The following is a 57084-nucleotide window of genomic DNA, read 5'->3' on the forward strand; positions in this document are numbered from 1 at the left end:
GAAATCTGTCATTCCAAGGCGCCGCTATAAGAATACACCTCAAGAAAGAGTCGATTGGTGCTTATATCGGTATCGACATTTAGTGGAGAATGCTTTTGGAAGAATTAAGCACTATCGAGCAATATCAACAAGATATGACAAGCTAGCAAGAAATTACGCCAGTATGGTGTCACTGGCGTTTATGTTAATGTGGCTGCCGATGTATTGCTGAACAACATTTGTACAGCAAAGATCAACAGACCCTAGTAATATATTTGTTTTATGCTAAAGGTGGGTGTTAGCTGCCTTAGTGGTGTTAATTCTGTTTATCCATCAATCATTGGCTTAAAAAAGTCGAGTGTTGTTAATCCCGTTGTTCAGATCCTGTCGCGTTTAGCCATAGCGAGTCGTTGCCATGATCTTTGGGATTTCCCCCATACTGGTCATAGATGAGCCACGCAGTATTTACCAAATTTTAAGTATAAGTTTTGTCCTATCTCGCCGTTGGTATGTTGAGATATTTGGAGTGTGAACCCGCTAGAAATAGGGAGAGTCAATGTCAATCAAGTCGAGTATTAATCCGCCGGTATTTTATTCGTCGGTCTTTTTCATCATCTTGATGGTGATGATTTGCGCAGTATGGCCCACAGAGGCAAACACCTTTTTTAGATCAATGCAGTCATGGATAGAAATGAAAGCCGGTTGGCTTTACATTCTAAGTGTGGCGTTTTTCCTGATTTTTATCATATTTGTCATGGTCAGTCGCTTCGGCGATATCAAACTAGGACCAGATCATTCAGTGCCTGACTATAGCTATAAAAGCTGGATCGCCATGTTGTTTTCGGCGGGTATGGGCATAGGTTTGATGTTTTTTGGGGTCGCTGAACCTGTTATGCACTATCTGGCTCCGCCGGATGCAACCCCTGAGAGTCTTATTGCCGCAAAAGAGGCAATGAAGATCACTTTCTTCCATTGGGGACTGCATGCTTGGGCGATTTACGCTGTGGTGGCATTGAGTCTGGCCTATTTCTCTTATCGACATAAGTTACCGTTATTGCCGCGAAGTGCGCTTTATCCCTTAATTGGTGAACGCATCTATGGTCCTATTGGCCATACAGTGGATACCTTTGCTGTGCTTGGCACTATGTTTGGGGTGGCGACCTCACTGGGCTTTGGGGTGTTGCAGGTTAACTCGGGTCTGAGTTATCTATTTGAAGGTTTACCTAATAATGCTGTGGTGCAGGTGTGTTTGATTATCGGCATTACTTTATTGGCGACATTATCGGTATTTTCTGGCCTCGATAAAGGTGTGAAACGCTTAAGCGAACTCAATCTGGGTCTCGCGATTATTTTATTGCTTATCGTCTTGATCCTTGGCCCTACGGTTATGCTGTTGCAGGCTTTTGTGCAGAATACCGGTAGTTACTTAAGTGATTTAGTGGGCAAAACCTTTAACTTGTACGCTTATGAACATAAGGAAGATTGGCTCGGAGGCTGGACCTTGCTCTATTGGGGCTGGTGGATTTCGTGGTCTCCTTTTGTCGGTACCTTTATTGCGCGTGTGAGTCGCGGCCGTACCATCCGTGAGTTTTTGATAGGTGTGTTATTTGTGCCATCGGCGCTGACCTTTCTGTGGATGACGGTATTTGGTAATACGGCGATTGATTCGATTATGAATCACGGCGCGACCTATCTTGCCGAGGCGGTGAATACCGATGTGTCAGTGGCCTTGTTTGTGTTTTTCGAGCACATGCCGTTTCCTACGTTACTTTCTGGGATTGCGATTTGTTTAGTCGTCACTTTCTTTGTGACCTCGTCGGATTCGGGATCCTTAGTGATTGATAATCTAACCTCGGGTGGTGATAACAATGCCCCCGTATGGCAGAGGATCTTTTGGGCACTGTTGCAAGGGGTCGTTGCTTCGGTATTGTTGTTAGCGGGTGGGTTACAGGCGCTGCAAACGGCGGCTATTGCCAGTGCTATGCCGTTCTTAGTGGTGATGCTATTCATGTGTCTGGGCTTATTTAAAGCCCTGAAAAATGATTGGCTTAAGATTAATAGCGTGCAGTTACACAATACCAGTGTGCAATACGCCAAAACTAATATGAGCTGGGAAGAGCGTATTGGGGTTTTAGTCTCGCATCCTACCCATGAAGAAGCGCAAGTGTTCTTGAATAATGTGGCTACGCCCGCTTTATCTAAGGTGTGTCAACACTTTATGGCTAAAGGCATAGTGGCCGATCTTGAATACTTAGATGGCCGCGTGCGATTAGTGATCAGCAATGAGGTGAATTTACCCTTTGTTTACGGTGTACGAACGCGTTGTTTTGACATCACTAACCCAATAGGGACTGAAATCGAGCAGGGAAATACCTTGTATTACCGCGCCGAAGTGTACCTTGAACAAGGTGGTCAGCATTACGATGTGATGGGTTATACCGAAGAGCAAATCCTCGCGGATGTGGTGACTCAGTATGAAAAATACTTACACTATTTGCATCTGTCGAATGCCGATCATGCCCACGTAAGTTAAGTAACGTAAGCCTGTAACGTAAGTCGGCTTAGCCATTTACGTCTACAAATCGTGCACCATTAACCCGCAAAGTGCGGGATATATTGCCCCAAGTGATAACTCGGATTATCCTTGGGGCAATTTTTTTAGGGTTTGTTTTAGGGATTACACTATGTCATCAGTGCCAGGCCAGAGTAAGTTAGATAAAGTATTAGCCGATGCGCGGGAGTACAAAGCTAAGCGTGAGAGCGGTTACCGTGAACAAGCGTTAAAACTCTATCCTTGGGTGTGTGGCCGCTGTACCCGCGAATTTACCCCAAAAAACCTAAGTGAACTGACTGTGCATCATAGGGATCATAACCACGATAACAACCCGTCAGACGGTTCAAACTGGGAATTATTATGTCTTTATTGCCATGACAACGAACATTCTCGCTTTGAAGAATTGATCCGTTACGGTAGCACCACAGAAACCAAGCAAGCGGCGGCGACCTACAATCCCTTTGCTGACTTGAAATCAATGCTGAAAAAATAGTCTTGTAGGCTGTTAGCAGGATGAGCTTGCGCAGAGGGTGGCGTTAGCAGGCGGCGGTTAGTCTTTGTCGGTTAAACGCGCTTCGGCAGCTAACCATTTATCACGACTTAAAATATGCTGGTTTTCACTGCCTTCAAACAAAGCTTTACGGGCGGGAAGTTGCTGACAAATGGCTGCTTGTTGTGCTTCGCTGCTCGTACGCCAACTGACGATTTCATCGATATGTCGAAAGCAGCCCATGCAGTAGTCTTCGTCATTTAAACCGCAGCGTGCGACGCAAGGTGAAAGCATGTGTGTCCTCTTTAGGTATTGCTGACCGCGGTTTGCAGTTAACAGTCAGGTTGAGTGCTTTTAATGGACGCGATACTAACATTTTTTCGCATAAAGTCATCCGTAGGGCAGATTTGCTCAGCCTAATACGAGACAAGTATTTTTTACACTGGGCATGACGTGAACCAAGATAATCTGCAGCAACAATTCACTTACTCACAGCAATTTAGCAAGCTTAATCAGTTGCTTGAAAAGAGTGCTGCCCTGTGGCAAGTGCGTGCATTTGAAGTGAACGCTTTACCTTGGGCACAGGATTTTCCGCAGTTGGCCGAAGCTGTGTGGGCGCTGGCTGATGATGAGCTTGATGGACTCGATGCCGAGCAATCTTTACTGGCTAAGACGCTGTCACCGGCATTAAACCGCGATCTTAGGGCATTAGGTCAAGATTGGGACTTGTCATTGCTTACCACTGCCATTGCTGATATTGCAATTACCGATACCACAAAGGTAGATAAAGCGCAGGACCGCGGTTTGTCCTTTGATGATGAGGCGCACTTTAGTGCTCACATTAAAGGCCGAAAATGGCAGCAAATTACCGCCTTTGTGCAGCATTTACCCCAGCTTAATTTACCCGTATTGGAATGGTGTGCAGGAAAAGGGCATTTGGGCCGCTTGATTGCTAAAGCCCGCGGCGCCGATGTGCTGAGTTTAGAGTGGCAAGCGCAACTATGTGAAGCAGGGCAGGCCTTTGCTGATAAGTGGCAGTTATCGCAGACCTTTATTTGCGCCGATGCCTTTGCTATTGGTGCAGAACATACTGTGACAAACACATCTACAACTACAGTTGAAGCACAAGCTGAACATGCCTCAAATGCCAATCCCTTAACTGCTCAGCAGCAAGCGGTTGCTTTGCATGCCTGCGGAGATTTGCATGTTCGGCTGTTAACGCTGGCGGCCGAGGCGGGCACGCAGGCATTGGCGATTTCTCCCTGTTGCTATCATTTAATTCAAGCGAGCCATTATCAGCCGTTATCGACTCTTGCTCAGCAGGGCAGCCTAAAGCTCAGTCGCCATGATTTACAGTTACCGCTACAGCAGAGTGTGATCGCTAATCCCAAACAACAGGCGCTGCGCCATCAAGAAATTGCGTGGCGCTTAGGCTTTGATGCACTGCAACGTGAATGTCGACAAATAGACGAGTATTTGCCTTTACCCTCGTTAAAACAGAGCCAGTTGAGCGGCAGTTTTACGGATTTTTGCCAGTGGGCGGCCGAGACTAAGGCAGTTAATTTAGCGAAAAACAGGGATTTTGAAACTTGGCTTGACGTTGGGCGACAAAGACAACAATTAACTCGCCGTATTGATTTAGTCGCGCATTTATTCCGCTGCGCACTGGAGCAGTGGTTAATCTTAGATCGCGCTTGTTTTTTGCAAGAACAAGGATATGGTGTTTGCGTGGGTGAATTTTGTGCAAACAGCGTCACACCAAGAAATACGCTGATTTTAGCGCAAAAAATGGCGGTATAATTTTGCGCGTCTAAAAATATGCTGTACTGTGATGTTTTTTATGAATTATTTCTATATTAGCGCATTTAAGTTTAGTGATAGTGAATTCAGGGCCGTCGTGTTTGGAACCTGCGCTGTGAGACAAGTCTTACACTCAAGATGGTTTTTTATTGAATCATCGGGCTTTTCTTGTTCAAATGTCGCATTAATGACGAATAACAACTGAAAGCTGACCTGCTGGTCAGTCATTCTAGTGAGCGAATAAAACAGTTTCATGAAATATTCCCGCGTATTTATTAATAGCCTGGCCTATGAACTGGCGCCTGTTGTGGTTTCCAGTAGTGAGCTAGAGTCTCGTCTTGCTCCTTTGTATCAAAAGTTCCGTATTCCTATGGGACAGCTTGCCGCATTGACTGGGATTACCGAACGCCGCTGGTGGCCCAAAGGACATCAATTGTCCGACGGTGCGATTAAAGCTGCCCGTAAAGCCATGGTTGAAACTGGGATTGATGTCGCCGATTTAGGTGCTGTTGTCTATACCGGCGTGTGCCGCGATCAACATGAGCCCGCGACCGCGTGTCGTATTGCTGCCGAATTGGGGGTGTCAAAAGACACTGCGATTTACGATATCAGCAACGCTTGCCTTGGGGTGTTATCGGGTATTTTAGATATCGCGAACCGTATTGAGTTGGGTCAAATCAAGGCGGGTATGGTGGTGTCCTGTGAGTCGGCGCGGGATATTGTCGATGTCACTATCGATAACATGTTGGCCGATCCGACCATGCAGAATTTTGCCCAGTCACTGGCGACCTTAACCGGTGGTTCTGGTGCCGTGGCGGTGATCCTTACCGACGGCAGCTTGCCGCTGACAAATGTGCGTCAGCATCAATTGCTGGGTGCATCGCACTTATCGGCGCCTGAGCATCATCAGTTGTGTCAATGGGGTCTGCAGGAAGTGGGGCATAACCTGTATCGCGAGTTTATGCGTACCGATGCCGTTACCTTGCTTAAAGAAGGCGTTGAATTGGCGAAGCACACTTGGGAGCATTTCCTTGAGCAGCGTAATTGGCTGGTTGAGCAAGTGGACAAAGTGATTTGCCATCAAGTAGGCGCTTCAAATCGTAAGCAAGTACTGAGTGCGCTCAATATCCCCCCCGAAAAAGAATTTCCAACGTATCAGCTACTGGGCAATATGGGCACAGTGTCGTTACCTGTGACCGCTGCGATGGCGCACGATCAAGGCTTTTTACAAGCGGGCGATCAAGTGAGCTTTTTAGGCATAGGCAGTGGATTGAATTGCATGATGTTAGGTATTAAGTGGTAGGGTGCATTGCACCTTTTCACGCCTTTGCTTGATGGCTAGAATACATTCGAGTCAACCCAGTAAGTCCATGATTCAGTTGATAGTTTAGTCTTTAGTTCAGTCGATAAGCTAAGCCAGCTGTACATAACCCGTTATTCGCTCTCATAAAGAATCAAGATAGGAAGCGTCATGTTAGACACTCTGTTGCCTTTTAAACGTCATTTTCTTAGCCGTAATGGCAACAAGCTACATTATATCAACGAGGGCCAAGGCGAGCCTGTGGTGATGGTTCACGGTAATCCTAGCTGGTCGTTTTACTACCGTAATCTTGTTAGCGCCTTAAAAGACACTCACCAATGCATAGTGCCGGATCATATCGGCTGTGGCCTGTCGGATAAGCCAGACGACAGTGGTTATGACTATACCCTTAAGAACCGTATCGATGATCTCGAAGCCCTGCTCGATAGCCTGAATGTGAAAGAAAACATTACCTTAGTCGTACACGACTGGGGCGGCATGATAGGTATGGGTTATGCGGCGCGTTATCCTGAGCGCATTAAACGCTTAGTGATATTGAACACGGGCGCTTTCCATTTGCCCGAGACTAAACCGTTTCCTTGGCCGCTGTGGATCTGTCGTAATACCCTGTTAGGCACTGTGTTGGTACGCGGTTTCAATGCCTTTTCGTCTATTGCTTCCTATGTGGGTGTTAAGCGCCAGCCGATGTCGAAATACATTCGCGAGGCGTATGTCGCGCCGTTTAACTCTTGGGCCAATCGCATTTCGACGCTGCGTTTTGTGCAGGATATTCCACTGCGTGAAGGCGATAGAAATTATCAATTAGTCTCTGATATTGCTGCTAGTTTACCTAAATTTGCTAAAGTGCCGACCCTGATTTGCTGGGGTCTCAAGGACTTTGTATTCGATAAGCACTTTTTAGCGAAATGGCGCCAACACATGCCCCATGCGACCGTGCATGAATTTGCCGATTGTGGTCACTACATTTTGGAAGATGCCAGCGATGAAGTGATTGCCCATATCAAAGAATTTATGGCTGACGACCACGAAGAAGCGGCGCCGTCCGAACAGGCCGCAGGTTAATGTCGACCTTGCTTGAGACTGAAGTGGCTCCTTTGGTTGCTCCTTTAGTGACGCCGTTGGAAAAGCCGCTTTTAACGGGTTCTTCTACGTCAGCAACGGTCAGTGATGCCAATATTTGTCGTCATCTCAAGCAAGCAGCCCATGCCATTCCCCATCATCTTGCGGTAGCAGTACAAAGCGCTCAGGGCGCTTCTGTGGCGAATTTGCGTTACAGCGAGTTGGACTTTCTTAATCTAGATAGACAAAGCGATGCGATAGCCTTTGCGCTTAATGCCCATGGCATTGAGCGCGGCATGAAGGCTGTGCTTATGGTCACGCCGAGTTTGGATTTTTTTGCACTTACTTTTGCGCTGTTTAAAGCGGGGGTTATTCCTATCCTAGTTGATCCCGGCATGGGGATCCGCAATCTTAAACAGTGTTTTGCTGAAGCCGCGCCCGATGCCTTTATCGGTATTCCCAAGGCTCATATTGCTAGACGTCTATTTGGTTGGGGTAAGGGCAGTATTAAGTCATTACTCAATGTTGATGACGGCAAAACAGGCTTAGCGGCAAAGTTAATCCGTATCGGTACTGGTGCGATAAGTTTATCGACTCTGCTGCAAAGCACCTCAGTGCAATCTTCTGCTCCAAAGTCTGAATATCCCATGGTGATGCTTAAATCTGATGAGATAGCGGCGATTTTATTTACCAGTGGCAGCACTGGCACGCCTAAGGGGGTGGTGTATAGCCATGGTATGTTTGAGGCACAAATTCAAGCGCTAAAAAACGATTATGGCATTTGCCATGGCGAGCGCGATTTAGCCACTTTTCCGCTGTTTTCACTCTTTGGCCCCGCACTTGGCATGGCGTCTATCGTTCCAGAAATGGATGCCAGCAAACCGATTACTGCTAATCCTGAATTTCTATTTGCCGCGATTGAGAAATATCAATGCAGTAATATTTTTGTTAACCCCGCTTTGCTCGAACGTTTAGGCCGCGCGGGGGAACAAAAACAGCATAAATTGCCTAGCGTACAGCGGGTGATTTCCGCGGGTGCGCCAGCCACCATTGCTTCCATTGCCCGTTTTAGTAAGATGCTGAGCCAAGGTGTGCCGATTTTAAATTCCTACGGCGCAACCGAATCTTTGCCTATTAGTATGATTGCCAGCGATGCGTTATTTGCCACTACTGACATCACAGATAACGGCGGTGGTATCTGTGTCGGTCGCGCTATCGATGGCGTGACGATTCGCATTATTGCTATCAGCGAAGAGGTTATTCCCGAGTGGGATGATGCCTTACAGCTGAATAACGGTGAAATCGGCGAGATAGTCGTGCAGGGGCCTATGGTGAGTCAGTCCTATTATCTAAACAATAGTCAGCACGCTAGCCAAAACGAAAGCCAAGGCAAACGCGCGACTGCGGCGGCCAAGATTTGGGATTCGGCAACCAATACCGTTAGACACCGCATGGGCGATTTGGGGTATCTTGATGATCAAGGTCTACTGTGGATGTGTGGTCGTAAGGCCCACAGAGTCGACGCCACTCTTAACGGATTGTTTGTTAAACGTTATTATTCCATTCCCTGCGAGCGCATTTTTAATACGCATCCCAATGTGAAGCGCTCCGCTTTAGTGGGAGTGAAAGTGGCGAACGAGATAGAGCCGTTAATTTGTATCGAACTCGACCAGTCATTGGTGTGCAATAAGAGTCAGCAGTTGTACCAAGATTTGATCGCCATCGCCGAGCAATTTACGCAGACTCAGGGCATAAGGCGGTTTCTTATCCATCCTGATTTCCCTGTGGATGTGCGGCATAATGCCAAGATTTTTAGAGAAAAATTAGCCGTTTGGGCACAATCACAAACGAAAGGTTGATTTAAAACTCCACGGCTTTTTCCTGCATTTTTTACGTTATATTCTGTGTTCATTTGAACAAACTCGCTTATTTTTAAGCCCTTGTGCTTATTTTAAACTTATTACACCGACTTTAAGTTCATGTAAATGTGCTGAAATGGATACCCTTAATGACGAAAGACCCAATCAAGAGCACGACGCTTGCCCAATTTGATACGGCTGAACAAACGGCACTTGCGCAGCTCGCGCTTAGGGTGCAACACGCCTTTGTCACGGGGGCGGGGGGATTTTTAGGTAAAGCGATTTGCCTGAGATTGTTAACCGCGGGCATTAAAGTCACAGGTTTTGCCCGTGGGCATTATCCCGAACTTGAAGCACTGGGCGTAGTCATGCTGCAAGGTGATTTAGTCAATAAAGATCTGCTGCAACAGGCGATGCAAGGCTGCGATATCGTATTCCATGTGGCGTCTAAAGCGGGTGTTTGGGGTGACAGAGACAGCTATTTTTGCCCGAATGTAAAGGGCGCAGCCAATGTGATTGCCGCTTGTAAGGCATTAAAAATAGATAAGTTAGTCTACACCAGTACCCCGAGTGTGACCTTTTCAGGGCAGGATGAATCGGGTATTGATGAGTCTACTCCCTATGCTACAAGATTCTTGAATCATTATGCCCACTCTAAAGCCATCGCTGAAAAGATGATGCTCGACGCCAATCAAGTGGGTGACATGCCACTTGAAAATCCTGATGTGACTCAAGTATCTAGCCAAGTGACGACTCAAGCCACTGCACCCTATGCGTTAAAAACCGTCGCACTCAGGCCGCATCTGATATGGGGGCCTGGCGATCCCCATCTAGTACCTCGGGTCTTGTCGCGCGGGCGTTTAGGTAAGCTTAAACTGGTTGGCCGCGAAGATAAGCTAGTCGATACCATCTACATAGATAACGCTGCCTATGCCCATGTGCTGGCGGCACTGGAACTTTGCCAAGCAAAGCCTAAGTGTCAAGGGAAAGCTTATTTTCTGAGTAATGATGAACCCATCACTATGGCCGAGATGATCAATCTGATTTTGGCCTGCGATGCTTTACCGCCAGTGACTAAGCGTGTGCCTCAATCTGTAGCATATGTAGCTGGCGCCGTGTTGGAAACTGTGTATTTTCTACTAAAGAAGCAAGAAGAGCCCATGATGACGCGCTTCGTGGCACGGCAGTTATCCTGCAGCCATTATTTTGATATCAGCGCAGCTAAACGAGATTTAGGTTATCGTGCGCTCGTCTCTATTAATCAAGGGATGGCAAGGCTTAAAGTGTCGCTTTAGTTTTAGATATACTGCCATCATGTTATTGGGGATTTATGAGTTGCGGTGATTGTAAAACGTCAATTTTCAGACAAAAGATTGGTCGCTGCAAACGCTGTATGTGGCAGCTTACGGCTTTATCGGCCATTGGCTGGCCGCTGTGGTGGTGGCTTTATCGTGATGCGCCTAGGGATGTAAACTCGATTGCATTACTGTTTTTCTGCGCGGCTTTTACGGGGTTACTTACTTTGCACCTTATCGTCTTGGCTTACCGTCGCCTCAGAGGGCGAAAGTAAGCCAACTGACTTTTTGTTTGTATGCTTAAACTGAGTGAGTTGCCATTTTCTCGTGCATCATTTTTTTCATTAATGGCGCAAGGGCAAAGAAGACTAATGCCATCACCACGCCAATTTGCGCCGAGAAGATAAACAGTTGCTCGTATAGCGCCATCGCACTCGGTACGTCACTTATCACGCCGCCTTGGGTATCAATCGCGGCGAGCTTGTTTAATTCGGCGGCTAAGATTTCAGAGTATGAAGTGCCGAGGAACCAAGCACCCATCATCAGGCTGACTACGCGTTTTACCGAAAGCTGAGTCACGGCTGATAAGCCTATGGGCGACAGCAATAACTCCCCGATTTCTAATACAAAATAAGCCGCGACTAAGAACCAAATACTCACTAAGCCACTGCTTAGCGGCATCTGGATCCCGAGCACAAGCACCATAAAGGATAAACCCGCGAACAAAATACCGAGTGCGGTTTTAACTGGTTTGCTTAGGTCGCAATTTTTACGGGCGAGAGCAGGCCACAGCCAAGCGAAGATAGGCGACAAACTGATCACAAAGAAGGCACCGAGGAAGGTTAGCTGTCCCGCACTCCATTCGAGGCCGAGCATGTTACGGTCCATCACACGGTCCGAAAATGCTACCCAAGAGCCATAGGTCTGCTCATATAAGCCAAAGAAGACCAAACCCGCAACGATGAAAAGCAGCAAAGCCGACATCTGTTGACGTTCAATCGGATTACAATATTTCACCATGAACCAGCCAATACCAAAGGCGAGCACTAGTGATACTGAGTGCAAGAACCAAATCACTGGGCTCACTGCGGGTAATAAACTGCTAATCGAAAGTACGAGGGAGTGGGTTTGAATCAACCCCCAGACTATGATTACGCTGCCAATTGCGCTTAAGTAAATCCATTGTTCTGTCGTTATGCCGGCGGTTTTCTTTAAAATCCGCGCAGGATCTCTGGGTTCAGCGAAGCCTTGCAGATGTTTCTTGCCACGAATAAACACCAACAAACCTGCTAACATCCCTAAACCTGCCAAACCAAAACCGTACTTCCAGCCATAGGTTTCACCTAAATAAGCGCAAATTAGCGGGGCTAAGGTGGCGCCTAAGTTGATGCCCGCGTAGAAAATGGTAAAACCAGAATCTCGCTTAGCGGATGATTTAGGATAAAGCTGACCGACTATGGTGGAAATATTGGGTTTTAAAAAGCCCACACCGACAATGATTAAGGCGAGGGATAAATAGAATACTTGCAGCGCTTGTTCATCCCGTTGAATTTCACCCGCAACGATAACCGCTTGATGGCCTTCAAAGGCCATACCTAAGTGGCCGAGCACCAATAAAACACCACCAAAGATCACCGCTTTACGCATGCCGATATAGCGGTCGGCCAATAAGCCACCCACTACGGGCATGGCATACACTAAGGCACCGTAAGCACCAATCACGTTGTAACCAAATTCATCGGTAAATAGATGATATTTAATCAGGTAAAGAAACAGTAATGCTTTCATACCGTAGAAAGAGAAGCGTTCCCACATTTCGGTAAAAAAGCAGACAAATAAGCCCTTAGGATGCCCAAATAGCATTTCAGTTGGGGGCGAGCCTTGTGGGCCCTGCATTGCGTGCGGCGGGTTTTGTTCTATTGACACTTAAGACTCCCATTGCTGGCACTTTATGCGCCGAGCAGCTAATGATTCATTTTATCGTAATGAATTTTATTAATTATTTTTCATTATTTGTGATTATCGCGGCGCTTTTGATCGCTAAAAGACGGCGCTGTTGCAGCAGTTAATCACACTCAGATGATATGGAATAGCCAAGGGTCTTGAAAGTGATGAATATTTTGTATAACTAACATTTTTAGCCGTTCTTTAAGGCTCGCTATAGCAATACTAAGCGGTTAAATTAATTCATTTTCAGTTAAGAAATGAGTGCTAAATAGTGGCCATAATTCAACTGTGGCAGTTTTATCTTAGCGGCTTTAGCCTTGAATTAGCTGTAGTTCGTCGTTTAATGGATAGTGTAAGTTTTATGATTGATAGCAATTTTGCATTATTGGAGAGCATCTACGCGCTTGTTCGAGGCTGCTATCTAAATGAATGTCACGAATGGGTGGGTTAGATGATTTTCTCAGGGAAGCGCTGTGATTGAGAAGTGAACTTATTCGAAGTATAAGTATAAATAAGCACCATAATCATATTGATTGTAAAAGAATTTTAATCTTGATAGTTGCATTTTTCATATAAGATTTCACAGTTTATATTTCTATAATGAGTTAATGTTTATCTGCTCAACTTTACTGATTGAGATCAGTCGTTATGTGTTACTAAGGAGACTTATGGAGTTTTTTACCACCCTATTTGTGGGTTACCCGCTTTGGGTTTGGTTAATGTTTTTCGGTTTTGTGCTGGCGTTATTAGCCTTTGACCTTGGCGTATTGCACAAGGAGCAGCATGAAATTACCGTGGCTGAAAGTTTAAAACTTTCAGCCTTTTATATCTGTATGGGCTTATTGTTTGGGGCCTGGCTCTGGTGGTACAAGGGTTCAACTGCCGGTATGGAATACCTAACGGGCTATCTGATTGAAAAATCACTGTCTATGGATAACGTATTTGTTATCGCGTTAATCTTCAGTAGCTTAGGTATCCCACGTTTATACCAACATAGAGTGCTCTTCTGGGGCATTATGGGCGTAATAGTGTTGCGCGCCATTATGATCGGTCTTGGTGCCGTGCTTGTTGCCCAGTATCAAGGTGTACTTGTGTTATTTGGACTCTTCTTGATTTTCACTGGCGTGAAAATGCTCTTCTCAAACGATGAGCACGGTGATATCCAAGATAATAAGTTTTATAAATGGTTACGCACTAAGATGCGTTTTACGCCAACGCTGCATAAAGAAAAATTCTGGGTTCGTGGCGAAGATCATCAGTTAACAAAAGGATGGTGGGCGACGCCGTTATTTTTAGCGTTGATCTTAGTGGAAACCGCGGATTTAGTGTTTGCAGTCGACAGTATTCCAGCTATTTTTGCGATTACCCAAGATCCTTTCATCGTCTATACCTCAAATATCTTCGCGATTCTGGGGCTACGTGCTTTGTATTTTGCCTTGGCGGCTATGGTGCACCGTTTCGAGTACCTTAAATATGCACTTTCAGTGGTATTAGTGTTTATCGGGGTGAAAGTGGGTTTAGTGTATTTCAATCACGAGGGAATAGTGGACTTTACTATCCCTACTGCCGTGTCCCTTGGTGTGACTTTTGGTCTGTTGGTCTTAGGTGTCTTGTATTCGCTGTGGAAGACGCGCGGGCAAGAAGTTGAGAAATAGCTTGGACGGCTAGTCCAATAAGTAATATGTTTCGGCCGTTTAGTCATGCTAAACGGCCTTTTTTATATCCTTAATATGTGAATCGTTAAGCTTTACAGAAGATGTTAAAAATTAGTCTATGCTTAATTTGAGCCGTTGTTAGTTTTAGGCTCACAAAGGGAGTTTTTAGGACTAATACTCTTCAAGGACGATATTATGAAACTCAACATTACCGCCATACTTCTGCTCACCGTTTGTTCATTGACCACAGTCAACGCAAAAGCTGCAGATAAGCAATCGCCTAACACTAGATCTAACGCAAATTCAACCTGTACTGGAGCCTATCCAAGTTACTTCCAAGATCCTGCTTTTGCAAAAACAGGCATGTGGGACAATCAAGTCATTATCAACCAAGCTTATTCTGGCTGGAAGGGGCCTATTTTTAGCCTCAGTGATGCTTATTCGAGTGCTAAACCAGATAGCGCTGCACCTTGGCTTAAATTCAATCCCTTCGATAAAAATCTGAGTGAAAGTGATAAAAATACCCAAGCTGAGCAATACCTCTGGGCTGTGATGAAGTACATCCAAGAGGGAAACATCGACAAAGGCGATGTCAGTAAAGACTGGGATCTGTGTAATAACAAGGTGCGCTCTTGGTACCATATTCCCTATCAGACCTATGATCCCATGAGTGGGCGGGAATTTATCCATGGCTTGACCCGAGAAGCCCCCGTCACTATGGAGATAAAAGGCCAAGGCTCCCTTAAAACCACTATGTGGGCGGTGGGTTTTTATAATCCTCAGGCGGCAAACAGCATTGGCAAGGTATGGACGGGGGCACCATCACCTGTGATGCCCCAGCAAAATTTTGCATTTAATGAAGGCAGTGTGATTGGCAAGTTATTGTTTACTACTGCAACGCCTAATAACTATCCTTTCCTTGAAAATGTACCTGTTTGGCAAGCCAATATCAGTGCCAGTGATTTCTGTGTATGTAAAAACGCCGATGGCAGTGCCTGTAGTTTCCAACAGGAAACAGAGCAATGCCCGCGCTCTGTCGCCGATGTGTACTTGTTGCAGTTTGATATTGCAGTGCGCGACAGCCGTTCACCCGTGGGCTGGGCCTATGGCACTTTTGTCGCCGATGGTCAGTTTAAAGCGAAAGAGCAAAATCCTTGGGATCGTATCTCACCTCTGGGATTAATGTGGGGGAATGACACGCCGCCAGCAACTGTGGGAGCGGCAGCATTCCCGCAAAACCCAATCACAGGGCTTAAGGATAGCGCCGTATTTCAAGAGGTTGTTGGCCGTTTGAATGAGCACACCAATGCGGGACACTTAGGGTGTAATGGGCGCCTAAATGGCCCTGCGGATAATGCATTAAGTAGCTGTTTATCTTGTCATCAAACTGCTTCAGTTCCCGATAGTACCAATAATACACCGGCAATCCTGTACCAATTTGCCTCGTATCAAGAGCCGGGCAGTGGTCAATGTTTAACATCACCCAGCGCCCTCGATTTATCGATTGACCAAGTGTATTTCAAAACCTTTATGTGTTCTGCGTCCTTCGTTGGACCCAGTAATATAGTCCCTGCACCTAAATATACTCAAGGGCAAAAACAGTGGATTTCTACTGATTTTTCATTGCAGCTCAGTATCAGTCTCACCCAGTGGCAAGAATGGCAACAAGACCAAGATAACCTGAAAAAGAATATCAAAGTACGTGTATTTGATGGCACTTTACCCTCGCGCTAATGTTGGTGTTTAAGTTTAAAACCAACGCACTATCTGGCATGACCTGTTAGATAGTGCGTTTTTTATGGCAATACCCTTGGCTCATTTTGAAATTAATGCAAATTAGCTTGTTCTTCTACGTGCTTTTTCCTAAGGTGATTGCAAATGATTTTCAATGAGGCGTGATATGAATACCCATCTACAGTTACAGGTAAACCATTGGCTTGAAAATGATCCAGACCCTCGCACTCAAGCCCAGTTACAAACCCTAATTGATAGCGGCAATGATGCCGAACTCGCAGCGCGATTTGCGGGGCGCTTGGAGTTTGGCACCGCAGGATTACGCGGTGTCGTCGGTGCTGGGCCTATGGGGATGAACCGTTTGGTGATCCGCCAAACCTCTGCTGGCCTTGGTGCTTATCTACTTGATCAGATTAAAGATGCCGCCGAGCGTGGTGTGGTGATTGGTTATGATGGTCGCCACGACTCATTCAATTTTGCCCATGATGCGGCGAGCGTACTGACCGCTATGGGGATTAAGGTACGCTTAACGTCCAAAGTAGCGCCAACGCCGTTGGTGGCTTTTGGGGTAAAACATTTTAATGCGGCAGCGGGCATTGTGGTGACCGCGAGTCATAACCCGCCGCAATACAATGGCTATAAAGTCTATTGGGAGAATGGTGCGCAGATTATTCCGCCCCACGACTCTGGCATTGCCGCGCAAATTGAACGCGCAGCAAATCAAGCGATTCCGTTTTTAGAGCATGATGACGCGGTAAAACAAGGTAAGTTAATTATCCTGCAGGACGATTTTTACCAAAGCTATCGCCATGGCGTGCAGCAAGCTGAGGTGCTGCAAAACCATACCGCCCCTGAAAAGGTCAGTTTAGCCTATACCGCCATGCACGGTGTGGGTGCTGAAATGGCTGAAACGGTATTGAAAGATGCTGGTTTCACCCAAGTGTATTCGGTTGCCTCCCAGCGTGAACCCGATGGGGATTTCCCGACGGTTAACTTCCCAAACCCTGAAGAAAAAGGGGCGATGGATTTAGTGATTGCCGAGGCGAAAAAACACGGCGCTATGCTCGCCTGTGCTAACGATCCCGATGCCGACCGTTTTGCGGTCGCAGTGCGTAAAGAGGATGGTGAGTATCAGATGCTGACGGGCGATCAAGTTGGTGTGCTCTTTGGGCATTACTTGTTATCTCACGCCAAAGATAATCAGCGTCTTACGGGCACAACGATAGTGTCATCGAGTCTGTTATCTAAGATTGCTCAGGGTTTTGGCACGCAAAGCTTTACCACGCTCACTGGCTTTAAGTGGCTGATGAATGTGGGGATTGCGAAAACGTCCCCTGAGGATCAGTTCCTGTTTGCCTATGAAGAAGCCCTTGGCTATACGGTGGGCAGCATGGTGTGGGACAAAGACGGCCTGTCGGCGCTGGTGGCATTTGCACAATTGACTGCCGAGCTGGTGGCGAAGGGGCAAACGATTTGGGACAGACTCGAGCAAATTTACCGTGAGCATGGCTTCCATCTCAATGCGCAGGTGAGCATTGCGCTAAAACCTGACACGCCCAATATTGGCGCCTATTTGCGCGAGCATCCACCGGTGAAGATTGGTGAGTTAGATGTGCTCTCAACCGATGATTTAAAGGCGCTTGAGCGTCGTTTTGCCGATGGAAATATTGAGAAAATCGACTTACCACCGAGCGATGTATTGACTTACTGCTTAGCGGGTGGGGCTCGGGTGATTGTCAGACCATCTGGCACTGAACCTAAAATTAAGTGCTACTACGAAGTGGTAGAAACTATGGTTGATACAGATACCTTAGCCAGCGCCCAAGCGAGGGCGAGCAAAGCCATGGATGATTTTATTCAGGCACATCAAGCCAGTTTGCCAAAGTAATCTTGGTTGCTGGTTAAGTTAAAACGCCAAAATTCACTTTTATTAAAAGGCTACTGACATCATGCTGTCAGTAGCCTTGTTTTATTCTTGTTGTCGCCCGTTAATGATTCAGTCCTGAATTGTACTAATAAGGTTTTGAATCATTGATATTTTTCAACAAGGAGAAAGTGAAAATGTTATCTATTGCACCGTTAGTTTGGGGTGAAATTCCTGTCAGTGACATGAACCGTGCCGTTGCTTTTTATCAGCAGCATTTTGGGGTCGAGTTTAAACGTGACGATATGGAAGACATGGAATATGCGAGCATAGTCACAGAGGATGCGAGTGCGGCGAGCATAGGGCTAGTCAAGTGCAGTATGAGCCAGCCGTCAATGCAGGGCAGCACAGTGTATTTGCATTTCAGCACCCACTTACAACCGCTAGTGGATAAACTCGCTGCCGCCAATGTGAATATTTTGCTGCCAGTGACGCCGATTAATGGTGGAGAGTGTGGTTACATCGCGTTATTTGCCGATAGTGAAGGCAATAAAGTCGGTCTGTGGTCTAAGGATAAGTAGTCTCGAGTGTTAAATTTTTAGCGTCGTGCCCTTAAGGCACGACGCTAACATTAACCTATTGGTTTAGATATCTATGGAAGAAACAAAGATGGATGTGGTTTATATTGATGCTCGACCCTTACTTGGACTAAGCACCCGCACGAATAATCGAGCAGAAATGTCTGTCGATAGCGCTAAAATTGGCAGTTTATGGCAAGCCTTTTTTGAATCATCCCAGCTGACCGCTATGCTCAATTCGCCCATGTATGGCGTGTATTATGATTATGAGTCAGACATGAATGGCGAGTTTTCTGTACTGGTGGGTAAGGCAATTGATGCCCCTGTGGATGCAAGTCATTTTACGCCATTGGAGCTTAACGCGGGCAAGTACCTTAAATTCACCGCTCAGGGTGATATGCCCCAGTGTGTTATCGATCTTTGGGGGCAAGTGTGGGGTTATTTTAGCGCGGCTGATTGCTCTCATCAGCGACGCTACCAAACGGATTTTGAAGTCTATCTTAGTGCTACTGAGGTTGAGATTTATATCGGGATTTTATGATTCAAATCGTAAAAGCACTCAAGTGTGTATTCAAGGACATACCAGCGATTGACCTAGGGTAATAATACTTAATCAACTGATTGATAGATAAAGGGTTAAACCAGAGCTAATGCGCCGCGCTGATCGCCTATTTCAAATAGTGCAAATTCTTAAACATAAACGCCTGACCACAGCCCAAGAGTTGGCTGAACGGTTAGAGGTTTCTACACGCACGATTTACCGTGATGTGCAGGACCTGTGTTTAAGTGGCATTCCTATTGAAGGGGAAGCGGGTGTCGGCTATTTATTGCGCCACGAGGTTAATGTTCCGCCCTTGATGTTTAACGAAGCCGAACTCGAAGCGATTCAAGTTGGCATGCGTATGGTGCAAACTTGGGGTGGTAAGGAGCTTGGTAGCGCTGCGAGGCAGGCGATGATTAAAGTCGAAGCTGTGTTGCCTAAACGATTACAAGCCTATCAATCCTTAATGTTTTCACCGGATTTTTATTTAGATTCCAATGAGTTTCAATTCCTTGATCCCTTGCGTAATGCGGCTCAGCGCCGCGAATACGTCAAACTCTTCTACCAAGATGTCAAACTGGATGTTACCGAGCGGGAAGTTAGGCCGCTCGCCATCTATTTTTGGCGTGGTACTTGGACCTTACTGACATGGTGTGATCTACGTGCTGATTTTCGTAATTTCAGGGTCGATCGCATCACAGGTCTTGTGCGGTTAAACCGTCATTTTGATCTCACTCTCGGGCAAGAGCTTGAAGATTATATTTGCCTGATGGATGAGCAATCGAAGGCGCGAGCAGAAGCGAAAGAAAAGCCACTCGAATGAGTGGCTTTGTATTACATTTTTAATTTGCTAGTAACTTTCTAGTAATTCGCTAGTTGTATCGAGCTCTCTCTGATACTGGTGTCATAGTAGTTATTGAGAGCCTAAGCTCATCGTTTTTAATTGTTTAACATGACTTCGCTTGATTGCGAAATATTCAGTTTTTTGATTAAACCATCTTCATCATTGTTTTGGAGCTCGCCGACGGCAACCTGAATATTGCGACTCAGTCCTAACTTTTGAGCGCTTTTAGGGCGATTAGCAATGTCTTCATCCGTTAGTGGATAGGATTCACTGGCATCGATATTAAATTGACTCGAATCTATTGCAGTAAATTTACCGCTGATAGGTGCGCCATGTTGTCTAACAATATTCGCCAATTGCCACTCAAACCCACTTTTTGACTGTGCCGAATTAATCGCTGCAGGCCAATCCCATACACCATAACCGTTTATATCTTGATGAAGATATTGGTCGACTAAGGCTTCTGGTCCATTAAGATTATTCGCATTCGCTCCGCCAAAGGTGTAAGGAAAGTTAGGTCTATTTATCGGATGATTAATATGCGCATTACCACCCCATTTTAAGAAGTTCTCATATTTTATATCGTACATCATATATAAATTTGAGGTGTATGGGACATCTGCCTTTTGTTTAAATAGGGTGATTGAAATATAACGTTTGCTGCGAGGCGGCATAATTGCGCGGTACTGCGCCTGACTCGAAATCGTTGTACTTTTGCCGTCGGTTTCACTCCAACCTTGGCTGGCAGAAAATTCGGCGCTGATTTCAGAACTTGCTCCACCTATTCCTGGAATACCCACTTCATATTTATTGGTTACGCCAATTTTCTCGGAGAAGGAGAAATTATCGGTTTTGGCCCAGCTAGTGGTGTAATCATAGTTTAGGGTGGCCACACCGGTATCTTCGGTATCGCCCCAGTTATAGATAACCACAGGAGCAGTATAAATAGCTTCACGATCATAAACTTGAGGTGAACCTAACTTTAGACTTTGAGGATTAGTGACGAAATGAATATTTTGTAAATTTACCTTCAAACGTTCATTCGCTCTGTAGCCGCTTGCATAAGGATCATTGCCGTTATAGCGGGCTCTAAGACTGTATTCGTTGCTCGATTCTCTTCTGACTTCGATGTCTTCACCAACATACTGGGATGCTGTACCGCCAGCCCATGCATATCCAAGATGGTGTCCTAAGGAGAATAACGAGCTGATAAACGAGGGGTCGTTAATGGCATCATTTTTAAGCGAATCAAGATCAGGGGCTGCGTGTTCTACCATTGACAGTTTTGGAATAGTATTCGGAATAGCAGCTTCGGCCAACAAAGAAACAGTTCCAAGTGCGGTTAAACAGGATAACGTTAATATACCCAGGCTAGATTTTGTTCTCATGATTGTTCCTTTATTTTAATAAAATACGTCCTTTCATTGAGAGCGCCGATGGCAATTATATGTAGTCCTAAATCATATAAATAATCATTACTGCTAGGCACATCTAAAAAGCTAACACTTTTATTTTTATTAAACAAAATAAAAATAAATTAATTTAGATTATATTTAATTTAGGTTAAAAATGTTAATTAATTAATTTATTTTTAAACGGTATTTAGAACTTTATAAAATAGTGTATTTGCTTTAATTTTTAGTGGGTTGGTTTTTGGGTGTGGATTAATAATTATGCTGCATTTTATTATGTAAAACTTTTTAAATGGACTCTTTATACCGAGAGCTATACCGAGAACTATACTGAGATGAGTGCTGTAATAGATGCAGTAAATAACATTTCTGAATGGACGTTTTTAGAGACTAAATAGTTTGAATATGGTTAGGTTAAGTATTTTGTTTTTATTGTTTGAGTCTTTGTTATTGCTGATGAATATCATCACTCTTCCATTATCGTCAATGTATGAAATGCCGTTAAAGCCGATACTGTTAGTTGTACAGACATAAGAGTCTAAATAGATGAAGAATGTGGAAAATCAAGATAACGTGTCAGTAATTTTCTAGGGGGCGATGTCTCAGAGGGGGTTAGGCTGTGTAAAAGAGTGGTAGGGACAGTGTAAGTGATTGATGCAAGAGTCAGTGCCGTTGCTGAACACTGACTCTTTGTTGACTTAGTGGATAAAGAAAAACAGTCCCATACTCAGCACTGTGGTCAGTAAGGTATTACGGGTGACGAGCGCCAACACAGTAGCGACTACGGCGCAGATGAGATAGCTGTTGTCTAGGCTCAGATCGAGCAGACCTTCTTGCACAAACACTATGGGCGCAAAGATCGCAGTGAGTACCGCAGGGGCCGAGTAACTTAAAAAGGTTTGGGTGCCCTTACTTAATCGCAGCGGTAGTTTAGGCTCAAGTAGTAAATGACGACTGATAAACACAACCGCCGCCATTGAAAAGATCATTAACCAAATCATGCTTTTTCTCCTGACAATGTTTTTGTCTTAATGTCAGTCCCAACTCCAGTATCCACTTCTGTTTTGGTCTGTGCGCTTGCTAACTGACTGGCGGATTGTTCCGCGCGTTCCGCTTCCTTGGCCACTTTGGCGTAAAGTACACCTGCCGTCATTCCCGCAATGGCGGCAATGAGCAGTCCCGCTTGAATTTTAAAAACGGCGCATACCACTGCTAGGGTGAGCGAGACTAATACACAGACGAGAATCGATGGCTTTTTTATGGTAGGAACGACCAGAGCGATAAAGGTGGCTGCGATGGCAAAATCTAATCCCATCTCATCTAAATTCTCGATCGCATTGCCCGCCACTATGCCAAGTAAGGTCGCCATGTTCCAACCGATATAGAAACTCAAACCGCCGCCAAGGGCGTACCAAGGGTCGAACTTATGTAACTTGCCTTGATTAGCTATGGCAAACAGTTCATCTGTGAGTAAAAAGCCCAATGTCAGGCGCCACTTTAACGGCAATGGACTGATTTGACTGCGCATCGCCATTGCATATAACAGATGGCGCGAGGTGATGAGTAACGTTGTAATTAAGATACTCCACAGACCAATACCGGCTTTGACCATGCCGAGCGCCACTAATTGAGCTGCGCCCGCGAAGATAATCGCCGACATGGCTTGGCTCTCAATGGGCGTTAGCCCAACCTCAATGGCGAAGGAGCCCGCTAAAATTCCCCAAGGTACAACCGCTATCGTCAACGGCATCATGGCCAAGGTGCCTTTTAAAAATGCCTTGGATTTTGTGGGATGCACAGGATAAACATCAGGTTCTATAAGCTTGTCGGTGGTCACTTTGGCTCCTAAAAATAGCGGCGACGGGGTTGCTGTTAAACAATAAATGCTTGGATAAGCTTGCTTGCTTAGTCAATCGAGGAGAAAGCAAGAATGAGCATGGCAGATTAACTTAAAGTGGTTGTTTAGGCTTGGATAATATTGCGGCCTATTTCTTTGGCAAATTGCCCCGGTGTAACACCGACTGTCTTCTTAAAATGTCGATTCAAGTGACTTTGATCGTGAAACCCACAATCGAGGGCGACATCGAGCAGCCGTGTGCCTTGTTTGATTTTTCCTTTGGCGAGTCTCACTCTTGCCTGAATTTGGTAAGCGTGGGGCGGTAAGCCGTAATAACGCTGAAATTGCTTCAGCAAATAATAGGGGCTTAATCCCGCGAGTGTTGCCAGCTCTTCAAGGGAGATGTCGGCAGCAGGATGATCGTCGATAAAGGATTTCACCAGTGCTAACGCAGGCTTAGCGATTACAGCTAGGTCATCGCTCGGGCGATTCTTGCCATGGCGTGTCATTAACTGTGTCAAGCTTGAATAGACCAAGCTTTCGCGCAGTAAGCGATTGTCCGATGTATCTAAAGTAGTAAAGGTGAAGCGCAGTAATTCGGCTAATTCAGGATCGTACACTACGGGCTCAGGGAAATAGGGCGCACCGCGGTTTGATGCTAGCTCACTGTTAATATTGGCAAACTGCGCGGGTACTGGATACATTGCACGATAGGACCAACCGCCCTCTGTGGCGCTACAGCCATTATGGACTTCGTCGGCGTTGACGAGAATGATGCTGTGCTTTGGCGCCACATGGTTGCCACCCGTGCGATAAAAACGCTGCGCCCCCATTTCAATCACGCCGACTGTGTAACCTTCGTGGGTGTGCCGACTAAAGTTTTGTTTATGGTAGTGGGCATTGAGTAACTCGAGGCCACCTAATTCATCGGCAATCTGGTAGGCCGCATGTTCTGTGTTCACACTGGGCCTCCGTGTTTAGTGTATTAATGGGCGGGTTGTGCCTGATAGTAACCCAGAAACCCTCAGTGCTTTTGTACAAAATTGCGCATATTGGATTTTGTTTGCGTTTAATGGCGGTTTTTTAATAATCGTTACTTAATTTTTGTTGCTTGAGGTTTTTCGTTCAGTCTTGCTCGCGACAGGCGTTATTTAGGTTGCCTGCTGTAATGTTGTGAGTTCTGCACCCGCGATAGCCTCTAGGTGTTGAGTGATTTTCTCTATCGGCCAATCCCACCAAGCGATGGCAACAAGCTCATCTATCACAGTTTGCTCGAATCTCAGCTTGATCACTGTGGCAGGATTACCGCCAACTACAGCGTAGGGTGGCACATCTTTTGTCACTACGGATTGACTGGCAACAATGGCGCCGTGGCCAATTTTCACCCCTGGCATGATAGTGGCGTTATAACCAATCCATACGTCGTTACCGATACAGGTGTCGCCCTTAAAAGGTAAATCTTCGGGCTTGGGCGCCGCTTTCGCCCAGCCATTGCCGAAGATATAAAAGGGATAAGTTGAAAAGCCAGATACTTGATGATTGGCGCCATTCATAATGAATTTCACGTCTTTCGCAATGGCGCAGAATTTACCGATATTCAGTTTATCGCCAATAAAGTCAAAGTGATAAAGTACATTCGACTCGAATCTTTCAGGACCAGCTGGATCGTCATAATAAGTGTAATCACCGACAATAATGTTCTCGCGGGTGATAAAATTTTTAAGAAAACCAACCTGAGGAAAGCCTTTCATCGGCGCTTTATCGTTGGGGTTAGGACCTAACTGCGGGTGAGTGTGGGTACTTGGCATGAATACCTCCGTGCTTAAAAGAGTTGTTTACTAGGGTAATGCATTGTCTTTTTTGAATCGTCGTACTTTGGTACGCATATTCTTCATCGGGGAATAAGTATTGAATTGGATCATACGGCCCAACGTCCATTTATCGTACCAAGTTATGCCGTACAGTTGCTGATCACTGAGACTCGCAATCAGCGCTGACAATTTTTCCATTGTCATTTCATATTCATCAAGTAAATCAGTATATTGCCATTGGCTATATTCATGATGAAATCGCTCTGCTAATAATCCCAGTTGATTCCATTTATAACCCGTATCGGGAAAATCAACGGGGAGTGCTTGCGATGTTAACTCGTACCATTTGAGCACTAATTTACCCCAGCCAATAAGGTAAGCGACGGTATCACTTACACTAATTTGTGTACCTTTGATGTTTCCTTCTATGCTGCACACACGGGACATTTGGGTTGGGATTGAACGATAGTCAGCCATCAGTTTGGGGAAAACTGAGTAAATAGCCAATTCAAGTTCTTGTTTTGATTGGGGGATAGATGTCATCACTACCTCGTTTATGTCAGGCGCTTAGGCTGAATTTCACATCGTCCATTGGGCAGTTTAGTATTCACCTGCCACAATAAGCACTTGTTCAATAGATTCAACAACTAAGGTAAGTGTACTATTGTCTCGCTTAACGCCGACAGAGCAAATGGCCATCGCGCCGTTACCACAGGTTATTTCAGGGTAATCTTCTGTCATTGGCGTTTCATCTTCTGCTACGGGCGCTAATACCCAGCCAGCAGCTAATAAACTCGATTTCACCTCAGCGTATTCTTTGCCCCATAACGCGCTGGTGTCCTGTGCTGGAGCATATAGAGGCAATGCGCCAAGATTTAGCATGATCAGTGGGAGAATTATCTTTCGCATGGAAAACATCTTAGTTCCTATGTGATTTCGGGGATGATTGATGGTTAATTTTTTAAAGGCTAAATCAACGTCGTGGGGCTTCACCCCACACCCGACCAAGGAGGACTGCTCGTCCTATCCTCCTTGGATGCTCCAAGACGCCCCAACGGAGTTGAAAGCCCCTTGTGCTCATTGCCAAATTTGCTATCGCTTCCGAAGGATGCGTCCCTGCACCTGCGAAAGCTAGCTCGCCATCCATGGCGAGACTCACGCAATTTGCCTATTCGCCCTGCGGCAACTCCGAGGGGAGGTGTATTCTGTTACTTCGGAGTTAACTGTGAATTCTAAAAGATTCAAGCCTGTCCTGTCTTTCTTATTTACCAGTGCTAGCCCGAATAGGCCAAGGATAGGGTAAACCTAATCCGCATGGGTGTTTCACATTTTTAGACGCAGTGGTACGGATTTCATTAGGGGCGCAGCTTGACTGTTAAGCCCGTATATATGGCAGTATAACCGCTTTAAGCGGTAAATGAGTCGCATCAAAGCAAGGATAAGAGTGAGATTGTTGAACAGAAAACTAAGGCAAAAAAGCCTTCGGTGAGCAGAGTATTATCTTGACTCACCGGGAGCGTCCATATATGGCCATGTTTTTTTCATGGGGGTCTCGTTAAATATTCCTATTGCAGACAATCCATTTCTAAGTATGCCATTATGCTTTCTCTTAGTTTAGGGTATTTATTTAATGTTGTTTTATTATTTTTTAGCTCCGACAGCATTGCTTTTATATCTTCTTGTGTAATTTTTTCAATTTCTAAAGAATCACTAATGAAATGTTTAACTTCAGGGTTGTTCGCATAATCTGATTTGCTGAATGCGTACTTAAATAGTAAATGCTCCATCTGCTTTGGCGATCTTAGTTTTATTAAGTATTCACTGATTTTTGTTGTATTTTCCAAATAATTAATTTCATCAGTCTCATATGTTTTACCTAGTCTATTCTCGTAAACTTGTATGGCGTTTGCTATTTTTGCAATATTGTCAATGGTAAGTGATGCTTTGATTAGTGCGTTGATATATGACTTAACATTAAAGGTATTAAGCTTATTTTCTTTATGTAGTTGCGCAAATATTCTTCGAGTAGAAGGTTCATTTAAATTTTCAGATAATGGGAAACGATAGAATAGTGGTAAAAACCTAGTGTATTTTTTGTGCTGTTTATTAGTTGGCTGGAACCAAGCTTCGATAAAATCTTCAGCATTCAACGCTAAATTAGTTCTCAAAAACTGAAAGGCTTCATGTGTGATAGTTTGATCTATGTAACCTTCGTCTTTTTCAGCTTTAGGTATCTCCTCAAGATTAAATCTTTTCAAATAGTCTACATTAGTATCTGTACTACCAAATGTTTGGCACGCACTGATTCTGGGATCTAGCATTAAAAATTTTTCAGTTTTATTATCTATGCTTTTTGATATAGCAGATGCATTCTCATTAAAAATATCAATGTTGACTAAACCTAGCATGATAATAATGAAATCAGCATAGGTTTTATCTACATTACCATTTATACCAGTCACTATCTCTTGTATGTTTTCAATGGAAATCTTAGTGTGGCCGGTTTTGTACAAATAGTCATATTCTTGCTGGAATTTGCTAAAATACTTGGGCCGAACCTCTCTTAATGTTGATAACATTATTAGTGAAATAATGTTAATTTCACCCATGAGTTTATCCGACGTCCAGGCTTCGTCGACTCTGCGTAAAATTTTCTTCAGTAATCGAGGTGAATCAACTATGTTGGATAATGCATTAATTTCCTGATGAAATACGTTATTTTTGTGACGTGTTATTTTCTCATGTGGAGAGTATGAACTTATCGCATCATCATCTAAAGTCTTTACGAAAATACGGTCTACATCATTTTGCGTTTCAATTGTAAGAGTATGAAGCTCATTTTTATTGGTTCCAGAAGTATGGTCGGAGAGTATGATTATATTGTTATGTTTAATTGCGTATTCTAAAGTCCTTCTAATATAATTTAAAATACCGAGTCTTGTGTCTTTCTTTAATATGTGCTCTGTTCTATTTGTTATTTTCGAAACTATTTCTGCTTGCTCGTGGTTCTCATTTCCTAATGCAATAATAAAGTTTATTTTATTCAGGCTTTTGCTTTTTAATCGGTCAAGCAATGCTGCTAATTCATTCAGGCGTCTTGCTATGTCATCTGATGTACCGCGATCAATATCTTGTATTGTGATAAGCAGATTAATTTTTTTGGTCGCAAGTACACTGTTCAATTCGGCTAAGCATGTTTCAACGTCAGTAGTTTTATTAAGCAGTGCTGCCATTATTTGCCAATGGCTACCACCACCTTTCATCGCTTCAACATAATGCTTTGGTAAGCTTCGAAATGCACACATATCAAGTTTTTCAGCAATGGTATCGATAACATGTATCAGTACTACCTGAGCAACATGATCGGCTTGTATTCCCCAAGTAGAGATATCACAGTGTAACCAATTTATTTTATTTGTTTTTTCATATGTATTCTGTTTTAGTTTTTTGACAATTGAGGCAATAATGCTGCTTTTACCACAACCAAATGGACCGCAGAGTGCAATTTGTTGAGCTAAATCTTCAGTTTCTTTTTCTTTGTTGATTAAACGATCATAGATACGATTAGCATAAACCTGATAGTCTGGTTCTAACTGTTCGATTGTATTTATTGGTGTATCGTCTTTAAACCAACTCTGGAACTCTTCTTTACTTCTAAAGTTTTCAACTTCTTTTTTACTTGTCTCATTGGTGCTGCTGACAAAATTGCTATCAGCTTTAATTAATCTTTTTTCTAAAAAAATAAATAAAATTAACATTGCAGAGTAGCAATATACGACTAAATCAGATGCTAAGTAATTATTTGGCTTTAAGGCTATAAATAATATTGAGATAAACATCAATGTTATTAATGAATACCTAAGTTTATTGCTTGTTGTTAGGTGGGAGATGCAAATTCCAGATATTATTAGGCAGATTTGTGATAATGCCTTGCTTTCAAACATCAAAAATATTAGTTCTTTAGAGTCGTCTTTACTGAAGATTGTAAAGCAGCTAATAATTAGAATGGTTAACCAAATACTGATAGTGATTGGCGGATAGCTAAAGTTAGGCCTAAAGATGCGTTTCGGGTGAGTTACACGAAAGCGATCTAGTAAGACTTTAATGGCTATGCCCGCAATAAATGCACTTGCATGATAAACCCATATGTTTGCAGTGATTATCTTACTGTATACCGTGAATGCTGCTTGAAGCCATGCCCATTCACTTAAGAAGAACAGTAAAAGGCTTGCCGTTACCGAACACAAGATGAGTGATATCCAGCGTTTTATCCTAACGGTGGGTAAATTTGATAAGGTTGAGGCAGATTGAGTCACTTTATATCCTTATAATTTAACGCCGTTAGTGTACCGACCTGATTTATATAAAGAAAGTTATTTTTCGGTTAAGAGCTAGATTCCTTGCACTTGGTTTTATTAAGCTTCAAATGTGTGCAACCTCTCTGCTTTGTTCACACGCTATTTGTCTTCTAAATGCCGCATATTACACCGAGATTTGCTAAGCCGAATTCCATTGCGGACGTGACCTTCGATGATATGGATATCATCGCAGAGCCGCCATGGATGGCTTCACGGCGTGTCACGGAAGCAATGGAATTCGGCGTATCCGCAACGAGATCAGAAGTGCTTGGTTTTAACCTAACCTTCTTTCATCCCAGCTCTACAAACAAAAACAGCCGCATAAATTTGCGGCTGTTTGTGATTAACACTCTGTATTTGAATGAGATTTAAAGCTTGCGGTAAATCACTCGCTATTCATTGACCATAACTAATAGCGCAGGTAAAAACTCTTTATCCAATGCGGCGATTTCACTTTGCTCGACCAGCACTTGATTGAGAATGTCATGGCTGGTGAGGGGGTTGGCGAGTACTACGCGAAACACTACGGTTGCTTGTCTAAAATAGCGGGCGGGCTGAATGCGGGTACGGGAGACGAAGGATTTACCCTGTTCGCGTTGGTGCTTTTGAATAAACTGGGTGAGGCCATCGAGCAGCTCGTTAAAGCGGGCGAGTTTTACTGTGTCTGCTTGCTCACAGGCAAGTTGCATGGCGGCTTGGATGCTGGCGGGCACATAACGGTAAGTCAGCAGACAAAGTTCTGGCTCAGTGATTAGCTCAAAATCCTCATGGGTTTTGATTTGTTCGGCAAAATAGCGGGCTTTTTCAAGGCTGTTATTGATTAAGATTTCATAACCATCGCGGCCGATGATCTGTAAGCAAGCGTGCACTAACATCGCCATGCCGGGGCGTGAACCTTCTAGCGTTTGGCTGCCTAAGTCCTTTGAACCACGGCGCAGAATATATTCGGCGTGGTGGGCAATGGCGTGGGCAAACTCTGGGTCTTTAAATAACACCATGCCTGCGCCCATAGGCACGTACATTTGTTTGTGGGCATCGATAGTGACTGAGTCCGCAAGTTCGATACCTGCGAGTAAGTGGCGGTATTTATTGGATAATAAACTTGCGCCGCCCCACGCTGCATCCACATGGAAATGGCAGTTTAACTCTTTTGCCAGCGCAGCTAATTCTGTCAATGGGTCAACATTACCGGTTTCTGTGGTGCCAGCCACGCCAACAATCGCTAATACTTTGATGTTCTTGCTAGCAAGTTCAAGGGCGGCTTGACGCATTTTCGCAACATCGACCTTGTTATTGCTGCCAGTGGGAATGCTGATGATATTGTCGCGGCCGATACCAAGCAGATCGACGGCTTTGCCTAGCGAATAGTGACCGCGCTCCGAGACCAAAATCGCTAAATCGTCATAGCCATAGTGGCGCAGCGCCTTGAGTAAGCCTTCGCGGCTGACGCCTTTAAACTCGCCATCGGCTTTTAATAATTGGTTACGGGCAATCCACAGCGCCGTGATGTTGGCAACCGTGCCGCCGGAGCAAAATGCCCCGAGGGAATGATTGGCGCTGTGCATCCAGCTTTGATAAAAATCTGTATCTTGGGCATAAATCAAATGGTGCATCATGCCGAGCACTTGGCGTTCAAGCGGCGTAAATGCCTTAGAGGTTTCTATTTTGACCAGATTTTGATTGAGTCCCACCATCATTTTTGACAGCGGCAACACAAAGTAGGGCAGTGCCGAAGTCATGTGGCCGATAAAACTTGGCGCCGCTGTGTGTACCGAATGCGCCACCAAATTTTGCATAATTTCGTCGGTGTAATCGGAGACAAAACGCGGCTGAGTTGGGATCTCAAAAGCTTGAAAATCGGTTTCGATTTCAGACAAGGGTTTTTCGAGCGCGGCGATACTGTCACCCAAAAAGCCTGCTAAGTCCTCGGAGAGCTTTTGCTCAATAATACTCAGCGTTGAGCTTGCATCTTCCGGTGCAGTAAAAATGCGGAGCAAACTTGCTTCGGATGCGGTGGCTTGGCGAGGGAGTTTCTGGGTCATGGGGCTTGCCGTCTATTAATTTTTATAGTGAAACCGCAAATTGGCTCGAAGAGTATAACGGACCAGTGATTCTCGACCAGTGATGCGCGATCAGTGACTCTCAAATGTTCAATCAGCGGAATACCAAAAAGGGAGCTCACTTTACTGCAAGGCCTTTTAGGCATCAAGCACTAAAATTTTGTGTTACCAAAGCGTTGCGGCCTAAATAAGCAAAGGCGCCGTTATGGCGCCTTTATGTTTAACTCGACGAGCCACTCATCAAGCCTGAGCATTAGCCCTAAAATTCATGTTAGCCCTAAAATTAGCGCTGGCCTAACATGAGTACCGCGCCGATATTTCGGGCGGTATTGCAAAGGTTTAGCTTGGCATTGGCCAGCACATCATCGAGCGGACTTAAGTGCGGGATGATAGGGAAGATAGCCGTCATACCGTGATCCAATATGGCATTGGCGTTTTCACCGAGGCAGCCCGCGATACCGATAGTCGGAATGCCCTGCAGTCTGGCTTGCTTTAACACGCCCATTGGGGTTTTACCAAATACGGTTTGACCATCGATGCGGCCTTCACCAGTGATCACTAAATCGGCGCCACGGATTTTGTCCGCAAGGCCAACGGTTTGCATCACAATCTCAACCCCAGGTTTAAGCTCGGCATTTAAAAAAGCCATCACGCCAAGACCCATACCGCCAGCAGCGCCAGCCCCTGCATGATCGCGGTGATCGCTAATGCCATTGCGGGCAATCACATCGGCATAATGGGCAAGAGCTGTATCTAGCTGCTTAACCATCTCGGGCGTCGCACCTTTTTGTGGACCAAAAATCGCCGAGGCACCGCGTTCACCGCACAGTGGGTTATCAACATCGCAGGCAACTTCGAAGCTGCACTCACGTAAAAGTGGATGAGCGTTTGATACATCGATTTGAGCAAGGTTCGCCAGCGCTGCGCCGCCAGAAGGCAAGGTTTTACCTTGGCCATCGAGCAATAAAATATCCAGCGCTTGGGCCATACCCGCGCCGCCATCGTTGGTGGCACTGCCGCCTAGCCCCAAAATGATGTGCTTTATCCCCCGATTAAGCGCATCACAAATCAGCTCGCCGGTGCCATAACTTGTGGTAAGCAGCGGATTACGTTGCTCCCTCGGCACATGGTGCAAACCTGAGGCTGAGGCCATTTCAATCACGGCAATCGCGCCTTGATGTGGCGATTTGTTCGTTGGATCTGCACGTGAAACTGACGCAGAACTTGTATTCATCGCAGCGCCGAGAATGCCTTCACCAAGAATGCCATAGTGTGCTTGCACTCTATGTCCAAGTGGCCCCATGACCTCTAAGCTGACAATACTGCCGCCCGTGGCGTCCACCATAGATTGCACTGTGCCTTCGCCACCATCGGCAACGGGTATTTTGATTATGTCGCAGTCAGGTATCACTTGTTTTAAGCCTTGCTCGATGGCGTTGGCCACTTCGAGCGCGCTTAAGCTTTCTTTAAATGAGTCGGGGGCGATAACTATTTTCATTAAAAATCCTACAGCTAAATGGGATAAAACAGGGCTCAATGTTGAACACTAAACCCAAGGCCACTTACGTTGGGCGCAACAACATCCCTGTGCTAAAACTGAGGTGATATAAAGGCATTTATATCCATCACTGGCACATTAATCTGTTGCAATTATTAGGGCGTATAACAGAGATATATCTTGGGCACGGTATGTGCCCAAGGGACAATATTGAATCAAGAACTCATTAATATTAGAGCAACACTAGGCTTAGCACATACACAGTTACCATGGACGTCACACCTTGGATTAGGGTAGCCATAGTTTGGGCTTTATAGGCTTGTTTGACGCTCATGCGGCTAAATTGGGTGACGACCCAAAAGAAGCTGTCATTGGCGTGGGAAACTGTCATCGCACCTGCGCCAATCGCCATTACTGTTAATACTCGGCCCATATCGCTACCAAGACCAATATCGCCAAGCATAGGCGCAACCAGTGCCGAGGTTGCGACTAACGCTACCGTCGATGAACCCTGCGCTGACTTAAGCGCGGCAGCGACGATAAATGGCATGAAGATACCGATACCCAGTGCCGACAGTGATGTGCCCAAAAAGTCACCGATAGGCGTGGCTTTTAATACCGCACCAAAGGCACCACCTGCACCTGTGATTAAAATAATCGGCGCGGCAGTGACGAGCCCTTGGCTGATGCGTTCGCTAAATTCGCTGATCTTATTCTCACCCTTTAACAGCAGCAGGGATAAAAACAGGCCAATCATCAGGGCATTAACGGGCTGACCGAGGAACACGAGCGCATCAAACACACCTTCTTTACCCAAAGGCGCTGAAGGGAAGTTAGCGATAGAACCTAAACAAATTAATACGATAGGCACAAAAATCGGTGCGAAAGCTTTTAATGGGCTTGGTAACGTGCCATAGCTTTTTTTCAGCGTTTCATAGTCACTGGCCTGCGCTTTAAGTTCTTCTGCGCCTTCCCCATCGGGTTCAACATCGGCAAAGCGGTTTGCCCATAACATACCCGCGAGTGCCGCAACGGCGGCCACAAAGAGACCCACACCGATCACTAAGCCTAAGTTGGACTCTAAGCCTAAGTTGCCTGCGGCGGCGATAGGGCCTGGCGTTGGCGGTACAAAGGTGTGAGTGGCGTACAGACCTGTGGCTAAGGCAACGCTCATGGAGACACTAGAGACCTTCATGCGGTTCGCCATCGATTGTTTCAGTGAGTTTAAGATCACAAAACCCGAGTCACAAAAGACCGGAATAGACACGAGATAACCGATAATTGACATAGTGAGTGTCGGGAAGCGTTTACCTAATATCTTGATCACCACATCGGCCATGGTGATGGCGGCGCCGCTTTTTTCCAGAATAATCCCTATGATAGTGCCTAAGACGATCACTAAGCCGATATAGCCTAAAATATTGCCAAACCCTGTGGTAATGGTTTTAGCGATTTCTCCGCTTGGCAGGCCATAGGCGAAGGCCGCGATAAAGGCGGCCAGAATTAAGGTTAAAAAGGGGTGGAGTTTAAATTTTGAGGTCGCGATAACAATAAATGCAATCACGCCGATGAGAATAAGCACTAAGTTCATAGTTTGTCCCGTTCAGTTCTTGGCTGAAGTTTTTGAGTAAGTTTTTTGACTTATAGTGTAGGGCGCAGTGCTTATTTGGGCCTGAGTCCAAATGAGGGCTGCTTTAAGGTCATCCTATTATTGTGCAGGTATGTTTGAATAGCTTTGGCTAAATCCACGGAATTACCGCGTTATGTTTCGCCATTTTTGTGCTCATGCACAAAAATGCTTAGGTGAATTCGAATGCAGGAGGAGGCGTTTTGTCGGTAAGGGAGGCGCTTGTCGATTAGGATTGGCAAATAGGGCTATTTGCCAATCCTAAACAGGAGGGACTTAACTCGACTCTTTATTGACGACGAATAAAGGATTCTACATAGGCTGCGGTGCGGGCATTGAGTATGGGATCGGCAGATGCAGTAATGCCCTTAGGCAATAACAGTGGGTTAAATATGCCTTTATCACACTGTTGCACTTGGGGATCGCTGTCTCGTTCACCGTTAATCATCACTTGGCCTACCAGTAAACGCTGGCGAGTTTCAGGCCAGATCACGGTTGGGTCATTAATCTCATCACCCATTTCGGCGAGTTGAATATAAAGGTTCCATTGTGCTGGCTGGGTTTTAATGCGCTCGAGTAATTCCGCCTTTAAAAAATCATCACTGAGATTGGCAAGTTCACTGGCTGACAGCGCGGCAGTACCTGCGACAGGTTCAAAAATCCATTTACCCGCGACCGTTCCACCTTGTTGAACACTGTTTTTTGGCGTGCTGAACAGGAAACTATTTACACCGAAGTAGCGGCTGTTGGCAAAACTTGGGCTGGGAGGCAGCTGTTTAACATATTCGAAAAAAGCTTTGGCGCTGGGTTGATTATCAATAAGCCACTGTTTACCTTCAGGGCCTTGTTTCACTTTGGTCTGAAAGTTAAAAAATTCTTCGAGATTTTTGGCAAAGAAAACGGGAACGTTAGTGGTGACAAAGTTAAGGTTTTCTTTATCGCCGTCAATTTTGAGTGACATAAAGCGCCCAGCAGTTTTATCTGAGATCTGCGGATTTGTACCGCCGAGGGAAAAGCGGGCTGTGACCTTGATACTATCTTGATTAAAAAATGGAATTGCCAACGTTTGTTGTAATTGTGGATTCGGTTTAAAACTGCCCGAGGTACAAAATCCCTTAGTGTGATTACGCAGTTTGACATTTTTACCCGCCTCGCGACTTGCCGCATCGGGTGTGCCGTTGACGGCATCGACCAGTTCGGGAATGGTTTTCTCGGCCGCGATTAACGAAGGTGAAGTCAGCGCAATGCCGCTAATGAGACAAGCTTTGGCGAGTAAAGTCAGTTTGATTGAGGTCATTATCATTCCTTTCAATGGACTAAGTCGAGAGCGCTAGCATATCGACGCGATACTATATGAAAGGATAGGAAAGGGGATACGGTATAAATCTTTCAATTAATTTTTTAGTACAGGCCAAGTTTTACTCAATTGATCTGGTTATAAGGTTTGCGCCGTCATCTGCGGGCTTTTTCTGGCGAATCTGTTGAGTTGCTAAGTTATTTGAGTATTAAGTTAAGCGAGTCGAAGTATCAATTAATTGCCCAAGATACAGGCTCAATAATCCATGCAGGGATTGAATGTCGGCTTGGGTGATTTGCTGAATTTTATCAAGGCGATATCTCAGTGTATTGCGATGAATAAACAGGGCATTCGCGCATTGCTGTGCATCGCCAAAGTGGGTGATGTAAGCCGCTAAGGTTTTGCGTAATTGGCCGTTTTTATCCGCCTTGGCGAGTTGCTGGTAGGGCGTTGCCAGCGCCTGACCGCGCCAGTCATGTTTTAGCCCTGCAAGTAACACTTGTAGGGAATAATCTTCAAACAGGTATTTATTCCCTTCTGCATTGAGCTGCTTACCGAGTGCCAAAGTTTCTTGAGCCGTGTGATAGGAGCGCGCTATCCCGCCTTTTTCGGGGAAGAAATGGCCTAGGGCAATCTTAAAGTTTAAATCCATTTGGGCGGGTAAGCGCTGCAACAGCTTATCGATACGCTGATTTTCAAGCTCAGGATCCCATTGTTTTCCATCTAAAAAAGCAGGCTTTAGGATCACCAACTGCGACATTGAGGTCATGGCAATCAAGTTACCACGGTCAGGATATTGCAATAGATGCAGCACTTGCTTGAGGGTTTCACTGACTCTGGGGCTACGTTCATCGGCGGGCTGAGTGGATGCCTCAGCTAAGTACAAGGCCGATGGGGGGGGGTCGGTCTTTAAGTGGTGTTTCTGGATGTTTTTCTCGCTGATCTCAATAATGGCCGCGACTCTTGGCAGGCTGATATCAATGTCGAGTTGTTTTGCCCAGCGGTGCAACTGTGCATCATCGGTTTCAGCTTTGATCAGTTGCAGAATAAATTCTTCACGCTGGCGATTCTCCCATTGCAATTTATCCTGCAGGTTGGCTTGTTCAACAATCATTTCGGCGGTCATTTTAAGTAACTCACCATAATGGGTGAGCTCACGTGGATCACCGGTAATGCCGACGACGCCGATAATTTGTCCTTGATAATGTAAGGGTAAATTGATGCCTGGCTTAACGCCATGCAGCCCTGAGGCGACTTCTTGACTGATCTCCACATTGCGATTTTGGGCAATCGCCAGCAGCGCGCCTTCGTGGGTTGACCCTATACGCTTAGGGTCGCCTGAGCCTAAAATCACCCCTTGGCCGTTCATCACATTGATATTGTGGCCAATGATTTTCATTGTGCGGCTCACAATTTGCTTCGCGATGGCAGAATCAAGTAGATACATACAGGCGCCTAGTGGGGTTGAAGGTTTAATAGGGATGCAATACGCATTCTTAATCTGGGTAGCATATCGCGTTCAAACTCAGGATGCTGCTTAAGCCAAAGATTATTACGCGGGCTTGGGTGCGGTAAGACAAGATACTTAGGCCAATATTGCTGCCATTGCGCGCATGCTTGGGTCACAGTTATTGGTTTCAGTTTGGGGATGGCTTTTACTTTAGCGCTGGTCGAAATTTTACTGCTGGTTGTTTGAGGCTTAGTGATCGGCGAAGTGGGGTTTACGGCCTCGGACGATTCGCGCGGTAGATGATAGTCGATGGCATATTGGCCGAGGATCACAATTAGCTCTATTTGCGGCATTAGGGCGAGCAAGGCCTGATGCCAAGTGGCTGCACATTCGGAGCGCGGTGGTTTATCACCCTGCTTTTTACCGTTTTTTTCGATACTGCCCGGAAAACAAAATCCCATAGGGATAATGGCAAAAAGATTGGGGTCGTAGAATTGCTCCCGCGTGACATTCAACCAAGTGCGCAGCCGTTCACCGCTGGCATCGTCAAAAGGTATGCCTTTATGGTGGGTTTTCACGCCTGGAGCTTGGCCTGCAATCAAAATCCGCGCTTGGGTACTGGCCTGCAATATCGGTTTGGGCGCTAAGGGTAAATGGGCTTGACATAAAGTACAGGCGCTGATTTTTGTCAGCAGTTTGGCCATTGATACCGAGCATGATGGCGATACTGTTACGCAAAGTGGCGATGGCGCTTTAGTGAGATTCGTCTTAGTCAATTTAATCGCTAATTTTATCGTTGCTCATTCATTTTCAATCAGGATTGGAGCATCATCACTGTTTGATATACCCAGTAGCCAAAAAGAGAATAGCCAAGGATTAAACTGATATAACTTAATATCTTAGGAATTTGATTTGTGCTTGAAGCCAAACAAATGTGGGCCAGCACAATCGTAAAGAGGGCTAATGGCGCAATCACATAGCTCAAAGCTAAGATGAATAATGCCCCTAGGCTGATGATCCAATCGGCATTGCGATTGGTGGGTTTATCGATTTGGCAAAGCTGTAGTGGCAATAAAATCAGTCCAATACCGACACAGATAATACCTAAGTTAAGGGCGAAATCACTCCAACCTCTATGATCATAAATGGCTAACGCAATGGCAATTAATGGCACTATTAGTGCGCTTAATACATGGCGTTTGGCAAAAGTGGCGCTACGATACTGACCCGCAAAAAAGAATAAGCCCTGTAGAAACAGATTGATTAAGGTAAAACCACCGAGGCCTAAAATGATAAATAGGCTCGCTGCGCCACCCGATGGGTCGAACGCCATGGCGGGTAAGGGTAATAAGCTTAGCCCCACTAGTGCAGAAAGTGATAACAGCCACTGAGATTGGGAGAGTGAAGAATAAATACGCATGGGCTCAGAGGATTAACTAAAAGATTGAATTAAGATCCGCTAAAGTGAGCCAAAACTCAAGGATTAAGGTTTTTATGGGCGGACTTTCGCGCCAGAGTCTGATCTTATTCAAGATTTTTACTGTTATCTGCCATGATGTTATCGCTTTAAAAGATAATGCTGCGCTTAAACAAAAGCCCGCAACATGCGGGCTTTCGTGTTATGAACAGTATCGATTAGAGTTTGTAACTCATGCTCAGCATGATCATTTGCGCTGTGTAGTCATGGCTATTGCTGCCAAAGCCTACGACGTTCCAGATCCCATCGACGGCGATATCATTGGCGGCATCATTGTCTTTATAATTCTCAATTTTATAATCCAAGCGCAGCGCCATTTTCTCGGTGGCTTGATATTGAGCATATAAGTTAATGTTGTGCAATTTGGCAAAATAATCGCCATAGTCGCCTGTGATACCTTGTCTGACTTGAGTGTTACTGTCGGAGTTTGAATAAGTATAATCCAATCCCATGCGTAACTTGTTCTCAAGCAAGTTGTTGTAGCTCAGGCCTGCTCCGACCACATCTACATTATCTTCAATGAATCCGGTCCACGTTGGGGTGCTGTAATTACTGCTTCCCGCTTGTTCAGACTCAATGATTTGGTAGTTGTAGAAGGCTGTCGCCAGTAAATCATCGGTGATCATGTAGCTGATGTTGGCATCATAACTGGTGTCTTTTGACTCAGTTAAGCCAATAACTGTGTCAGAGTAGTCATCTAATGCGTAACGGGCACCGAAATCTATGGTCAAGCTGTCGATTGGCGAGTGGGTGACTCGAGCTTCAATCTGGGTTCTGTCACGGTTAGCCAGATTGTACTTACGTAACAGGCTGTTGGTTTCAGAAGATGTCCATTCAGAAGCTTGATATTGCGAGCCATCACGCTGACCGTAACTGCCCTTAACCCACATATCCCAAGTTTCAAAGCTGTTAACGCGCAAACGTGCCCAAACGGTATTTTCATCCGTGGTTTCACGGTCTTGATAATTACGGTCATCACGTTTGAAGTCATAGCCGCCATCAAGCTTCAGTCCATGGGTAATACGATAATCCGCCGCCACTTTGAAGCGTTGGCTAGTGTTATCGTAAGGGGTGTTATAGGCCACCTTACCATTAACATTGTTGATGCTGACTTGGGTCCACTCTTCAATTTGAGTATTGTTATCACGGTCGCTATAGTCGTAGCTACCACTTAAGCGCAGTGAGTTAGTCACTTTACTGACGACTTTTAAGTTCAACCCTGTGAGGTCAACTTTGGCATCAACGGCCTCTGTTGGCACTTGATAGCCATAGCCTGAAGTGACTAATGCTTGGTCTTGACTCATTTGTCCCGCAAGCACACGACCTGTTAACACATTGGTATTGTCGTTGTATTGGCCCATGAGCGAGACTGTGTGTGACTGGTTGTCAGGGTCAAGGGCGAGAGTGCCAGAGGTTTGAGCACCAAAGGTCGGATTGAAGGCACTGTCGAAGTTTAACTGGTTGTACTCGTTCTTAAAAATTGAGCCATTGTAGTTAAATGCAGTGAACCAACGATCGCCTTTGAGTTTAATGCCAGCTTCAATGGAGTCAGTGGTGTAATCAACTGGCTCAGCTAACATCATGGATTGGTTAAAGAATCCACCTGATGTTTTTTTCAAGCCGGTTTTTTCTTCACGCATGTAGCTCACATGCGTACTCCACAGCGATTCACCTTGATAGTCAAAACCTAACCCTGTGCGCTCACGTTTGAGCGACAGTTCTAAGGCATTTAGGTTGTCCATCAGTAACGGCATCTGGCTGCTTGAACCCGCAGTTACCCAGTTGTCTGGCAAGGTTAAATTATCGCTGCCGACACCAGAGTAGGGCGTTAAGGCGCTATTACTGTTGTAAGTGGCGATTTGGCGATAGTTTACATTGACATTATACTGGCCTTGTTTGCCCGCATTGACATCTAAACGGCCACCATCCATGCCCAGTTGATAAGCTTCAACGCTGGCTTGATAGCCTTTCTCACCACGAAAGGTGACATCGGCATCAAATTTACCCGCAACTTCGTTTGAAGTCCCAAAGGCATTCGCCGAGCGAATATCCTCTTCGCTGTTGTAACCCACGCCCACACCCACAGTGCCAGACGTACCCGTTTCAACAACGCAGCCTTTACAGCTCCAAGCGGACATTTTGACTTTTTCTGTATTGGCATTGGCTAAGCCATACCCGTCGGCCGCTATTGCAAAACCTGTGTTTGCTAGTAACGCCAGAGTGATCAAATTGAGTTTAAATTTCATTTTCTCGTCTCCTTAGCGCTGTAATAGCTTGCCAGATGGATGGTTTGAACCATGGACCTGACTGTGGCAATTTAAACAGCTTCTTCCACCCGTAAAGGCATTGTCGCCGACGTTTGAACCTAAACCAGTGTTACCTAAGTAAGCATTGCTGGCGTGGCCATCGCTGGCGTGACATTGCTGACACAGCTGCGGTGCGCGGGTTTTCAACATGGCATCATTCACACTGCCGTGAGGATTGTGGCAAGTCACACAGTTCTCAGTGACGGGTGCATGTTCCCACAGTTTTGGGCCGCGTTTCTCGGCGTGGCAGGAGTAACAGGTTTCGTTAATGCTAGGCTTGTTTAGATCGGAATCTGTCATGCTCCCATGGGGATTATGACAATCGCTACAGGTCATTTGAGCCCATTTTAGTGGGTGACTCGAGCGTTTATTCATGTCTGCTTTTTGCTTAGTGTGACAGCTAGTACAGACTTCCATTTCGGTGTTTTTTGATAACACAGGATCTTTTGCGACATGCACTTGGTGGCATGAGGCACAAGCGACATCGGCATTGTCATGGTGACTACCGTTCCAAGATACGCGTTTATCATCTTGGTGACAGCTCATACAGACACTGTTTTGTTTTTCTGCACTTAAGGTCGATTGCTTACCAAAAGTGATCATCGGCTCGTTGCCGCCTTTATTGTGTTGACCCATAGGACCATGACAGGCTTCACATTGCAGGCCAGCCATTGGGCTCTTTGATGAATCAATGGCGCCATGAACACCTTTGAAGAGGTCCATCACTTTTTCAGATTTTTTGTGGCACATCAAACAAGAATCAGCACCTTTAGGGGAGTAGCTGCCTTCGGCAAACTTCTTATCTAAGGTGGCTTCGACTTGTTCTGGTGTCATTTTGTCATCCCACTTTGAGGCGTGTGCACTCGGTGTGATGCATAAAGACATCACTGCAGACATTGCCATGGAGATGACAAGTGCCGGCAGTAGGTTTTTCATTTTTAGGCTGTTCTTCATAATAGGCTTCCCAATTTGTCCCAACAAAATTCAAGAAAGGGGGAGCGAACTCCCCCTGCTTGGGCAAATTACATCTTCACCTGAGTGTGATCTGTTGGTGTGGGTTTGTGACAGTAGAAACAGGTTTCTGACTGCGCCGCTTGATTGGCTTGAACATAATCACCGTTCACAATCGCGCCCATATTTTCTAAGCCGTGGCCAATAGATTCTGGCGCGTGGCATGAAGTACAAGTGGCAGTGATTGGTGTGGTGTATTTACCCGCAGTTGTTGCCAGAGCGCCTTTGACCTTGAATGCATCTAGGTTGAAGTCGTTATGACATTGGGTACATTCTTTGATGACACCTTGTTTACCATGAACAACGTGTAACTTCATCTCCAACGCACCTTTGTTAGCACCATTTGCATAGGTACCATCTGGGGTATGACAAGCGACACACGCATCCACACCGACGATTGGCTTACCGCTGGCATCTTTTGCATGTGATAGCTGTTCTGTCATCACAAAACCCGCATGGTGGCCTTTGTGAATTTCGAAGCTATCACCGTGACAACCTTGACAGGTACCAAACTCAACTGAGTTAACATGACGCATGCTCGGTGCTTTACCAGACTTAGTGCCAAAAGCTAGTTCGGCTTTCATGCTCGTTGTTGCGCTGTCTGCGGTACATGCGGTTAAGCTTGTACCAGTGCTACACACTTCTAAACCGATAATGGTAAAGGCGGTATCAGTATCGCCTGCACCGAAAGGTAGAACGGGTGTTGTAAAGACCAATTTACCGTCAACTAAGGTTACACCTTCTTGCAGTGCACCATCTTTGACTAAGTCTTTCGCTATTTTCGCTTTACCGCTACCTGGACTTGGGTTGTAGCCCATGATCGGGAAGTTAGGGCCAACGTTGGTAACGGACTCTAAACGTTTAATCTTATCTTGAACGGTTGCCGCATCAATTGCGTTACCATCTTTGTCTAAGATAGACACGGTTAATACTGCAGTATCATCAGTTTGACCAGCAAGTGCTGCTGACATACCTAACTGAGCGATAACGGCTTTTTTGTCTGCAGTCTTACCTGTGTGCAGTTCTGCAGTCCAATCGCTGTTATGACAGGCGATACAGTTAGAGTTATCTAGCTGTTGTGAGTGACCTTTACCGGCAGCAAAGTCCACTGTGCTATGGCAGCTTCCACATGAGGCAGCAGTTGGGATACGTGACCAATTACTCCAATCAGGCGTAGCCTCATTTGCAGCGTGACAGCTTTGACAGCTTTCTAATGAGCCTAAGGTGAGGTCTTTGTGTTTAGCGTGAACGAGAACATTGAACTCTTTACCTACACCGACTTTTCCGGCTGTGTGGCAAGTTGCACAGTAATTAACGTCAGAATACGCGCCGCCATGTTTAACATTGGCTAAATCTTGGTGACAAGTATTACAGCTTTCTGTGGCGACAATTTTGCGACTGTATGTTGGCAGTGCGCCAGTATCGGCAGTGAAGTCGACAAAGGCGTTACTGTTTGGTACTTGAGTACCATCGGGAAGCGGAGTGTTATAAGCGCGGATTAATACTCGTTGAGCTAACTGTTCGTTATAGGTGACTTTAGTGTTAGCGGTCAGGTTCATACTAAAAGTATAACTGTAGTGACCGTTTTTCTTGTCAACGAAAGTCCCTGGGCATGTTGCAGCGACATCACAGGTTTCATCACCAAAGTATTGCCATTGTGACGCATTACCTGCACCCGTTGCGCCTTGTGGGATTAATTGTGCTGCGGCAAAACGCATTTTTTGTAGGCCAACAACGGGTAAATCATTTTCGTTAGTGACGGTAAACTCAACACTCGGAATACCGTTAGTGACGACAGATTTGTCAAAGGCGAAATTAAGGGTTTGAATCGCTGGAGCAGGTTCGCCACCAGGTTCACCGGGATTACCATCATTACCATCGCTGCCACCACAGCCCGCTAAGGCCATAGTGACTGCACTTGCTGCTAACAGCAGTGCGATTTTAGTTGTTTGTGCGTTCATCATTTTTTTCCCTGCATAGGTTTGGCATTGCTTAAACGCTATGTTCTAGAGCCAACAGATTCTATGTCTGTGTTTTTGGTCACTAGAAGCGACTTAAGTGGATGCTGGAAATAGAATTCCCCAAGGAAAGGCTAACCTAACATGACCTTAAAATCTCCAAGGCCTTTGCTAATGTGTGACTTGGATCTTTCTATTTCTAAAGAGGTATTTAAAGCGAGAGGTAAAAATGATTCTAGAACAAAAAAACAGCGGATTTTATCTGGGTAATGTGCGTTGACTTTATACTATAAAAGCAAGGTTTGAATGGGATTGCTGTTATGTAAATAAAATCCCCCGCAGTGCGAGGGATTTTGCTGAATTTAATGTGAGTAACGACTGATTTGCGATTCGTTACTCGGTTCCATATTAGTATTTCACTGGGTGAACTTTATCCACACCAAATGATTTACCTTCACCATGGCAGGTCGCACAGGTTTCGCTACCAGGAGTATAAGTGCCAGCAGCAGCGTTATATACACCACCATTGGTTTCGAAGTGACCTATCACTGCGCTGTCAGTTGCGGTCGTTGCATGGCAAGATGCACAAGCTGCAACGGTTGGTGAGTATTCACCAGTACTTGCTAAGAACGCAGGTTTATCGCCTAGTGTAGCTAAGCTAAGTTGACCTTTATCATGACAAGCCGCGCAGTTCGCTGGGTTTTCAGGGAAGGTTGCTGCATCTGTTGTTAAACGGCGAACACTGCGAGTATCAGCGTGAATTTGGTGGATCATGACTTTAAAGTCAAAACCACGTTCAAATGGCTTTTTACTGTGAGCAGGAGCGCCATTGTGACAAGCCACACAACTACCATCGGCTAAAGCTACCGCGGTATTAGGTACAGCAGAGTGACAAGTACCACAGCTGTTATCAGGCTTGTCTGCCGCATGGGTCAGCGCATGAGAGGCTGAAAAGTCAGCTTTCTCACCATGACAGTTAGCACATTTTGCTTCAGAGATGACTATGCTACGTGCGGTAACATTACTTGCATCGGCAGAGAATGAAGCTTTATTACTGCCAACAATCACTTCGTAGATTGGTGCTTCAGTGTTACTACAATCAATCGCAGCATCCATCGTTGGATCGAGTTCTGCAGAGTTTGCACAGATCAGCAATTTGCCGTCCATGAAGCCTTTACCAATACTAACAATTTGTTTGTATGGAACAGAACTTGTGCCAATAACAGCTTTAATGCCTGTTAATGTGTATGTTACTTTTGAGCCATTTGGTACCGCTGTTAAGTTAGCGTTAGTCTCAACTTTGGCCAAATTTACAGAAATACGGTTTTCGCTACGACCTAAAGTACCATTAGATGGACGTGGGCCCATGGTGTATTCAGTGCCATTGAATGCCGTTAAGCTGACCCAAAACTCTTTCACTTTAGGATCTTGATGTGGAGCAACATCACTGTGCCAATCGACTGTGAATGTTAACTCTCCTTTAGCCACATCAAATGTGCCATTTTCTAACTTATAGGCATATTCAGTTCGCAGTAACTTAGTGGCATTAGCTTTTGCTAAGTGATATTTAGCGCTGCCTTCTTCACCTTGTTCGGCGTGACAAGAAGCGCAACCTCCATTTTGGAATACATTGACTAGGTTTGCACCTGGAATACCGTCAATTTCAGGTGTTGCATAGTAATGGAAATAGTTACCAACGAAACCACGGTCTTTTTGACCTTCAGGTGGTGTTAACCATTCACTGTTATCTACTGGATTAAAACCTGACATGTGACAAGATGCGCAGGCTAAACCTTTGTGATGTTTAAAGCTTGCTGCATCAACGGGTCCTTTGTCATCTGTGCTATGGCAAGACTGGCAGTTCCCGATAGAGACAGGCAGAGTGACTCGTTCAGAAACGTCTTTACCTTCACGGTATTGTGGGTAGCCACTTTCAGCCGCAGCTTTAGCCATAGTACCGCTAAAGTCATAAGCCGTTCCGCTGTAACCCACCATAGCGTAAGTACCTTTGTGAATGGCATGAACCATGGCGCCCATATCCAAAGGTGATCCTGTTTCTGGATCTTTACTGTAGCTGGTATGACAAACTTGACAGTTTGCTATTCCGATCCGTCTTCCGCCATGTAGTGCTAATGGCTTAGCAGTAGAAGATGTATCGCTATAATTTGTGCTGTGACACTTGATACAGTTCGCTTCTAAATCGACAACCGTACGCGTTTCCGTCTCTTTAGCTACTCTAAAGTTATCGCTTGGTAAGAAGTCGATATGGCTGTTGACTAACTTGGCATCTTTACTGCCATCGGTTTGAAGTTCTAAAGTAATGCGATGTATTAATGTTGGGTCGTAGGTTAAATCGAGACCTTCAATAGCGGGCAAAGTACTTAAATTGGTTTGGAAGGTATAGCGGTAAACGCCACTATCAACCACTGTTAAACAAGTGGTTTTACAACTAGATTCGATGTTCGCTTGAATAGCATCACCAGGTGTAAATTTCACTTCTTTAGTAATAGGATTGCCAGCGCTATCTTTACCATCGGTATAGCTATAATTTGCAAGACTGCGTGCAGGATCAGCTGCTTTCACTGAGTTGATATAGCTGACCCATTGAGGTGTTTTGTAACCTTTGCCACTTTCAGGGGTAAGTTTTGCAATACCCAATCCGATAGCATTGATTTGAGCGTATTGCTCTAGGCCCGTCACAGGAACGCCATTCGCATTCGTTAGTACTATGTCTACGCTGACAGTGCCGTTGTCAATTTTTACATCTTCAAGTGTGGCTTTGAGTGTGGTGGCTTGACTTATGTCTAAGCCTACCGGACCCGGTTTTCCGTCTTCACCATCTTTACCGTCACTACCACCGCAACCGGCGAGTAGTAGAGAGAGTAAACCGGCACCCAACATCGCTTTTGTTGCGGTATTGAAATTGAACCGTTTCATCATGATATTTCCCTGCAATAGTTGTAATCATCATCAAACGCTTGGCAAATAAGAATAAATCTCATTACCCGCATAAGATGTGTGGAATTAGTTTTCCATCTGTAAGGCTAACTAAGTCACTGGTATTTATCAGTCACTTTAGGCGGGTAATGTGACTGAGATCTGACTATTTCTTTAGGAGTAGATGACTGCATCGTATGAGTTCCTTTTATATCTGCAGTTGCTGGTCTTTTTAGGCCAGCATCATAGGGTTAGTTTATTGGATGCACTTTCAACACGTCCGCGACTCTGCCCTGTCCATGACAGAAAGTACAGGTTTCAGTTCCTGCGGTTGCATCGGATTTTGTACCTGCAAAAACAGCACCTTGCTGAGCCATGTGGTTATGAGTGCTGGTATCTGAATGGCAGTTGCTACACACAGCGGCAATTGGACTGGTAAAAGTACCGTTATCGAGGGCAAGGGGTTGTACCGCTGAATTTAAGGGGAGGGCGACGGTAGAAATCCCCGCAGTATCGTTAACGTGACATTGGGCACAGTTACCGATTTTTCCTGGGTAGTTTAGGCTTTCAAACCCCGTGAATTGACTGGTGTGAATACCGTGGATCAGCTGCTTAAAGTCAAATGACGTGATTGAAGGATTGGCTGCCGTCGCATCGGCCAGCATATTGGCGTTATGGCATAGCTGGCATTGACTATCGAGATCGTTACGTGAGCCGTGAATATTCAGTTTTTGATCACCATGGCAATTACCGCAGCTTGCATTACTCACAACGCTACGGCGACCTTCATTGCTCAATGCTGCCATATCAAAATAACAGTGGCTGGATTTAATCACTAACACTTCCGCCAGTTCAGTCGTGCAATCAACCAGTACTTTATCTTTGGCACAGATTCTGCCTTGAATCGCAAGTCCACCATGATCCGTTTCAGTGCCTGCTGGCACGGTAAGGCCCGCTATCGTATAGGTATAAATGCCATTAGAGCCTGATATGGGTGTGGATTCCGGCAGTTTAATCGAGCGAGCTGAACGGGTCGCATAATCAAAACTGGTTCCCCAGTTGACATATACCCTTAAATCATTGATAAATTTTAGCTTATCGGCACTTTCGCTATACACAGTTCCTGTGGCTGGATTCATCAGCTTAACCGCAACAGTGACCGTACCATTGGCATCCATACTGGCGCTGGTGATACTTGGGCTAAATTGCATCAATGCCGCAGTTTTAGCTTCATCACTGTGTACGCTTGCGGTCCAGTCGGCATTATGACACGCCACGCAGTTACTGTTATCTGTTTGCACTGGGTGTCCTTCGCCTGCGGGGAAATTGATCTGTGTATGACAGGCACCACAGGCTTGCATGGTCGGGACTCTGCGCCAGTTTTGCTGTTCGGTTAACTCAGCCTTATCGACGTGACAGGTTTGGCAGTCACTAATGGGTTGCGGGAAGCCGGTTAAATGTTTGCTGTGGATCATTTGTGGGAAAATATCCGCAGGGTTACTGACTTTTTTGCTGTTATGGCAGGTGACGCAGGTTTCGATTTGATTATATCTACTGCCATGGAAAGCTAGATTACTGTGGCAACTATTACAGGTCTCTATTGTGACTAAGTTGCGGGTGTAAGCGACATTACTACCTGAAGATTGCCAGTCATAATGCTGATTGGTTATAGGTAAGGGCGTGTTATCGGCAAGTTTATCGCCGCCAATTTTGACCACCATTCTTTGGGTCGCTTCGGGCATAAACGTCACGCCATTCATGCCATTAAATGCGGCGCTGAAGGTATAACTGTAGTGACCGTTTTTATGATCTGTGAGACTGCCTGGGCAAGTTGCCGCGCAGGTTTCAGCGGTAAAGTGCTGCCATTCACTGCTATTCCCCGCGCCTGTATAACCTTGGGGGAGAAGCTGCGCTGCAATAAATGTCGCCGATGGGATACTAATCACGGCTTCATCATCTTGATTGCTTACTTGAAAATCCATTTGAGCAATGCCATCTGTCATCGCGACTTTATCGACCATGATGTTAAGGCTAGTTATCGTTAATGCAGGCGGTTTCGCAGGCTCACCGGGATTACCATCTTGGCCGTTATCACCTCCACAGGCGCTTAATAGCGAGACTAAGGCCAGTATAAGACTGAATTGAGTGCGAATTTTTGCAAACTTGTTCATATTTCTATCCTTGGAATACGCTGTCAGTGCCTAAGTTACATTTGGTAGCTTAAGGTCAAGCCTAAATAGTGAGCGTTGTAGTCGTGGCCCATATCACCAAAACTGAGTACGTTGGGAATCGTGTCCCAGCTTGTGCCTTGGTTTTGCCAGTTAGCATCTTGATATTTTTCGAATAACCAATCGACGCGCAGCGACATACTGTCGGCAAACTTATATTTGGCGTAGGCATTAATATTGTGTTTGCGGGCGTAAAAATCGCCATAGGGACTGGTGATGCCGTAGGTCACTTCTGTATCACTCTGTCCGTCGGAATAGCTGTAATCCAAACCAATATCGAGGTGATGATCGAACAGGTTTTGATAACTAAGCCCTGCACCAATCAAGGTCGATTTTTCCTCGGCAGTGCTGTACCAATCGGGTGTCGAGAAGGAATTACTGCCCGCTTGGTCTGAATCGCGCCAATCTTGGTTAACAAAGGCGGTTAAATTGAGGTCACTGTTCAGCACATATTGGGCTGACAAGTCGTAACCGAGATAGGACACCTTTGTTAGACCTACTAGGGTATGATGATAGTCGTCATTAATGCTGTGTAAGCTGGCACCAAGAGATAGACCAATGTCGCTCTGATAATCCGTGTGTAAGGTGACTTTCTGTCTTTTTCTATCGGCAAGGTAGGATTTACGTAGCCAAGGATTACTTGAACTTTGAGTGGTTGCGACGGGATGATATTCACTGCCATCTCGCTCTAGTGCTTCTCCTTTCAACCAAGCTGACCATGCGGGCGAATAGCGATAACTTAGTTTAGCAAACACGCCAGATTCATCGATGGATTGGCGGTCGAGTTCGGCATAATCGTTTTCATTATGGCTGTAACCCGCTTCGGCATAAACCGCTGAGGTAAAACGGTATTTGCTTTTGAGTTCGAGTTTTTTGGTGCGCTTATCATAAAGGCTATTTTGGGCTGTGCCTTGATTAATACTGTCGGTGACGATTTGCGGAAAGTCTAATTGAGCCGTTTTATTATCTCTGTCTTGATAGTTGTAGCTTGCCTGCATGCTTAAATCTTGGCTTATCCGTCCTGAATATTTAAGGTCCATCTCTACAATATCAACTTGGCCATTTAAGGTATCCGCAGGCAGGACGGGCGATGGGCCATTGATGGTGGCAGGAATAAAAGTGTCATCTTGGGTCATACGGCTAAAGCCTGCGTGCATCAATACATTTTGACCATTTGCCCCCCCTGAGGCTTCTACGGCAACTCGGTAGGCTTTATTGTCGGGGTCGACCGCATTCTGGCCTAAGTATGCTGCGCCAAAGGTGGGGGTGTAGGCTGATTGCCACAGCATGGCTTGGTGATCATTTTTATATTGGCTGATTTGGCTATTGATGCCTGCTTGCCAGCCTGAACCGTTAAAATAAACTCTCGCATCGACTTCATCAGTACTGTCATCAATTGGTTGGGCTAGCATAACGCTATTGGTGAGTATATTGGCACTGGTCTTTTTTGCGCCACTGCGGTCTTCATGCTGATAGTTTAGCGAGGCTTTGTAGTGACTGTTATTGTCACCTTCAGGTGATATTTTACCAGCGTAGTAACCACCGATACTAAAGCGATCACGTTGAATACTTAACTCTTGACTAACAAGGCTGCTCTGTAACATAGGCATAGATTGCGTTGTGCCGCCTGTTATCCAGTTATCGGGCAATAACATTTTATCTTGCACTGAGGTATAGGGGCTTTTGAGTTGATTATGGTTATAGTTTGCTAAGCCTCTATAACCCAAGTTGATTTGATAGTTTCCCAGCCTTCCCGTTGTGAGCATGGCTGAGCCCGCATCAAAACCTAACTTATCCGCGACCAGCTCGGTTTGATAACCCGACGGTGTTTTGTACACCATATCCGCACCGACGGCACCAACGAGACCATCATTATCTGTTCCAGTACTGTTACCGAAACGGCTGTCCTCACTATCGTTGTAAGCGAGGCTGGCACTGACATTGCCAATATGCCCTGTCTTAGGTTGGCATTGCTTACAGCTCCATGCCTCTGTCTTTATGCTACTTCGATTCGCTTCTTGCAGCTCATAACCTTCGGCGTGTGCTTGAGTCAAAACACCGTTTATCGCCCAAGTCAGCAAAGTGAGGGAGAAATAAGCGCTAGGGTGAGACATTTTAGCTGTTCGCATGATCATTCCCTTGTTATCTCTGTAGTAATTTGCCAGAAGGATGGTTAGAGCCATGCACTTGTCCGTGACAATTCATACAGGAATTACCAGAAGTGAAGGCATTGGTTTGATTGCCAAAATAGGCATTACTGCTATGGCCATCCGAAGCGTGGCACTGCTGACACAGTTGTGGCGGTTTGCTGATCAGCATGGCTTCGTTCACGCTGCCGTGGGGATTATGGCAATTAGCGCAGTTGTCGGTGACGGGGGCATGTTCCCACAGTTTAGGGCCGCGTTTTTCGGCATGACAGCTATAGCAATTTTCATTAACACTCATTTGCTTCAAGCTTGAATCGTTTAAACTGCCGTGGGGATTATGGCAGTCACTGCACACCATTTGTTGCCACTGTAATGGATGCGCCGAGCGCTTGTGCATATCGGCTTTTTGTTGGGTATGGCACTGGGTACAAATGGTGACTTCATTGGCTTTATCGCTGATAGGATCTTTTGCGGTATGCACTTGATGGCAGCTGCTACAGGCGACATCGGCGTTATCGTGGTGATTGCCTTTCCATGCGGTACGTTGACTGTCATTGTGGCAACTCATACAGACACTGTTTTGCTTTTGCGCGGGAACAGGGGAGTTTGCGCCAAAGGTGATCATCGGCTCTTTGCCACCTTTATTATGATTCCCTAACGGGCCGTGGCAGGCTTCGCACTGCAAATCGGCCATAGGCGAATCTTTCACATTGGGGTTGCCATGAACCCCCTCAAATATTGCCATCACCATGGCACTTTTTTTGTGGCACATCAGGCAAGTATCAGCGCCTTTAGCGGAATACTTACCTTCGGCGAATTTTTTGTCTAATGTCGCAACAACTTCTTCTGGTTTTTTGTTATCCCAAGGGGTCGCTGAGGCCGAAACGCTCGCGATTGATAACAAAATACATAGCATAGCCTTAGCTATGCTTCTGAACTTTAGCCCTATTTCCATGGTTATGTTTTCCCGAGTGCATTTATATTTGTTATTTTTACGCTTTCGACATTGCTAATTTAGCTTATTGAGCTTGGTTAATATTAGAACAAGTGTGTGACACGTGCTTAACATTGCGTGGTCTTTTCACTGTAAAGAAGGATGATTTTACAGGCGATATAGATTAAGTGTGATTTTGATCACACTTGCTTCGGGTGGGATTTGTTTACAGCGTTTTGACTTCTGTGCATCGCTTGATAGTCACTAATGCTAAGGTGCGGATTTTTATTTTCGGTTGGTCGTTTATTCATTGGAATTTTTATCACATAATACCCAACACAATTGAAAACTATTATCGTTACCAATCAAAAATCTTGATCTAGGTAAAGTTATTAGTGTCATCGCTCGGTTACAATGGGCGCAGTTTTTCGAGCTGAACCTGTTGCAAGGTGGAATACGTAATGAAGTTAAGCGAACTCAGTCCCGGCGATCGCGGTCTTATTTCTGAAGTGGGGCGTTTGGCGCTGCCACAAACCGTGAAGCGCAAGTTGTTGTCCATGGGGATCACGCCAAATACGCGTTTTTTATTGATCCGATACGCACCTATGGGCTCTGGTCTCGAACTGGATATTCGTGGTAGTAAACTTTGTATGCGCAGAGATTTGGCAGACATCATTGAGGTGGAAAAGACGAATGGCTAAGCAGTTTCATTGCGTCACAGTAGGAAACCCTAACGCGGGTAAATCTACACTCTTTAACGCGCTAACAGGCGCAAATCAACAAGTGGGTAACTGGTCTGGTGTTACGGTCGAAAAAAAGACTGGTCATTTCACCTTAAACGGTGCTGACGTCTATCTGACAGACTTACCGGGTATTTACGACCTTCTTCCTGCGGGTAATAGTTGCGATTGTTCACTTGATGAGCAAATTGCGCAGCAATACCTTGCCGAGCAACGTGTCGATGGCATTATCAATTTAGTCGATGCCACTAATATCGAACGTCACTTATATCTCACAGCCCAATTACGTGAACTCGCTATCCCTATGGTAGTGGTGCTGAATAAAATTGATTCGGCTGTCAAACGTGGGATTAAAGTCGATTTAAAGAAAATGAGCCAAGAGCTGGGTTGCCCTGTGATTGGCGTGTGTTCGCGAGATCCTGCCGATGTCGCTAAAGTGCAGGCACAGGTACTCGATTTACTTCAAGGCCGAGTCTCAGAAGCCCCATTAGTGCTTCACTATGATGAACAAATTGAAGCGGGCGTGCAGTTACTCTGCAGTAAAGATGCCCAATTAAGTCGCGGCCGCGCTTTGGCTATGCTAGGTAATGGTTCAGGTTGTGGTAGCTGTAAAAATGCTGAACTGCAGGATGAAGTGAATTCCTGTACTCAGATTATCGCTCAGCAAGGCCATGATATTGAAGTGATGGTGGCGACCACGCGCTTTAATTTCGTTGAACAAGTTTTTCAAGGTTCAGTGAAAGAGTCAGGGTTCCTCACCCTCAGTGACAAATTAGATAAACTCGTTTTACATCCTGTGCTTGGCATTCCTGTGTTCTTGTTTGTGATGTATTTGATGTTTATGTTCAGCATTAATATTGGCAGTGCTTTTATTGATTTCTTTGATGTTTTTGCTGGCGCATTGTTTGTCGATCACTTCGGTTCATTCTTGACGAGCATGGGCTCTCCGGCTTGGTTGGTCACTATCTTAGCGGGCGGTGTCGGCCAAGGCATTCAAACCGTATCAACCTTTATTCCTGTTATTGCGGCGCTTTTTCTCGGTTTGTCGATCCTCGAAAGTTCTGGCTACATGGCGCGCGCTGCATTTGTGGTTGACGGTTTAATGCGTCGTATTGGCCTGCCTGGTAAAGCATTCGTTCCTATGATTGTCGGTTTTGGTTGTTCAGTGCCTGCAATTATGGCGACGCGAACCTTAGGCAGTGAGCGTGAGCGTATTGTGACAGGGATGATGGCACCATTTATGTCCTGTGGTGCACGTCTTCCTGTTTATGCACTATTTGCGGCTGCTTTCTTCCCTGATTCAGGTCAGAATTTAGTCTTCTTGCTGTATATTATTGGTATCTTTGCCGCTATCGGTACGGGTTTATTACTCAGAAGCACTTTATTACCCGGCAGCAGTAGCGCTGTGGTGATGGAGCTGCCAAGTTATGAACTACCTAAGCTGAAAGCTGTTATGGTTCGTACAGGTAAACGCACTAAGAGTTTTATTTTAGGCGCAGGTAAAACGATTGTTCTGGTCGTGACCTTATTGAACTTTATCAATGCTATTGGTGTTGATGGCACATTTGGCCATGAAGATAGCCAAGCATCTTTGCTGAGTGTCGCGAGTCAAAAAATCACGCCTATCTTCTCGCCTATGGGCATAGAGCAGGATAACTGGCCTGCAACCGTCGGTATTATCACGGGTATTTTCGCCAAAGAAGCGGTTGTTGGTACCTTAAACAGTCTATACAGCAGCGCGGCGCCGACAGATGAAGAACTTGCACCATTGAGTGAAAGCTTTAATGCGGCTCTGGCAACGATTCCAACTAACTTGTTTGGTTTAGATCTTGAAGATCCGCTTAAACTGTCGGTCGGTGATTTAACCAATAAAGAAACCGTTGCTGAAGAACAAGGTGTTGCGACATCGACTTTCGGTGCTTTACAAGCAGGTTTTAGTGGTAAAGTTGCGGCTTTCTCCTACTTGCTGTTTATCTTACTTTATACTCCTTGTGTTGCGGCAATGGGCGCCTTAGTGCATGAGTTTGGTTCTCGGTGGGCGACGTTCGCGGCAACGTGGACTTTCTCACTGGCTTATGGTTCTGCAACGGTAGTTTATCAAGCCGCTACCTTTACGCAGCACCCAGTTCAATCAAGTCTGTGGATTGGTTTCTTCTTGTTTGCATTAGCCGCTTTTTATCTGTGGTTGAAACGTAAGGGTAAAAGAAGCCAGCAGATTATTCCTGGGATCCGCATTATCACCGAGTAAGATTTACTGAGTCAGCATGACTGAATAATAAATGTCAGCTTAGTTAGGTCAAAGATAAAAGCAGCTTTCATGGCTGCTTTTATTGTTTTACTATCGCGGTTATAACCCTAAACAGTCAAAAACCAGAGTTTTTAACCCTAGGCATTGTAACTAGTAGTGATCTGTAGGATCATGCTGGTTTTCTTAAAATTGCCATTGTTCGCAAAGAGGAATTCCATGAGTCATGTGGACACTGAAGTACGTCCGAGTAACTTTATTCGTAATATCATAGATGAAGATTTACAAAGCGGTAAGCACACGAGTGTACAGACTCGTTTCCCGCCGGAACCGAATGGCTATCTTCATATTGGTCATGCTAAATCTATCTGCTTAAATTTTGGGATAGCGCGAGACTATAACGGTCTGTGTAATTTACGTTTTGACGATACTAATCCTGAAAAAGAAGACATTGATTATGTGAATTCTATTCAGGCGGATGTGCGTTGGCTTGGATTCCAGTGGGATGGTGACGTTCGCTATTCATCAAACTATTTTGATCAGTTACATCAATATGCGGTTGAACTGATTAATAAAGGTTTGGCTTATGTGTGTTTTTTGAATGCAGATGAAACCCGTGAATACCGTGGTACGTTAAAAGAGCCAGGTAAAAACAGTCCTTTCCGCGACACATCAGTCGAAGAAAACCTCGCCTTATTCGCTAAGATGCGCGACGGTGGTTTTAAAGAAGGTGAGTGCGCATTGCGTGCCAAAATTGATATGGCATCGCCATTCATGTGCATGCGCGATCCTATCATCTACCGTATTCGTTTTGCCCATCATCATCAAACAGGTGATAAGTGGTGCATTTACCCAATGTACGACTTCACGCACTGTATTTCTGATGCGTTAGAACATATTACCCACTCTTTATGTACATTAGAGTTCCAAGACAACCGTCGTTTATACGATTGGGTGTTGGATAATTTGAACGACTTTCAAGCGCCGAATCGTACTCGTCAATACGAGTTTTCCCGCTTAAATCTCGAATATACCTTGATGTCTAAGCGTAAGCTAAACGACCTTGTGACCCGTAAACTCGTGTTAGGTTGGGATGACCCACGTATGCCAACGATTGCAGGCTTACGTCGCCGTGGTTATACACCGGCGTCAATTCGCGAGTTCTGTCAACGTATCGGCGTGACTAAGCAAGAGAATATGATTGAAGTCGGCATGTTAGATGCGTGTATTCGTGAAGAATTGAACGAACATGCTCCACGTGCGATGGCCGTATTGCGTCCATTGAAAGTCATCATTGAAAACTATGCTGAAGGTGAACTTGAGTACATTCAAGCGGCCGCTCATCCAAATGATGAGAGCATGGGGACGCGTGAATTAGCCTTTGGCCGAGAAATATTGATCGATGTGGCTGACTTTAAAGAAGAAGCCAACAAACAATACAAACGCTTAGTTACAGGCAAAGAAGTGCGTTTACGTAATGCCTATGTGATTAAAGCTGAACGTTGTGACAAAGACAGCGAAGGTAATATCACGACGGTTTACTGTACTTATGATCCTGAAACTTTAGGTAAAAACCCTGCAGATGGCCGTAAAGTCAAAGGCGTGATCCATTGGGTTGAGGCATCTACAGCCAAGCCTGCTGAATTCCGTCTCTATCAGCGTTTATTTACCGATCCTAATCCTGCTGCGGCAGAGACTGTGGATGAAGTGTTAAACCCTGAATCATTGATCGTTGTACAAGGTTTTGCAGAAGCAAGCTTAGTGAATGCACCTGCGGAACAAGCCTATCAGTTTGAGCGTGAAGGCTATTTCTGCGCTGACAGCAAAGATTCATCGTCGGATAATTTAGTGTTTAACTTAACCGTAGCGCTGCGTGATTCTTTCGAGTGATTTTGCTTAAGTGGATCTGTTTGACTGAATGAGTCAAACAGATCTGCTAAATCGCTCAGAGCGTTAATTCAACTCAAAAAAGAAGGCCTTGACGTAATGCCGATCAGTTAAGACAGATCGCTTGACGATCTCGCTGAAAAGATCAAAATCCGATGACCTCATGTCATCGGATTTTTTTATGCAACTCTCAGAAGCACTCGCCCGTACTCATATTACCCGCCTAACCGAATTCACCTGCTTAGCAGATGTGTTAGAACCTGAGTTAATTCAATCTTGCCTAGACTCTCAGGGCGTTGCGACGTTAAGACGGCGTAAATTGCCGATGGACGCGATGATTTGGG

At 45.3% G+C, this 57084-nt stretch carries 43 protein-coding genes; 19 read left to right on the forward strand and 24 right to left on the reverse strand.

Features of this window, described 5'->3' with window-relative positions; translation table 11 throughout:
• The 3 genes from L5L77_RS18800 to L5L77_RS18810 form a co-directional block, all read left to right on the forward strand.
• Positions 1–211, forward strand: a 211-nt coding sequence (locus tag L5L77_RS18800) for a transposase (RefSeq protein ID WP_263163063.1), incomplete at its 5' end; no start/stop codon positions are given.
• 324 nt (positions 212–535) lie between these two features.
• Positions 536–2512 carry a BCCT family transporter gene (locus L5L77_RS18805; protein ID WP_105249669.1) on the forward strand — a complete coding sequence of 659 codons (1977 nt, stop codon included), beginning with the start codon at positions 536–538 and terminating at the stop codon, positions 2510–2512.
• A 151-nt stretch (positions 2513–2663) separates the two neighbouring features.
• Positions 2664–3026 carry a YajD family HNH nuclease gene (locus L5L77_RS18810; RefSeq protein ID WP_028760525.1) on the forward strand — a complete coding sequence of 121 codons (363 nt, stop codon included), beginning with the start codon at positions 2664–2666 and terminating at the stop codon, positions 3024–3026.
• A gap of 57 nt (positions 3027–3083) precedes the next feature.
• Here the strand turns inward: L5L77_RS18810 and L5L77_RS18815 are convergent, their stop codons facing one another.
• Positions 3084–3317 (reverse strand): DUF1289 domain-containing protein, encoded by a 234-nt coding sequence (locus L5L77_RS18815; RefSeq protein ID WP_006085323.1) that lies wholly within the window; start codon positions 3315–3317, stop codon positions 3084–3086.
• Positions 3318–3476: 159 nt separating this feature from the next.
• On the opposite strand from L5L77_RS18815, the gene L5L77_RS18820 reads away from it, so the two are divergent.
• The 6 genes from L5L77_RS18820 to L5L77_RS18845 all read left to right on the forward strand — a co-directional run bounded on the left by L5L77_RS18820 (position 3477) and on the right by L5L77_RS18845 (position 10632).
• Positions 3477–4823, forward strand: coding sequence for an SAM-dependent methyltransferase (locus tag L5L77_RS18820; protein ID WP_263223322.1), 1347 nt, complete (start codon positions 3477–3479; stop codon positions 4821–4823).
• 253 nt (positions 4824–5076) lie between these two features.
• Positions 5077–6126, forward strand: a complete 1050-nt coding sequence (locus L5L77_RS18825; RefSeq protein ID WP_028760522.1) for a 3-oxoacyl-ACP synthase III — start codon at positions 5077–5079, stop codon at positions 6124–6126.
• Between the two features lie 168 nt (positions 6127–6294).
• Positions 6295–7206 carry an alpha/beta fold hydrolase gene (locus tag L5L77_RS18830; protein WP_263223323.1) on the forward strand — a complete coding sequence of 304 codons (912 nt, stop codon included), beginning with the start codon at positions 6295–6297 and terminating at the stop codon, positions 7204–7206.
• Positions 7206–9062 (forward strand): olefin beta-lactone synthetase, encoded by a 1857-nt coding sequence (oleC, locus tag L5L77_RS18835; protein WP_263223324.1) that lies wholly within the window; start codon positions 7206–7208, stop codon positions 9060–9062. Before L5L77_RS18830 ends, oleC begins: the two co-directional genes overlap by 1 nt.
• A 149-nt stretch (positions 9063–9211) precedes the next feature.
• Positions 9212–10357 (forward strand): 2-alkyl-3-oxoalkanoate reductase, encoded by a 1146-nt coding sequence (gene oleD, locus L5L77_RS18840; protein ID WP_263223325.1) that lies wholly within the window; start codon positions 9212–9214, stop codon positions 10355–10357.
• A 35-nt stretch (positions 10358–10392) separates the two neighbouring features.
• On the forward strand, positions 10393–10632 hold the full coding sequence (locus L5L77_RS18845; protein WP_263179721.1) for a DUF3624 domain-containing protein: 240 nt from the start codon (positions 10393–10395) through the stop codon (positions 10630–10632).
• 25 nt (positions 10633–10657) lie between these two features.
• Here L5L77_RS18845 and L5L77_RS18850 read toward each other — a convergent pair whose 3' ends face one another.
• On the reverse strand, positions 10658–12283 hold the full coding sequence (locus L5L77_RS18850) for a peptide MFS transporter (RefSeq protein WP_263184602.1): 1626 nt from the start codon (positions 12281–12283) through the stop codon (positions 10658–10660).
• Between the two features lie 689 nt (positions 12284–12972).
• Between L5L77_RS18850 and L5L77_RS18855 the strand changes: the two genes are divergently transcribed.
• From L5L77_RS18855 to L5L77_RS18880, 6 genes are all read left to right on the forward strand, one after another.
• Positions 12973–13959 (forward strand): TerC family protein, encoded by a 987-nt coding sequence (locus L5L77_RS18855; RefSeq protein WP_131525740.1) that lies wholly within the window; start codon positions 12973–12975, stop codon positions 13957–13959.
• Between the two features lie 195 nt (positions 13960–14154).
• Entirely contained in the window at positions 14155–15693 is a 1539-nt protein-coding gene (locus L5L77_RS18860) for a hypothetical protein (RefSeq protein ID WP_263184599.1), read from the forward strand.
• Positions 15694–15859: 166 nt separating this feature from the next.
• Positions 15860–17581, forward strand: coding sequence for a phospho-sugar mutase (locus L5L77_RS18865; protein WP_263163285.1), 1722 nt, complete (start codon positions 15860–15862; stop codon positions 17579–17581).
• Between the two features lie 173 nt (positions 17582–17754).
• A complete protein-coding gene (locus L5L77_RS18870; RefSeq protein ID WP_212599862.1) occupies positions 17755–18138 on the forward strand; it encodes a VOC family protein in 384 nt (127 codons plus the stop codon).
• Between the two features lie 88 nt (positions 18139–18226).
• A complete protein-coding gene (locus tag L5L77_RS18875) occupies positions 18227–18676 on the forward strand; it encodes a GyrI-like domain-containing protein (RefSeq protein ID WP_131525748.1) in 450 nt (149 codons plus the stop codon).
• 109 nt (positions 18677–18785) lie between these two features.
• Positions 18786–19499 (forward strand): helix-turn-helix transcriptional regulator, encoded by a 714-nt coding sequence (locus tag L5L77_RS18880; protein ID WP_131525744.1) that lies wholly within the window; start codon positions 18786–18788, stop codon positions 19497–19499.
• 116 nt (positions 19500–19615) lie between these two features.
• Here the strand turns inward: L5L77_RS18880 and L5L77_RS18885 are convergent, their stop codons facing one another.
• The 22 genes from L5L77_RS18885 to L5L77_RS18990 all read right to left on the reverse strand — a co-directional run bounded on the left by L5L77_RS18885 (position 19616) and on the right by L5L77_RS18990 (position 51889).
• On the reverse strand, positions 19616–20908 hold the full coding sequence (locus tag L5L77_RS18885; RefSeq protein WP_263184596.1) for an aerolysin family beta-barrel pore-forming toxin: 1293 nt from the start codon (positions 20906–20908) through the stop codon (positions 19616–19618).
• A 722-nt stretch (positions 20909–21630) separates the two neighbouring features.
• Positions 21631–21933, reverse strand: a complete 303-nt coding sequence (locus tag L5L77_RS18890; protein ID WP_263184595.1) for an AzlD domain-containing protein — start codon at positions 21931–21933, stop codon at positions 21631–21633.
• On the reverse strand, positions 21930–22769 hold the full coding sequence (locus tag L5L77_RS18895; protein WP_263184594.1) for an AzlC family ABC transporter permease: 840 nt from the start codon (positions 22767–22769) through the stop codon (positions 21930–21932). Before L5L77_RS18895 ends, L5L77_RS18890 begins: the two co-directional genes overlap by 4 nt.
• A gap of 125 nt (positions 22770–22894) precedes the next feature.
• Positions 22895–23731 (reverse strand): AraC family transcriptional regulator, encoded by an 837-nt coding sequence (locus L5L77_RS18900; protein WP_263184593.1) that lies wholly within the window; start codon positions 23729–23731, stop codon positions 22895–22897.
• A gap of 189 nt (positions 23732–23920) precedes the next feature.
• Complete coding sequence (locus tag L5L77_RS18905; protein WP_263184591.1) at positions 23921–24577, reverse strand: Vat family streptogramin A O-acetyltransferase; 657 nt, start codon at positions 24575–24577, stop codon at positions 23921–23923.
• Positions 24578–24607: 30 nt separating this feature from the next.
• Positions 24608–25123, reverse strand: coding sequence for a ClbS/DfsB family four-helix bundle protein (locus L5L77_RS18910; RefSeq protein ID WP_263184589.1), 516 nt, complete (start codon positions 25121–25123; stop codon positions 24608–24610).
• A gap of 57 nt (positions 25124–25180) precedes the next feature.
• Positions 25181–25498 carry a hypothetical protein gene (locus L5L77_RS18915; protein ID WP_317629717.1) on the reverse strand — a complete coding sequence of 106 codons (318 nt, stop codon included), beginning with the start codon at positions 25496–25498 and terminating at the stop codon, positions 25181–25183.
• Positions 25499–26145: 647 nt separating this feature from the next.
• Entirely contained in the window at positions 26146–28896 is a 2751-nt protein-coding gene (locus L5L77_RS18920; protein WP_263223327.1) for a KAP family NTPase, read from the reverse strand.
• 434 nt (positions 28897–29330) lie between these two features.
• Positions 29331–30980: a pyridoxal-dependent aspartate 1-decarboxylase PanP gene (panP, locus tag L5L77_RS18925; protein WP_263223328.1), complete on the reverse strand. Its 1650-nt coding sequence runs from the start codon at positions 30978–30980 to the stop codon at positions 29331–29333.
• A gap of 301 nt (positions 30981–31281) precedes the next feature.
• Complete coding sequence (locus tag L5L77_RS18930; protein ID WP_263223329.1) at positions 31282–32496, reverse strand: glycerate kinase; 1215 nt, start codon at positions 32494–32496, stop codon at positions 31282–31284.
• A 232-nt stretch (positions 32497–32728) separates the two neighbouring features.
• Entirely contained in the window at positions 32729–34087 is a 1359-nt protein-coding gene (locus tag L5L77_RS18935; RefSeq protein ID WP_113938868.1) for a GntP family permease, read from the reverse strand.
• Positions 34088–34412: 325 nt separating this feature from the next.
• Positions 34413–35420: a catalase family peroxidase gene (locus L5L77_RS18940; protein ID WP_263184581.1), complete on the reverse strand. Its 1008-nt coding sequence runs from the start codon at positions 35418–35420 to the stop codon at positions 34413–34415.
• A 208-nt stretch (positions 35421–35628) separates the two neighbouring features.
• Positions 35629–36867 carry a sugar diacid recognition domain-containing protein gene (locus L5L77_RS18945; protein WP_263184580.1) on the reverse strand — a complete coding sequence of 413 codons (1239 nt, stop codon included), beginning with the start codon at positions 36865–36867 and terminating at the stop codon, positions 35629–35631.
• 8 nt (positions 36868–36875) lie between these two features.
• The gene (locus L5L77_RS18950) at positions 36876–37574 is read right to left on the reverse strand and encodes a uracil-DNA glycosylase family protein (RefSeq protein ID WP_263144822.1); all 699 of its coding nucleotides are present in this window, start codon (positions 37572–37574) and stop codon (positions 36876–36878) included.
• A gap of 110 nt (positions 37575–37684) precedes the next feature.
• Positions 37685–38290: a hypothetical protein gene (locus tag L5L77_RS18955; protein WP_263184578.1), complete on the reverse strand. Its 606-nt coding sequence runs from the start codon at positions 38288–38290 to the stop codon at positions 37685–37687.
• A 215-nt stretch (positions 38291–38505) separates the two neighbouring features.
• Positions 38506–40593, reverse strand: a complete 2088-nt coding sequence (locus L5L77_RS18960; protein ID WP_263223330.1) for an MtrB/PioB family decaheme-associated outer membrane protein — start codon at positions 40591–40593, stop codon at positions 38506–38508.
• 12 nt (positions 40594–40605) lie between these two features.
• Positions 40606–41607: a decaheme c-type cytochrome MtrA gene (gene mtrA / locus L5L77_RS18965; RefSeq protein WP_028760483.1), complete on the reverse strand. Its 1002-nt coding sequence runs from the start codon at positions 41605–41607 to the stop codon at positions 40606–40608.
• A gap of 68 nt (positions 41608–41675) precedes the next feature.
• Entirely contained in the window at positions 41676–43628 is a 1953-nt protein-coding gene (locus tag L5L77_RS18970) for a multiheme c-type cytochrome (RefSeq protein ID WP_263186813.1), read from the reverse strand.
• A gap of 402 nt (positions 43629–44030) precedes the next feature.
• The gene (locus tag L5L77_RS18975) at positions 44031–46562 is read right to left on the reverse strand and encodes an OmcA/MtrC family decaheme c-type cytochrome (RefSeq protein WP_263186812.1); all 2532 of its coding nucleotides are present in this window, start codon (positions 46560–46562) and stop codon (positions 44031–44033) included.
• A 248-nt stretch (positions 46563–46810) separates the two neighbouring features.
• Positions 46811–48730: an OmcA/MtrC family decaheme c-type cytochrome gene (locus L5L77_RS18980; protein ID WP_263186811.1), complete on the reverse strand. Its 1920-nt coding sequence runs from the start codon at positions 48728–48730 to the stop codon at positions 46811–46813.
• A 35-nt stretch (positions 48731–48765) separates the two neighbouring features.
• The gene (locus L5L77_RS18985) at positions 48766–50916 is read right to left on the reverse strand and encodes an MtrB/PioB family decaheme-associated outer membrane protein (RefSeq protein WP_263186810.1); all 2151 of its coding nucleotides are present in this window, start codon (positions 50914–50916) and stop codon (positions 48766–48768) included.
• Positions 50917–50929: 13 nt separating this feature from the next.
• A complete protein-coding gene (locus L5L77_RS18990; RefSeq protein ID WP_263144397.1) occupies positions 50930–51889 on the reverse strand; it encodes a DmsE family decaheme c-type cytochrome in 960 nt (319 codons plus the stop codon).
• A 440-nt stretch (positions 51890–52329) separates the two neighbouring features.
• Here L5L77_RS18990 and L5L77_RS18995 point away from each other — a divergent pair, with 440 nt between their 5' ends.
• From L5L77_RS18995 to L5L77_RS19010, 4 genes are all read left to right on the forward strand, one after another.
• Positions 52330–52569, forward strand: a complete 240-nt coding sequence (locus L5L77_RS18995) for a ferrous iron transport protein A (protein ID WP_028760477.1) — start codon at positions 52330–52332, stop codon at positions 52567–52569.
• Complete coding sequence (gene feoB, locus L5L77_RS19000) at positions 52562–54856, forward strand: Fe(2+) transporter permease subunit FeoB (RefSeq protein ID WP_028760476.1); 2295 nt, start codon at positions 52562–52564, stop codon at positions 54854–54856. Before L5L77_RS18995 ends, feoB begins: the two co-directional genes overlap by 8 nt.
• Positions 54857–55072: 216 nt before the next feature.
• Positions 55073–56743: a glutamine--tRNA ligase gene (gene glnS, locus L5L77_RS19005; RefSeq protein WP_263223331.1), complete on the forward strand. Its 1671-nt coding sequence runs from the start codon at positions 55073–55075 to the stop codon at positions 56741–56743.
• Between the two features lie 160 nt (positions 56744–56903).
• The coding region (locus L5L77_RS19010; RefSeq protein ID WP_263142523.1) for a transposase domain-containing protein at positions 56904–57084 on the forward strand (181 nt) is incomplete at its 3' end.

The organism is Shewanella sp. SM29 (genome assembly GCF_025654245.1).
Taxonomy (GTDB): domain Bacteria; phylum Pseudomonadota; class Gammaproteobacteria; order Enterobacterales; family Shewanellaceae; genus Shewanella; species Shewanella oncorhynchi.

Coding starts and splice junctions, on each gene's coding strand:
- L5L77_RS18845 (WP_263179721.1), top strand. CDS start 10,393: ATGAGTTGCGGTGATTGTAAAACGTCAATTTTCAGACAAAAGATTGGT.
- L5L77_RS18875 (WP_131525748.1), top strand. CDS start 18,227: ATGGATGTGGTTTATATTGATGCTCGACCCTTACTTGGACTAAGCACC.
- L5L77_RS18825 (WP_028760522.1), top strand. CDS start 5,077: ATGAAATATTCCCGCGTATTTATTAATAGCCTGGCCTATGAACTGGCG.
- L5L77_RS18975 (WP_263186812.1), bottom strand. CDS start 46,562: ATGATGAAACGGTTCAATTTCAATACCGCAACAAAAGCGATGTTGGGT.
- L5L77_RS18940 (WP_263184581.1), bottom strand. CDS start 35,420: ATGACCTCAATCAAACTGACTTTACTCGCCAAAGCTTGTCTCATTAGC.
- L5L77_RS18980 (WP_263186811.1), bottom strand. CDS start 48,730: ATGAACAAGTTTGCAAAAATTCGCACTCAATTCAGTCTTATACTGGCC.
- L5L77_RS18810 (WP_028760525.1), top strand. CDS start 2,664: ATGTCATCAGTGCCAGGCCAGAGTAAGTTAGATAAAGTATTAGCCGAT.
- L5L77_RS18950 (WP_263144822.1), bottom strand. CDS start 37,574: ATGGCCAAACTGCTGACAAAAATCAGCGCCTGTACTTTATGTCAAGCC.
- L5L77_RS18880 (WP_131525744.1), top strand. CDS start 18,786: ATGCGCCGCGCTGATCGCCTATTTCAAATAGTGCAAATTCTTAAACAT.
- L5L77_RS18995 (WP_028760477.1), top strand. CDS start 52,330: ATGAAGTTAAGCGAACTCAGTCCCGGCGATCGCGGTCTTATTTCTGAA.
- L5L77_RS18830 (WP_263223323.1), top strand. CDS start 6,295: ATGTTAGACACTCTGTTGCCTTTTAAACGTCATTTTCTTAGCCGTAAT.
- panP (WP_263223328.1), bottom strand. CDS start 30,980: ATGACCCAGAAACTCCCTCGCCAAGCCACCGCATCCGAAGCAAGTTTG.
- L5L77_RS18860 (WP_263184599.1), top strand. CDS start 14,155: ATGAAACTCAACATTACCGCCATACTTCTGCTCACCGTTTGTTCATTG.
- L5L77_RS18945 (WP_263184580.1), bottom strand. CDS start 36,867: ATGTATCTACTTGATTCTGCCATCGCGAAGCAAATTGTGAGCCGCACA.
- L5L77_RS18955 (WP_263184578.1), bottom strand. CDS start 38,290: ATGCGTATTTATTCTTCACTCTCCCAATCTCAGTGGCTGTTATCACTT.
- L5L77_RS18930 (WP_263223329.1), bottom strand. CDS start 32,496: ATGAAAATAGTTATCGCCCCCGACTCATTTAAAGAAAGCTTAAGCGCG.
- glnS (WP_263223331.1), top strand. CDS start 55,073: ATGAGTCATGTGGACACTGAAGTACGTCCGAGTAACTTTATTCGTAAT.
- L5L77_RS18815 (WP_006085323.1), bottom strand. CDS start 3,317: ATGCTTTCACCTTGCGTCGCACGCTGCGGTTTAAATGACGAAGACTAC.
- L5L77_RS18855 (WP_131525740.1), top strand. CDS start 12,973: ATGGAGTTTTTTACCACCCTATTTGTGGGTTACCCGCTTTGGGTTTGG.
- mtrA (WP_028760483.1), bottom strand. CDS start 41,607: ATGAAGAACAGCCTAAAAATGAAAAACCTACTGCCGGCACTTGTCATC.
- oleC (WP_263223324.1), top strand. CDS start 7,206: ATGTCGACCTTGCTTGAGACTGAAGTGGCTCCTTTGGTTGCTCCTTTA.
- feoB (WP_028760476.1), top strand. CDS start 52,562: ATGGCTAAGCAGTTTCATTGCGTCACAGTAGGAAACCCTAACGCGGGT.
- oleD (WP_263223325.1), top strand. CDS start 9,212: ATGACGAAAGACCCAATCAAGAGCACGACGCTTGCCCAATTTGATACG.
- L5L77_RS18990 (WP_263144397.1), bottom strand. CDS start 51,889: ATGGAAATAGGGCTAAAGTTCAGAAGCATAGCTAAGGCTATGCTATGT.
- L5L77_RS18985 (WP_263186810.1), bottom strand. CDS start 50,916: ATGCGAACAGCTAAAATGTCTCACCCTAGCGCTTATTTCTCCCTCACT.
- L5L77_RS18870 (WP_212599862.1), top strand. CDS start 17,755: ATGTTATCTATTGCACCGTTAGTTTGGGGTGAAATTCCTGTCAGTGAC.
- L5L77_RS18905 (WP_263184591.1), bottom strand. CDS start 24,577: ATGCCAAGTACCCACACTCACCCGCAGTTAGGTCCTAACCCCAACGAT.
- L5L77_RS18960 (WP_263223330.1), bottom strand. CDS start 40,593: ATGAAATTTAAACTCAATTTGATCACTCTGGCGTTACTAGCAAACACA.
- L5L77_RS18935 (WP_113938868.1), bottom strand. CDS start 34,087: ATGAACTTAGTGCTTATTCTCATCGGCGTGATTGCATTTATTGTTATC.
- L5L77_RS18885 (WP_263184596.1), bottom strand. CDS start 20,908: ATGAGAACAAAATCTAGCCTGGGTATATTAACGTTATCCTGTTTAACC.
- L5L77_RS18890 (WP_263184595.1), bottom strand. CDS start 21,933: ATGATTTGGTTAATGATCTTTTCAATGGCGGCGGTTGTGTTTATCAGT.
- L5L77_RS18915 (WP_317629717.1), bottom strand. CDS start 25,498: ATGTTTTCCATGCGAAAGATAATTCTCCCACTGATCATGCTAAATCTT.
- L5L77_RS18805 (WP_105249669.1), top strand. CDS start 536: ATGTCAATCAAGTCGAGTATTAATCCGCCGGTATTTTATTCGTCGGTC.
- L5L77_RS18970 (WP_263186813.1), bottom strand. CDS start 43,628: ATGATGAACGCACAAACAACTAAAATCGCACTGCTGTTAGCAGCAAGT.
- L5L77_RS18865 (WP_263163285.1), top strand. CDS start 15,860: ATGAATACCCATCTACAGTTACAGGTAAACCATTGGCTTGAAAATGAT.
- L5L77_RS18910 (WP_263184589.1), bottom strand. CDS start 25,123: ATGACATCTATCCCCCAATCAAAACAAGAACTTGAATTGGCTATTTAC.